Genomic DNA, 55,470 nt, shown 5'->3' with positions numbered 1-55,470 from the left:
CGGGCGGAGCGCGTGGACCAGGAGGGCGTGCCGGCGAGCAGCATCGAGGCGGTCAGGCGGTCGGGGCTGCTCGGGGTGAGCGCGCCGGTGGCCTACGGCGGGTCGGCCGCGCCCGCCGCGGTGGTCCGCGAGACCGCCGAGATCCTGGCCGGGGCGTGCTGCTCGACCTGGTTCGTGCAGACCCAGCACCACACTCCGGTGCTGACCCTGGCGAAGGGTGAACCCGCGGCGCGGGAACGGTTGTTGGGCCCGCTGGCGGGTGGGGAGCTGTTGTCCGGGGTCGCGTACGCGCAACTGCGGGCCTACCCGCGGATCCCCGTCCGGGTCACCCGTGAGCGTGGCGGCTGGCGTTTCGACGGAACGGTCCCCTGGTACACGGGCTGGGGACTGAACGACGTGATGCTGCTCGCCGGGGTGACGGACGCGGACGAGGCACTGTTCGCGTTCACCGAGGCGCGCGAACAGCCCGGACTGCGGCCTTCGCCGCCGATGCGGCTGGCGGCGCTCACCGCCTCGCGCACGGTGTCCCTGGAGCTGGACGGGCTGTGGCTCCCGGACGACGCCGTGGCCCTGCGCACGCCGTACGAGACCTGGGCGGTCACCGACCGCCCCAAGAACACCAACGCCTCACCGGCCGTCTTCGGGATCACCGCGTCGGCGCTCGACCTGCTGGACGGCGATCCCGCGGCGAAGGAGACCCGACAGGTGCTGCGCGCCCGCCTCGACGAGGTCCGTCGGCAGGCGTACGAGCTCGCCGACCACCCGGTGCCCACCGAGCGGATCGCGGAGCGGCTGGCGGTCAAGACGCGGGCGTACGACGTCATGCGCGCGGCCACGACCGCGGCGGTCGTGGCCGGTGGCGGGCGCGCGATGGACCTGGGCAGCCCGGCGCAGCGGCTGGCACGCGAGGGGATGTTCCTGCTGGTGCAGGGGCAGACCGCCGAGGTGCGCGCCGCCCACCTCGGTGCGCTCGGCTCGTTCGGTTCATCTGGTTCATCCGGTTCGCTCAGCTCGTGAAGGGCACCTGCGCGGCGGGGGCGGACGTCGGCGCGAACGGGTGCTGCCACAGGCCCTGCGCGGCCAGGCGTGGCAGGACGCCCTCGCCGAACCAGTACGCCTCCTCCAGGTGCGGATAGCCGGAGAGGACGAACTCGTCGATACCGAGGGCGTGGTACTCCTTGATCCGCTCGGCGACCTCGTCGTGGCTGCCGACCAGAGCGGTGCCCGCGCCACCGCGGACGAGGCCGATGCCGGCCCACAGGTTGGGGTGGATCTCCAGGTCCTCGCGGTTGCCGCCGTGGAGGGCGAGCATGCGCCGCTGCCCCTCCGACTCGCTGCGGGCCAGACCCGCCTGGACGGACTTCACGGTGTCCGGGTCGAAGCCGTCCAGGATTTTGTGGGCCTCGGTCCAGGCCTGCTCGGCGGTGTCGCGCGTGATGACGTGCAGCCGGATGCCGAAGCGGACGGTGCGCCCTTCCTTCGCCGCCAGCCCCCGTACCCAGGCGATCTTCTCGGCGACCTGGGCGGGCGGTTCGCCCCAGGTGAGGTAGACGTCGACATGTCGGGCGGCGATCTCGCCGGCGATGGGTGAGGAGCCGCCGAAGTAGACCTCGGGGACCGGGTCGGGGACCCGGGCCAGCCTGGCGTCCTCGACCTGGAGGTGTTCCCCGGAGAGGTCGACGGTCTTGCCCTCCCACAAGCCCCGTACGACCTGCAGGAATTCGCCGGTACGGCGGTAGCGGGAGTCCTTGTCGAGGAAGTCGCCGTAGGCACGCTGTTCGTGGCTCTCGCCGCCCGTGACCACATTGAGGAGCAGCCGGCCGCCGGTCTGCCGCTGGAAGGTGGACGCCATCTGCGCGGCGAGCGTGGGTGAGACGAAGCCGGGCCGGAAGGCGACCAGGAACTTCAGCCGTTCGGTGTGCTGGCTGACCATGGCGGTGGTCAGCCAGGCGTCCTCGCACCAGGCGCCGGTGGGGGTGAGCGCGCCGACGAAGCCCAGCTCCTCGGCGGCGCGGGCGATCTGGCTCAGATAGGCGACCGTCGGCGGCCGGTTCCGGCCGAAGGCCGTGGCGGGGGTGCCGTGACCGCCGCCGACGACATGGCGGCTGTCGCCGTTGGTGGGCAGGAACCAGTGGAAGGTGAGGGACACGGGCACGTTCTCCGATCGTGGGGGGCCGAGGAGCGAGTGGGTTACAGCAGGCCGTGGCGGGGTGGCTTGGTGCCCCCCAGCACGTATCGGCCGATGTGCTGGATCTTCCAGCGGGCCGGGTCGTGCAGGGTGTGGGTGCGGGCGTCGCGCCAATACCGGTGCAGATTGAGCGAGTTGAGGGCGGAACGGGTGCCGGACAGCTCGAAGAGGGCGCCCGCGACCTCCACGGCGGTGGCGGAGGTGTGCACCTTCGCGGCGGCCACCGCGATGGACGCCTCGGCCGCCGAGTCCTCGGTCAGTTCGTCGCGGGCCGCGTCGACCGTGCGGGCCGCGGCACCGAGCAGCGCCTCGGACGCCCGTACCTGGATGGCGAGTTCACCGAACCGCTGGATGAGGAGCGGGTCCTCGGCCGCCGTGTCGAAGCCGCTCTCGAACCAGGGCCGGCTCTTGGTGCGGACGAATTCGGCGGCCTCGGCCAGGGCGCCCGCGGCGATCCCGGCGTCGATGGCGGCGTGCAGCAATTGGGCCACGGCCCCGTGGAGTTGGGGCCCTCGGAAGGTGAGGTGATGGGGGACGACACGGTCGGCGGGCACGTGGACGGCGTCGAGGCGGACGGTGCCGCTGGCCGTCGTACGCTGGCCCATGCCGTCCCAGTCGTCGACGACCGTGACCCCGTCGGCGCCGCGGGGGACGTAGGCGACGTGCAGGTTGTCGTCGCCGGCGCGGGCGAGGACGGGGATCCAGTCGGCGAAGAGCGCGCCGGTGGAGTAGTGCTTGACGCCGGTGAGGACGTACGAGCCGTCAGGCCCGGGGTCCAGGCGGGTACGGATGTCCTGGATGTGCCGGGTGCCCGCCTCCGACTGGGCGTTGCCGAAGCGGCGCCCGGCCAGTACCTCGCCGAAGAAGAACGCCTGCTGCTCCGGGGTGCCCTGGCGGCGCAGCACGTTCACGTACACGAAGTGGTTCTGCGGGATCTGGGCGAGGCTGGCGTCGGCCGAGGCCAGCAGCCGGAACACCTCCGCGAGGGTCTCCTGCCGCACGTCCGCCCCGCCGTGCTCGGCGGGCACGGTGACGGCGAGCAGTCCGGAGGCGGAGAGGCGGTCCAACTCCTCGCGGGGCAGCCGCCGTTCGGAGTCCCGCGCCGAGGCACCGGCGCGGAACTCCTCGGCGAGCGCGGCGGCGACGGCCAGGGCCTCGACGTCGTCGGCGATCACTTTGGCGGACATCGTGTCAGCCCGCCGCGGCCAGCAGGGGCGCGCTGCCGAGGGCCGCCGAGAACTGGTCGACCACCTGCGTGAGGGCTTCGGCCGTGGCCGGGGCGACGGTGATACCGCCGTCCTCGTCCGTGATGATGTCCTTGTCGAGGGTGAACCAACCCTGGACGATGTGCGCGGCACCCATGGAGTTGAGGACCGGGCGCAGGGCGTAGTCGAGGGCGAGGACATGCGCGGTGCTGCCACCGGTGACGAGCGGCAGCACGGTCTTTCCGGTGAGGGCGTACTGCGGGAGCAGGTCGAGCAGGGCCTTGAGGACGCCGGAGTATGCGGCCTTGTAGACGGGGGTGCCGATGACCACGCCGTCTGCGCGGGCGAAGAGTTCGGTCGCCTCGACGATGGCGGGGTGCTTGAAGTCGGCGCCGAGCAGGGCCTCGGCGGGGATCGTACGGACGTCGAGCGGGATCACCTCGTGCCCCTGCGCGGCCAGCCGGGTGTCCAGATGGCGCAGGAGCTTCGCGGTACGGGAGGAGACGGACGGACTGCCGGAGACGGACAGGACGGTGGCCATGGGGTCCTCTTTCGGGAACAAGTGCAGGGGCGGGCGCGGAGTGGGGAACGGGCTCAGACGTGCGCGGGGACGGACGCGGGCTCGGCCCCGGTGTCCGCTCGCGCCTCCAGCTCGCGCACCAGGGGCAGCACCCGGCGGCCGAAGTACTCCACCTCCTCGTGGTAGTGGAGGAAGCCGAGGAGGAAGAGGTCGACGCCGAGCCGCTTGTAGGCGACGATCCGTTCGGCGATCTGCTCAGGGGTGCCGATCAGGCCCGTGCGGAAGCCGTCGTTGTACTGGACGAGGTCCTCGAAGCTGGAGTCCTGCCACATGCCCTTGCCGTCGGCGGTGGACTGTCCGGCCTGCTTCACGGCGGCGCCGAAGCCCTCGACGGCCTCGTGGTCGGCCTGGGCAACGATCTCACGCAGGGTCTCGCGGGCCTCGGCCTCGGTGTCACGGGCGATGAGGAAGCCGTTGAGGCCGAACTTCGGTGCCGTGCGGCCCACTTCGGCGGCGGCCTTCCGGACGTCCGCGATCTGCTCGACCACCCCGTCGAAGTCCTTGCCGTTGGAGAAGTACCAGTCGGAGACCCGGCCCGCCATGGCGCGGGCGGCGGTGGAGTTGCCGCCCTGGAAGATCTCCGGGTGCGGGCGTTCGGGGGTGTTGAGGGGCTTGGGCTTGAGCGAGAAGTCGCGCAACCGGTAGAAGTCCCCGGCGAGTTCGGTGTGGTCCTCGGTCCAGATCTGGCGCAGGGCGCGGATGAACTCCTCGGAGCGGCGATACCGCTCGTCGTGCTCCAGCCAGGGTTCACCGAGGGCGGTGAACTCGCCCTTGAACCAGCCGCTGACGACGTTCACCGCGAAGCGGCCGTTCGACAAGTGGTCGGCGGTGGCGCCGAGTTTGGCGAGGACTCCGGGGTGCCACAGGCCCGGGTGGACGGCGGCGATGACCTTCAGGCGCTGGGTGGCGAGCAGCAGCGCGAGGCTGAAGCTGGTCGACTCGTGCTGGAACTCGGCGCCGTAGCTGGCCATGTAACGGACCTGGCTGAGCGCGTAGTCGAAGCCGTTGTTCTCGGCGAGTACGGCCAGTTCGCGGTTGTAGTCGTAACCCCAGTCGGTGCGCTGCTCGATCTTGCTGGTGACCAGCCCACCACTGACGTTGGGAACCCAGTACGCGAATTTCACGGGATTCACGGGATTCACGGGCGCTGCGGACATGCGGAACTCCTGTTGCGGATTTCGGGTACGCCGAATTCAGGGGGCGCGTTCAGGACGGCGCGCGGGATCGCGGAATTCAGGCGGTGCTGTGGGAACGCCGCACACGGCTGTCCGACGACAGCGGTGGGACCGATGAGGTGCGGCGGATCCGGGGACTCAGGCCGCGGTGCAACAGGAGGCGCTGGAGACGCGCGCGAGGTCGACGTGGCGTCGCCGCGTGAGGTCCAGTCGCATCATCATGCCGTCGATCGTGGCAGCCGGCCGCGAGGGCAGTCAAGGAAAACCCGACCGGTCTCGTATCGCGGACCACCGAATTTCACGAACGTGTGACAGGGAAACCCTTGAACAGGCCGTGAAATGAACCGCATTCTGCTGGCGTGCGGACAGAGCAACTGGAATACATCGCGGCGGTCACCCGGCTCGGCTCGCTGCGCCGGGCAGCCGAGGAACTCCACCTCTCCCAGCCTGCGTTGAGCGAGACCGTGCGGAACCTGGAGCGCGAACTCGGCGTCGATCTGCTGGAGCGCAAGCGGTCCGGCGCGCGGATGAGCGCCGAGGGGCGGGAGCTGCTGCCCCACATCATCAACGTGCTGGACGCGGTGGACCGGTTGCGCGGCGCGGCCGGCGAGCAGCACCGCATCAGCCGGATGGTCCGCGTCGGCACGGTGAACGCGGCGACGGTGCCCCTGCTCATCCCGACGGTCCGGGAATTCCGTGCGGCGCATCCGCTGACGCAGGTGGAGGTGGTCGGCGCCCAGCAGACGGAGATCCACCGGGCCCTGTCGGAGGGCGGCCTCGACCTGGGCCTGGTGAACCATCTCGACGGCGACGACCTGCCCGCCGACTTCGAGACCACCGAACTGCTGCGCGGCCGACCGGTGGTGTGCCTGCGCCCGGACAGTCCGCTCGCCTCACTCGACGCGGTGTCGGCCGCGGACCTGCTGGACGGACGCGAGGCGCTGATCGCCATGCGCTCCGGGTACGTCATGCACCGCTATCTCCACCGGCTCCTGGAGGGCCGCGGCCCGGCCCTCTCGTACACGACCGACGGCGCCGAGATGGGCAAGCTCATGGTCGCCGAGGGGCTGGGCGCGACGGTCCTGCCCGATTTCAGTGTGATCGGGGACCCCCTCGAGCGGTGTGGCGCGATCACCCACCGGCCGCTCACGGACGGCACGACACGGGTCCTTCTGATGCTGCGGCGCCGCCGGGCGGACTCGGTGCCGCGTGCCGCCCACGACCTGCACGAGGCGTTCGTACGCGGGGCGACGGAGCTCGGCGGCCACCTGTCGGATCGGCCCTGACCGGGGTCGTTCAGTCCTCGTCGCCGACCGGCACCACCACGAGGAAGGCGTCCGACTTCAGATCCATCACCACCGTCGCGGGCTGACCCTCGGTGCGGCGCCGGGCCGCGTACTCCTCCGCCGTCCAGGATCCGCGCGGACCTCCCGCGGGAAACCGCTCCAACACCTTCGTGCCCATACCGGCAGACACCTCCAGCCGTGACCTCGGACTCTCGTGTTCTCCCGCCTGCCCGCGATTCACCCGGACATGTCCATAAAGACTCCGCCAGGCGCATCCGACCGCCGTGTTCGCTTGGAAGAGATCAGGGAGGGAACTCGGCAAGGGGGTGGCCCGGCGAACGACGGAGGTACCCATGAGCGACGACGATCCCCGCCCCGCCCCGCGCTGTCTGGTGACCGGCGCCACCGGCTACATCGGCGGCCGGCTGGTCCCCGAGCTGCTGGAGGCGGGGCACCGCGTGCGGTGTCTCGCCCGCTCCCCCGCCAAGCTGCGGGACTACCCGTGGGCGGGCGACGCGGAGGTGGTGCGCGGCGATGTCACGGACGCCGGCTCGGTCGCCGAGGCCCTGCGCGGCATCGACGTCGCGTACTACCTGGTGCACGCCCTGGGCACGGGCCATGACTTCGAGGAGACCGACCGCAAGGCGGCCCGCGTCTTCGGCGAGCAGGCCCGCGCCGCCGGGGTGAGCAGGATCGTCTACCTCGGCGGCCTGACCCCGGCGGGTGTCCCCGAAGAACACCTCTCGCCCCACCTCAGGTCGCGCGCCGAGGTCGGCCGCATCCTGCTGGAGTCGGGCGTGCCGACCACGGTCCTGCGCGCGGCCGTGATCATCGGCTCCGGCTCGGCCTCCTTCGAAATGCTCCGCTACCTCACCGAACGCCTCCCCGTCATGATCACGCCCCGCTGGGTGCGCACGCGGATCCAGCCGATCGGCGTACGGGACGTGCTGCGCACCCTGGTCGGCAGCGCGCGGATGCCCACCGAGGTCAACCGCGCCTTCGACATCGGCGGTCCCGAGATCCTGACCTACCTGGAGATGATGCAGCGGTACGCCGCCGTCGCCGGGCTGCCGCGCAGGCTGATCCTGCCCGTGCCGGTGCTGACCCCCGGGCTCTCCAGCCACTGGGTCGGCCTTGTCACCCCGGTGCCCGCGTCCATCGCGCGCCCGCTCACCGAATCGCTGCGTCACGAGGTCGTCTGCCACGAACACGACATCGTCCGGTACGTCCCCGATCTCCCGGGGCGTCCGTTCGGCTTCGACAAGGCGGTGTCGCTGGCCCTGCAACGGGTGCGGGACGCCCAGGTCACCACCCGGTGGTCGTCGGCCTCCGTGCCCGGCGCGCCCAGTGATCCCCTCCCCACCGACCCCGACTGGGCGGGCGGCAGTCTCTACACCGATCAACGCGAACGGGCCGTGGACGCGCCGCCCGGGGCGCTGTGGCGGGTGATCGAGGGCATCGGCGGTGAGAACGGCTGGTACTCCTTCCCGCCGGCCTGGGCGCTCCGCGGCCGGCTGGACCGGCTGGTGGGCGGTGTCGGCCTGCGGCGCGGACGGCGTGACGCCGCCCGGCTGCGCGTGGGCGACTCGCTCGACTTCTGGCGCGTCGAGGAGATCGAGCCAGGCCGTCTGCTGCGGCTGCGCGCCGAAATGCGGCTGCCGGGCCTCGCCTGGCTGGAGATGTACGCCGAGGCCGGCGCCGAAGGCCGGTCCCGCTACCGGCAACGGGCCCTGTTCCATCCGCACGGTCTGCTGGGACACGCCTACTGGTGGAGCATCTCGCCCTTCCACGCCGTCGTGTTCGGCGGCATGGCCCGCAACATCGCCAAGGCGGCGGCCAAGGCCGACGTACCGGCCGGGGCGCGGCAGCCCGCCGTGCCGTCCCACTCCCACTCCCACTGAGTCCCGCATCCTCCCACTGAGTCCCGCATCCCTCGCCGATACCCGCATCCGCGAGGGACCGCGGGCCCGAAGCAGTCATGTCCGCACTCGTCGCCGCCCTGTCACAGCGCCACGTCCCCTGTCCCGGAGTCACACCATGAACATCTCGGTCGTCCTGTTCACCTCGGACCTGCGTCTGCACGACCATCCGGCGCTGCGCGCGGCGCAGGACGGCTCGGCCGCGCTGGTGCCCCTGTTCGTACGGGACGACGCCATCGCCGAAGCGGGGTTCACGGCGCCCAACCGCATGGCGTTCCTCGCGGACTGTCTGGCGGACCTGGACACCGGACTCCGGGAGCGCGGCGGCCGACTCGTGGTGCGCTCCGGCGATGTCGTCGCGCAGGTGTGCACGGTGGTCGCCGAGGCGGACGCCGACGAGGTGCACATGGCCGCGGGGGTGAGTGCCTACGCCCACCGCCGTGAGCAGCGGCTGCGCACCGCTCTGGAGGGTGAGGGGTGCCGGCTGCACGTCCATGACGCCGTGATCACCGCGCTCGCGCCCGGCGCGGTCACGCCGTCCGGCTCGGACCACTTCGCCGTGTTCACACCGTACTTCCGGCGCTGGTCTCAGGAGCCGCTGCGCAACGCGGTCGCCGCGCCCCGGGCGATCCGGGTGCCGGACGGCGTCGGCTCGGAGGAGATCCCCTCGCGCACGGGCCTGTCCGGGCTGTCGCAGGGGCTGGCGCGGGGCGGCGAGCGGGAGGGCAGGAAGCGGCTCGCGGCCTGGCTGCGGGCGGGGATCGCCTCGTACGAGGACGGCCATGACGACCTGCCGGGCGACGCCACCTCCCGGCTCTCCCCCCATCTGCACTTCGGCACCCTCTCCCCGGTCGAACTCGTGCACCGGGCGCGCGCGGCGGGCGGTCCGGGCGCCGAGGCGTTCGTACGCCAACTGGCCTGGCGGGACTTCCACCACCAGGTGCTCGCCGCCCGGCCGGACGCGGCCGTCGCCGACTACCGCACCAAGCACGACCGTTGGCGCTCGGGGAGGACGGCGCGCGAGGACATCCAGGCGTGGAAGGAAGGCCGTACCGGCTATCCGGTCGTCGACGCGGCGATGCGCCAACTGCGCCACGAGGGCTGGATGCACAACCGGGCACGGCTGCTGGCCGCCAGCTTCCTCACCAAGACGCTGTACGTGGACTGGCGGATCGGGGCCCGGCACTTCCTGGACCTGCTGGTGGACGGCGATGTCGCGAACAACCAGCTCAACTGGCAGTGGATGGCCGGAACGGGCACGGACTCGCGGCCGGGCCGCGTCCTCAATCCGGTGACGCAGGCCAAGCGGCACGACCCGGACGGGGAGTACGTCCGGCGCTGGGTGCCGGAGCTGGCGGGGCTCGCGGGCGGCGCCGCGCACGAACCCTGGAAGCTCCAGGGCCTGGAGCGCGCCGCGTACGACTACCCGGACCCCGTCGTCGAACTCTCCGACGGGCTGGCCCGGTTCAGGGCCGCTCGGGACCGTGGCTGAGTGGCATCACGGCCGATGAGACGATGTCTCAGCGGTTCGCAACTGTGCGGGTGGCGGCACGGATTTTACTTTCCCTAGAGGTTTCTCCGACCCGCGCAGCCGTACAGGTGGGCGTCCGAAACACCCGTACCGGATCCACGCACCGGATCCACCGAGCGGCCCACCGGAGCGTCACACCCCGGGCCGCCGCCCCGCCAGGAGGCCCAATGCGCATTGCACGAACCGCAGGAACCGTCTTCGTGGCAGGCGCATTGGTCATGACCCTCGCCGCGCTCGCGTACCCCAGCATGCTCGGACTGCAGACCACGGCCACCGCCCAGAACCGCATCATCGCCAACCCCCCGACTGGCCCGCTGACCGAGGCTGACCGCGACTTCGTCGTCAAGGTGCGGGCGGCCGGGCTGTGGGAGTACCCCGTGGGGATGCTGGGTCTTCAGAAGGGCACCACCCCCGCGGTCAGGACCGCCGGTGACCACCTGGTCAGGGGCCATGCCGCGCTTGACGAGACCGACCGCAAGGTCGCCGCCGCACTCGGCATCACCATCCCCAACAAGCCGTCTCCTCAGCAGCAGGGCTTCGTGTCGACCCTGAGCGGCGACACCGGCAAGCAGTTCGACACCGACTTCGCCAACATCCTGCGGGTGACCCACGGTTCGATCTTCAACACCGTCGCCAAGATCCGGTCCACCACCGAGAACTCGCTGGTCCGCCAGCTGGCCGACCAGGCCAACGACACCGTGCTGGACCACATCACCGTGATGGAGAAGACCGGACTGGTCAACTTCGATCAGGTGCTGTTCCAGCAGACCACCCCGCCGAAGCTGCCCGCCTCCGATCTCACGCCGCCCGCGCCCGCGCCGGGTGAGCCGACCGCCGTGCTCACCCCGCCCGCCGGCGGCTCCCCCTCGCCCACCGGGACGGTCGGCTGAGCCGTTCCCGGCCCACCGGCGCGCGGGGGATCAGCTCCAGGTGGCCGGGACGGGCGAGTCGTACAGACCCGAGAGGGTCCCAAGGGCGTCCCGAAGCCCGGGCGGACGGAGCATCCCCCGCACCGGGCGGCCCGCCCAGCCCGGCCCCCCGAGCAGCACGGCCGGGTGGCTGCGAGCCCCCTTGACTCCCCACTGGGTGCCCGCGACATGCCGGGCCAAAGGCAGGTCGGCCGTCGAACGCGTCTGGGCCCACAGCAGGACGGCCTTCGGGCCCAGCCGTCGCACGGCGGCGGTCAGCGCCTCCGTGGGGACCGCTGCGCCGAACATCCGGGTGGGCAGGCCGAGTTCGACGAGTCCCGCGTGCAGCGCCTCCAGGGCCAGACTGTGCTGTTCGCCCGGGACGCACGCCAGCACCACCGGCCCCGCAGCGGCAGCCGGGGTTCCCACGGGCCGGACCGGCTCGGTGGCGCGGTGCAGGGCACGTGAGATGTGCCAGGACAGCAGGTGTTCCACCTCCACGTAACGGTCGCCGGAGGACTCCCACTTGCGTCCGACCGCGTGCAGGGTCGGCACCATCACCTCGTCCCAGGCGAGGACCACGCCGTAGCGCGCCACGAGCGAGGCCAGCTGGTCGCCCACGGTCGGCGCGTCGAGGCGGACCGCCGCGCGCGCGAGGCCCCTGCACTCCTGGCGGACGTCACCGAGCGGCAGCGCACCGGCCGCCTGCGAACGGTGCCCACCGGGCTGGTCGCCTCCCCCGGACAGCTCCGAGCCGGGCTGAATCCGCCCGACGCCCTCCTGCGCGGTCCTGGCCGCCTCGGCGGGCGGTACCCCGGCCGAGGTCAGCCGGCACATCTCCTCGAGCATCGCCACGTCCCGCGGCGTCCAGCGGCGGTGCCGCCCGTCGGAGCGGATCGCGGGCCCCACGCCGTACCTCCGGTCCCAGGAACGCAGGGTCGTGGGCGAAACCCCGAGGCGGCGGGCCAGCGACCCCGTCGTGACGCCCGCGTCGACGGGCCGCGCGGCCGCCTCCGGCCGCTGCGCCGGTCGGTTCTCGCCCATGCGGCGACTATACGACGCACAAACGATGCGAGTTGTCCGTCATGTGCCTCGGTTCACACGATGGGGATCACCGGGCGCGTCGCGGGAAGCGCACGGTGACCGGGAGCCCGCCCTGACCGAGGAGCCGTGGCCATGACCGTGGATTCCATCACCGAGCACTGCGTCGACGGGCGGTGGGAGGGGCTCACCGACGCGGACGTGGCCCAGGGCCTCGTGGACGGCGACGAGGAGTGTCTGACGGCCGCCTACCACCGCTGGGGAACGCTGGTGCACACACTGGCCGGACGTTCGCTGGGCGACACCCGGGAGGCCGAGGACGTCACCCAGCAGGTGTTCCTGGCCGCCTGGCAGGGCCGACAGGGTTACCGCCCCGAGCGCGGCGCGTTCGTCGGCTGGCTCGTCGGCATCACCCGCCGCAAGATCGCCGACGCGCTCTCCGCGAGGACCCGCCGTACCGATCTGGTCGCCGCCGCGGGAGCCCTCCTCGGCCCGGTCGACGACACCCACGCCCGCCCGGAGACGGTGCTCGACCGCGTCCTCCTGCGCGGCGAGCTCGCCAGGCTCCCCGCGCCCCAGCGCCGAGTGCTGCACCTCGCGTTCTACGAGGACCTGACCCAGCCCCAGATCGCCCAGCGCACCGGCTGGCCGCTGGGCACCGTCAAGAGCCACGCCCGGCGCGGACTGCACCAGCTGCGCCGCTGTCTGCGCGCGGAGGCCGTCGGCTGAACGCCCGGCGGCGCACGCCACGCCCGCGAAACCGCCCTCGCCATGCCCGCGCCGAAGCCCCCACCGGTGAATTCGCCACCGCGGGCCGATCCGCCGCCCTACCGGCTCCTGATCCCACCCGAACCATTCGTACGTCCTGGAGGACCCCCTGTGAAGGAAGCCGTGGAGATCGCATCGCGCGCAGAGTGCTGCGCGACCGGGCCCAGTCGGAGGAGGTGGCCCAGGAGGTGCTGGTCGAGGTGTGGCGGACCGCTGCCCGGTACCGGCCCGAGAAGGGTTCGGTCATGAACTGGGTGCTCACCCTCACCCACCAGCGGGCCGTGGACCGGGTGCGCTCGGTCGAGGCCTCGGCGGCCCGGGAGCACAAGGCGGCCCTGCTCGACCGGACGCGCGAGTTCGACGAAGCCACCGAGCAAATCGAGGTCCGGCTGGAGCGTCAGCAGGTGCGGCGCTGTCTGCGCACGCTGACGGAGCTCCAGCGCCAGTCGGTGACCCTGGCGTACTACCGCCGTTTGACCTACCGGGAGGTCGCGGAACTGCTGACCCTGCCGCTGTGCAAGGTCAAGACCCGCCTGTGTGACGGTCTCATTCGCCTTCGTGACTGCCTGGGCGTCACCGCACGACCATGGCCGATCTGCACACCCTGACGGGCGCGTACGCCCTGCCCGCCCTCGACGAGGAGGAGCGCGGCAGGTTCGATCGGCACGCCGCGGACTGTGAGTCCTGCCGCCGGGAGGTCCGGGAACTGGCCGCCGCGGCCGCGCGGCTGGGCCTGGCGGCGGCGACCGGGCGCAGCAGGCGCGGGACACGGCGCGGCAGGCCGAGCAGCGAACGGCCGAACTGGCCGCGGTGCCGGCCGCCCCCGACGCGAGGAGCCGCACCGCGACACTGACGGGCGGCGCACGTGGCACCGTGGTCGTCTCCGCGAGCGTTGACGCCCAGGCAGCTCGGAAACGGCACCTTCCCGACGCTGGAGAAGGGCGAGTTGAAGACGGCGGGCTCGGGCGGCACCGAGTACACGTGAACGACTCCGCCAAGGTCGTCTGCGGCAACGTCCCGGCCGCCGACGCGACGGTCTACATCGTCGACACCGTCCTGATGCCGCCCGCGTAGCGCGCCAGTTCCCACGGGTCGTGCGCGCTGAAGACCTCCACCTCGTCACCGTGCAGCCGAACCAGTTCCCGCAGACGGGCGTGGTTGCCGAGGCGCAGCGGCCGGTCCACCTCGGTGAGCTGCTGGAGGACGTCCATGCCGGGGTGTCCCCGGGGGTGGTCGGGGTCGATCTCATGGTGGAAGTAGTACGCGTCCCCGCAGTGCAGCAGCCGGCGGCCGCCGTCGGCGACGGCGATCGCACTGTGGCCGCGGGTGTGGCCGCCGAGCGGGACCAGCAGGATCTCGGCGTCCAGGCCCTCCAGCGGGCGCACGGCGTCGAATCCGAACCACGCCTCGCCGTGCGGCTGCGCGTACGTCACCCAGTGCGGTCGGTGTGCCCACTGGGCGGGGCGGTAGCGGACGCGGTCCTCGGGGTGAGCCCCGGGAGCCGCCATCGCCGCGCGGTGTTCGGACTCGCTCAGATGGACCTTGGCCCACGGGAAGTCGGGCAGTCCCCCGGCATGGTCGAGGTCGAGGTGGCTGAGGACGATGTGCCGGACGTCCTCAGGACGGAAGCCGAGCGCGGTGACCTGGTGCAGTGCTGTCTCCGCGAGGTCGAGGACGGGCTGGGCCCGGCCGAGGAAGTCCGCGCCGAGGCTCTCCTCGGGCCGCGCCACGTCCTGCGTACCGATACCGCTCTCGACGAGGACGAGCCCGTCCCGGTCGGTCTCCACGAGGAGACAGTGGCAGACCGCGGGAAGGCTCCCCTCCTCGGTGTCGATCGTCCGCATGGAACCGCAGTTCAGGTGATGGATCTTCACGGTGACTCCCTTCGGTGGGTCCGTTTCACACGCCCGCTCGCTCACGACTCCGAGTAGATAGCTACCGAACGATCGTCAGCTAATCACGAACGGTCGTTAGGTTAAAGTGGCCGCATGAGCCCCCGCAAGTCCGTTGCCGAAACCGCCGCCACGCGGAGCCGGATCATCGACAGCGCCCTGACACTGGCTTCCACCGAGGGCCTCGAAGGCCTCACGATCGGCCGCCTGGCGACCGATCTGGAGATGAGCAAGGCCGGGGTGATCGGCCACTTCGGCAGCAAGGAAGCGCTCCAACTCGCCGTTGTGGCCGCGGCCGTGGAGATGTTCCGGCTACGCGTGCCGGCCCGGGCCGTCGGCGCCAGACCCGGCACCGAACGGCTGACGCGCGCTTTCGACGAGTGGATCGACTACATGGCCGAGGGCGAGGGACACGGGGGCTGCTTCCTCAGCTCGGTGGCGAGCGAGTTCGACGGCCGGCCCGGTCCGGTCCGCGACGCGGTGCTCGACGCGCTCGCCTCGTGGTCGGCGTATGTCGCGGCGGAGTTGGGCACGGCGGTCGAGGCCCGCGAACTGCCACCGCGCACCGATGTGGGACAGCTCGTCTTCGAGCTCAACGGCGTGGCCCTGGCGGCCAATCAGTCCATCCAGCTCCATCGCGACCCACAGGCACCCACGCGGGCCCGCCGCGCCATCGCCCGCCTCCTCATCGCCCCCTGAGGATGGATCCCGGCCCGCTGGAGAGAAAAGCGACCTCTACACATAAAGAAGAAATAAGAGCACAATGAAAACAAGCGGCGCCAACCGCATACCGCACCAGAAGCGGTCAGGCCTGCACAGAACGAAGGAGACGACTCATGGCCAACGTCTCGCACCCCAGAGGTGACATCACGACCCACCCCGATGCATCCGAAATGCGGGAGCGGTATGACCGCATGCTCGGTGGCCGCGATGTGGCGCTCGTGGACGGACCGGTGTTCCTGCTCGGTCTGTACTGCGCCGCGTCCCCGTGGATACTCCACTACACGACGAGCCAGCCCGCCCTGGCGACACACAACCTCATCATGGGCATCGCCATAGGCCTGCTGGCCCTCGGATTCACCATGGCCCCCGAAAGGATGTACGGCCTGAGCTGGGCCATCTGCGCGATGGGCGCGTGGATGATCATCTCACCATGGGTGGTCGGAACCAGCCCGGACACCGGCGTCGTGATCAACAGCATCATCATCGGCGCGTTGGCCGTGATGCTGGGGGCGCTGTGCGCGCTCGCGACGACGAGGAGCACTCCTCGGGCGTAGGCCCGACGGACACCCTTCGGAGCTGTCCCGACGGACACCCCCCGGGAGCGGCACCGGAGACCCACACCCGGGCCCAGCCCTGCGAGTCGATGCCCGAGCTGGGCCCAGGCCCCACGAAAGGAACGAACAACCCCACAGGCCGGCCCGCCCACGCGGACCGGCCTCCCTCACGCCCGCCCCGCGCACATCCCGATCGAGGCAGTCGCCCGGCCACGGACAGTTGTGCAGGTTATTGCTTGCATGTTGGCAGGCCGAAGAACCGCAGGTCTCTAGATACCCGCGCCGAGCGACCAGCTCGGAGTGCTGCCCGCGAGGCGGCAGGTGAGGAAGTACAGCGGGATCGGCGGCGTGTACGGCGAGTCGCCCTCGGGCCGGTGGATCAGACGGGGGCGAGCGGACCGTGAGCGCAGCAGGGACCGTGTCCAGGACGGGTCGGCCAGCCGCGCGCCCACCGCGTAGCTGGTGGAGGCCGGCCAGGTGACGCCTATGTGGGAGCCGGAGGGGACGATCCACCACCACCGCTCGTCGTCGGCGAAGACACAACCGACGCGGGGTAGACAGTCCATGATCCGCTGTCCGTGTTCCGGGGAGGTGCCCACGGCGTCGTATCCCAGACCGGCGGACAACTCGGCGGGTATCGCCAGTCGTGCCGGGGGCTCGTGCGGCGGCGCGGTGGGGATGTACATGCGCAGGCCGAAGACGGCGGGGTACGGGCGCGGATCGACGGCGTCGGTGTGATCTCGGCCGTCGGGGGCGGGGAGACGGTCTCGGCCGTCGAGGGCGGAAAGGTGGTCGCTCGGGTGACCGGCGGGCTGGTGATCGCGCAGGTCAGGAATGTGCTGTCGTTCCATCAGATAAAGATCCTTCGGCCGAGTGGGGGATGGGCCGGGCCATGGTCACGGTCGCCGGCGAGCCGGTCGACACGGTGTCTCCTCCCTTCGACGGCAGTACGGCCCAGACGATGCGTCCGGAGCCGTCGGCGGTGTCTCTGACGCCCCAGTCGCTGCTCAGGGCGCCGACCAGCAGGAGTCCACGTCCACCCTGGTCGTCGGGCCCCGGCCGGCGCTGGGCCGGAAGACTCCAGCCGCGGTGCTGGTCCTCGACCTCGACATGGAGCCGCTCCTCGGCGATGTGGACTCTGCACACGATCCACTCGCTCGCCGTGTGCGTCAGCGCGTTGGTGACGAGCTCGGAGGTCACCAAAATCGCGTTGTCGCGGGTCTCGGGGTCGATGCCCCACTCGGTGAGCGACTCACGGACGTCTCTTCGGGCCATACCCACCGAGGAGGGCGCCGCGGGCAGGGCGAACGCACCTGTCCGATGGGGATATTCGTCCCCTGGTGGTAGGCCTAAAGGCTGGGGGAGGGAGGGCGGGGTCATCGCCGTTCGCCTTTCGTCTGCCTTCGCACCACAAGCGGTGCCAATGCCATCCCCCGTGGCCCCGCACTGCCGCGAGATGCGCACAACTCACCATGCAAGGCGTCACGTCGCAGCCCCGTCTCCCCCAACTGGGCCGCACAACCACTCCCTTCACCGGGCCAGGGACGATAGGACCACTGTGGCAGCTGCCAACAACACCTCGCAACCGACAAGTTGAAAATTGCAATGTGCCAGGTGCATGCTTCCCCCCGTCGACGGATGATCGTGACAGACTGCGACCTCGAAGCCCGCTGTGAGGGGGTAAGGCGTGTCCACGGAGACCGACTGGGGCGGCGCCCCTTCCGTCCTGCGCATGATTCTCGGCAAGCAGCTGGAGGAGCTGCGCACCCAGGCCGGGCTGACATACGAGCAGGCGGGCGAGGCGATCGGCGTCAGCCACTCCACCATCCGCCGGATGGAGGCCGCCAAGGTGGCCCGGCTCCGGCTCACCGACGCCGAGAAGCTCCTCCAGACGTACGGCGTGACGGACCAGCAGGAGATCGACACCTTCCTGAAGTCGGTCCGCGAGGCCAACAAACGCGGCTGGTGGCACACATACCGTGATGTCCTGCCGGACTGGTTCGCGGCGTATCTGAGCCTGGAGCAGGCGGCCCTCCAGATCCGTGCGTACGAGGCGGAGTTCGTGCACGGGCTGCTGCAGACGGAGGCGTACGCGCGCGCCCTGCTCGGCGCGGGCAATCCGCACGCCTCGGCCGAGGCGACCGAGCGCCGGGTCGCGCTGCGCATGCGCCGTCAGGAGCTGCTGTCCCGGCCCGCTCCGCCGCGCGTCTGGGTGGTGATGGACGAGACCGTGCTGAGGTGGCCGGTCGGCGGACCCGAGGTGATGCGCGCGCAGATCGACCATCTGATCGCGGTCAACGCGCTCCCCCATGTGACCCTGCAGATCATGCCGTTCAGGAACGGCCCGCATCCGGCCATGCGGGCCGGCGCGTTCCATCTCTTCCGGTTCAGGGCACCCGAGTTGCCGGACATCGTCTATCTGAGCGGTCTGGTGGGCGCCGTCTACCTCGACAAGGACGACGACGTCGTGGTGTACCGCGAGGCCCTGGACCGGCTGGGCGCACAGTCGACGCCCGCCAGGAAGACCGAGGAACTTCTCGGTGCGATTCGCAAGGAGCTATGAGTGCACCACCACATACGCAACGGCATGCCGTCCCGGGAACTGGGCACGCAGGGCTGGTCCAAGCCGTGGAGCGACGACGCGGGCGGCGCCTGCGTCGAGGCGAAGAAACTGGGCGACGGGCGGATCGCGCTGCGTCAGTCCACCGATCCCGAAGGGCCCGCCCTGGTTTTCACGCCCCGTGAAATGACGAGCTTTCTTGCGGGCGTCAAGGCGGGGGAGGCCGACTTCCTCCTCTGACAACCTTGTCTGATGCCTATGCCCTGTTCTTTCCCCACGAACGAAGTTCTCTTTCCCCCACGAACACCCAGCTGTGCACCGACGACTTGATGGGAGGGGCGGCGTTGCCCGACAACGGATGGCCTGCCGACCGTATCGACACCGAGAGCGCACACTCCGCGCGCATCTACGACTACATCCTGGGCGGTAAGGACTACTACCCCGCCGACAAGGAGGCGGGCGACGCGATGGCGCGGGAGTGGCCCGCCCTCCCGATCCACATGAAGGCCAACCGCGACTGGATGAACCGCGCGGTGGCCTATCTGGCCAAGGACGCGGGGATACGCCAGTTCCTCGACATCGGCACCGGCATCCCCACCTCCCCCAACCTCCATGAGATCGCCCAGTCGGTGGCCCCCGACTCGCGGGTCGTCTACGTGGACAACGACCCCATCGTCCTCACCCTGTCGCAGGGTTTACTGTCGAGCACCCCCGAGGGCAAGACCGCGTACGTCGAGGCGGACATGCTCGACCCGGCGACGATCCTGGGCGCGGCGGAACTGCGTGACACCCTCGACCTCACCCAGCCGGTCGCCCTCACGGTGATCGCCATCGTCCACTTCGTCCTGGACGAGGACGACGCGGTCGGCATCGTCCGACGCCTCCTGGAGCCCCTTCCCTCGGGCAGCTACCTGGCGATGTCCATCGGCACCGCCGAGTTCGCGCCCGACGAGGTGGCCCGCGTCGCCCGTGAGTACGCGGCCCGCAACATGCCCATGCGGCTTCGCACCCACGCGGAGGCCGAGGAGTTCTTCGAGGGCCTCGAACTCGTCGAGCCCGGCGTCGTCCAGGTCCACAAGTGGCACCCGGACGGCACGGAGACGGGCATCCGCGACGAGGACATCGCGATGTACGGGGTGGTGGCCCGCAAGCCGTAGCCCGTCCGCTCCACACCTCTCGTGCCGCCGGCCCGCCCGAAAGGGGCCCGGCGGCACGAGTGTCCCTACGTCCCCTGATCCGCCGGACAGGCCCTAGGCGTCCGCCGTGGAGTCCAGCAGGGCCGCGCACTCGATCGCGAGGGCGGCCATGCCGTACGTCCGGGCCACGCGCAGCGCCTCCCGCAGCAGACCGGAGGCGTGGGCGGCGGCGCCGGGGCGGCCCGACCTGCGCAGCGCGCGGGCCTGGGCCAGCCGGAGGCGGGCCAGCTGGGGCTGGGAGGAGCGGACCGGTTCGGTCGCGGTGCGGAAGTGGGCGAGGGCGGTGTCCGGCTCTCCGGCGGCCAGGGCCAGCAGTCCGCGGGCCCGGGCGGTCGGCCCGATCAGCACGGTGGGCCAGCCCGCGAGGGCGATCTGCTCGCCGTCGTGGGCGGCGAGCCGCTCACGCAGTACCGGCAGGACCTGGCGCAGCTCGGCCTCGAATCCGCCCCGGGCGTCGAGCGCGGCGCTCACCTCGGCGAGCAGCACCAGCGTGGGCACCGCCCATCCGGACGGCGGGAACCGGCTGAAGTCGTCGGTGTCGTGGGCGAATCCCACGAGCCGGTCCGCCCCTTCGGCGTACTGACCCGTCTCGCACAGCGCGAGCGCGAGCCCGGCCCGCCAGACGGGGAAGTAGCCGTGCCGTTCGACGGTGTCGGCCAGACCGGAGGCGAACAGGTCGGCCATCCGACCCTGTTCGCGCAGCAGCCAGTAGGCCTGGCCGAGGCGGGTCTGGTGCAGGTTGTCGGCGGGGACGGCCAGATCGGCGGGTAATCGCTCGACGAACGTCAGCGCGTCGCCGAAGATCCAGCCCGCGGCCTTGTCGAACCGGCCGTGCCACAGGTCGAGCAGGGCGTCCAGGGTGTGCTGCTGCCAAGTGGTCAGCACACCGCGGGTGTCCGCGGCGTGCTTGCGGTACTGGTTCGCCGTGGCCAGCGCGCTGTACACCTTGCCGGTCCGCAGCTGGTCGAGGGCGACGGCCATGAGCGCCTCGCCGCGGAAGTAGGCCGAGCCGTGCCGGGCCGCGGCGTCCCGCAGGCGTTCGGAGAGCGTCAGGGACTCCGCGGTGGACATGAAGTCGTACAGTCCCCACCGGCATTCGGTGAGCACCTCGCAGACCACCTCGTCGTCCTTGCCGTCCACGGACAGCCTGCGCAGCGTGCTGCGCGCCAGCCGTGCGCCCTGCTCCGGGCCCGCCTGGCCGGCGGCGGTGTCCTGGCTGACCGCCATGGACAGCTTCTTCGCCAGGTGCGCGTTGAGCCTGAGGCGCAGTCCGGCGGCCTCGACGCTCCCGTCGTCGCCCAGCGCGGCCAGGCTCTCCCTGATCAGCTGGAGCAGTTCGTGGTCGACCTGCCCGGGGTCCGACCAGCGGCGGGCCATCCTGATGACGGCCTCCGCCCGGGCCGGGGGATCCCCCTCGGCGCTCGCGTACGCCGCCCGGTAGAGCCGGTCCGCCTCGCGCATGTCCCCGGCGGTGTGGCTGAGGTCGCCGCGCCGCAGCAGCCGGTCGAACTCGTCCCGTTGCCGAGGGGCGGCCGAACCACCCCTGCCCGCACCGGACTTCACCAGTTTGGCCGCCCGCTCCCCCGGGCCCGGGCCGATCGTCTTCGAGATCCGCTCGGTGGACGGATCGGGAACCAGGGCGAGCAGCGCGCCCTTCGCTTCCAGCCGCTCGTCGCACAGCTGCGCAAGCTCGTGCGTGACACGTCGCTGGCCCGTCTCGATCCTGCTCAGAAAGCTGCGGCTGCAGTGCACCTCTTCGGCCAGCTCGCTCAGTGACTTGCCGGCCGCCGTCCGACGTCGGCGCAACTCTGCGCCGAACGCGTTCTCTTCGATCGCCATCCTCCCAACGGCCCGCTCCCCGCCCTGTGTTGCCAGAAAGCGTTGGCAACAGCCGACCGCTCCACGTTGCCGCGGAAACCCACCACTCTGTCTGTGAGCGAGCTTACAGCGAGCAAGGGTGCGAGCACCGGCAGACAGGAGCACTGGTCATGGGATCGGACGAAGCCAAGGTGGTGGCGGCCGTCGACTTCGGCACGCACGGCACCGGCTTCGCCTGGACGGTGCGAACGCCGCTCAACGACGATCCGCTGACCAGGCGGGTGCAGTTCTTCACCCGGTTCCCGGGCCGGCAGCTGGACAGTCCGAAGAACCTCACCGCGATCCTGGTGACGGACGGCGGGGACACGGTCGCCTGGGGCCACGAGGCGCGCGCTCGGTGGGTCGAGGCCCTGACGAAGGGGGAGTCCGAAGGGCTCGGCTACGCCTACGCCTTCAAGACGGCGCTGAAGAGCGGCGGTTCGATGGCGGACCTGCCGATCACGGGCGGCTTCGTCGACCGCACCGACCGCGGTCTGATACGGGAACTGGTCACCGCCTACCTCAAGGAGATCCGCGAACTGGCGACCGCGGAGATCAAGAGGATGACGTACACGGAACGAGAGGTCCGCTGGTGCATCACCGTCCCCGCGATCTGGGACGACGAGGACAAGGCGGTGCTGCGGCGACTGGCCGTGGACGCGGGGTTCCCCGGCGATCCGGAGCGGCTGCTGCTGGCCATCGAGCCGGAGGCGGCGGCCCTGTACTGCCATCTGCGGATGCCCGGCGCCGCCTCGGATCCGCACCGGCGGGCCCGGTTGCCCCTGCACCTCGACGGTTTCCGGTCCGTGGTGGTCGACTGCGGCGGCGGCACGGTCGACATCACGGCGTACGAGTCGCACGGCGACGCCGGACCGTCCATCGCGCTGCGCGAGATCGGCCTCGCCACCGGTGGGTGGCTGGGTTCGGAATACGTCAACCAGGCCTTCCTGGACAAGACGCTCGGCGACCGCTTCGGCCAGGCGGCCTTGAAGCGGATCGAACGGGACCACCCCGGCGAGCTGCTCAAGCTGTCCGGGCAGTGGGAGCGGGCCAAGGCGACGGTAGAGCTGGACCGGGAAGCGGATGCGGTCGCCCATGCGCTGGACCCGGTGCGGATCGAGGTTCCGGTCACCGTGTGGGACCTCCTGGACGAGCCGGTGCGTGCGCGGCTGACACGCGACGCCGCAGGCCTGCCGCGGCAGATCGTGCTGCCTCCCGAGGAGGTGGAGGGGCTGCTCGACGAGAGGGTGGACGGCATCCTGGACAAGGTCGCGGAGCAGCTCGCGACCATCGGCCGGACCAGTGGCGCGGGCGCGGAGCCGGAGACCCTGGTCCTGGTCGGCGGATTCGCCCGCTCCCCGTGGCTGCGCGAGCGGATGCGGGCCCGCTTCGGCGAGCGGCACCGCATCCTCGTCCCGCCGGACCCGGCCCTCGCGGTCCTGGAGGGTGCCGTCCACTTCGCCTACCGGCCGGACGTGTTCGTCTCCCGGCAGGCCAAGTACACCTACGGCTTCGAGACGGCCAAGCCCTTCGAGGAGGGGGTCGACTCCACGATGCGCATGTACCGCGACGACGAGGGCGACCTCCTGTGCATCGGCCGTTTCGGTGTCGCGGTCCGGCGCATGGACAGCGTGCGGGTGAACGACGCCCACCCGTTCCGGATCGTGCCGGTCCGCGAGGACCAGGACGAGCTCGACGTACGCCTGTACCGCTCCGCGAAGGCCGATCCCCGGTACGTCGACGAGGACGGGTGCGAGGAGATCGGCCGGCTGACCGTCGACCTGTCCGGCACCGTCGGCAGACCGCTGCGCGAGCGTCCGATCATGCTGCTGTTCTACTTCGGCGCCGCCGAACTGCGGGTCGAGGTGTTCGACCCCGCCACCGGGGAGACCCGCCAGGTCTCCGTCGACTTCGACCGCGTATAGCCATGGCCTACCGCCCCGAAGGAGGAGACGTGTTGTTCAACCGCGACAAGGGCAAGCGGCCGCAGGAAGTGAGCATCAGGCTGGACGGCTTGGACACCCTGGAGTCGCGGATCCGGAAGCTGGAGGCCGCCGCGGACGACCAGCGGGCCGCGCTGGCCGCGCTCGACCCGCTGGGTGACCGGCTGATCGAGTTGAGGATGCGCCAGGAACGCGCGGAGGAACGGGCCCGGACACTGGAGACGGCCGTCGCGGACACCCGCCGCGTGCTCGACGAGCAGCGCGAGGTACTGGACCTGGTGCGGGTCACCCAGGTGGCGGAACGGGCCGATCTGACCCGTGAGGACTTCCTCGTCCACCATGAACTCGCCCAGCGGCTGCGGGCGTTGTACACCCAGCGGATGCCCGACCTGATCCAGCCGCGGCTGACGGCGGAGCGGCCCCGTGACGTCGTACGGCGCCAGGCTCAGTTGATCAGCCGGCTGTGTGTGGTGCTGTTCGGCCCCGACGAGCAGGGTGGGCTCGGCGAACCCGACCTCGCCGAACTGGCCCGCATCGCCACCGACGCCGGGGTGGTGGGGCTCGACGCGCGCCACCAGCGGCTGTTGGAGCGGGTCGGCACGGAGGCCGCCCATCTGTTCCGGGCCATGACCGTCAGTGGTCATGCCAGCCACTTCGACTTCGCGGTGGAACCCGGCGCCCCGGCGGATCCGGAGGAACACGCCCTGTGGCCCTCGTGCGAGGCCGGGCGACCCGTCGCCTTCGTGGTGTGTCCGGGATACCGGGCGGCGGACCGCCGGCTGCTGGAGACCTTCGTCTACACCGAGGCCGAGGGCTGACTTCGGGGGTTCGGTTCGATGTGCTGTCCGACCCTCGGGTCGGGGTCGGACAGAAGGATTTCGGTCCGGGGCGCGCGGGGGGCGCTCCGGCCCGGAAGGCCACAGGGCCCGCGGGGGGACCGGGTTGGGGGACCCGGGGGAAGGGGAGCGGAGTCGCCGCATCGGCTCCGCTCCCCTTCCGAAGCGCGCGTCCCGGCCGCCGATAATCGCTGGCCGGGAGCGCATCCGGTCGTTCACACTCGCGCGGTGACAAGAACTGTGAGTGCGTGGGTGACCTCGGGTGACGAGTTCCTCGGAAGCGCGGGGCCGTTCGCCGTGGACGTTCCCTGGTGGTCCGAAGTGGGGCCGGTCGTCGGGTGGTTGGAGGGACTGCTCGGGGTGCCCGTGCTGGTACTGCGGCTGCTGGACGTGGAGGGGGGTGCCCGCGGGCGGGACGGCCATGTGACGTACCACGTCGAGGCGTTGGAGCGTCCGGCGAATGGTCTGCTGGACCAACGACCCGTCGAGACAGTGGTGTTGGACGGTGCGGAGGCGCTCAGGTCGCCGTGGGCCCGGGCGGAGGGGCTGCGCGAGCTGCTCGACTGGGCGGCCGGGGAGCTGGCTTCGGCGGGGCGGCCTGTGAGCGGTCCGGTCGTGCAGCGGCGTACCTGGAATCTGTCCGGGCTCTTTCGTCTGCCCACCGCGCGCGGTCCGGTCTGGCTCAAGGCGACACCGCACTTCGCGGCGGACGAGTCCGCCGTCATCGCCGCGTTCGCGGGGGTCGACCCGGGGCTCGTTCCTCCGCTCCTCGGCGTGGGTGAGCGGCGCGTCCTGATGGAGCACATTCCCGGTGAGGACTGCTGGGAGGCCACGCCGGAGACGGTCGGTGCGGCGGTGGAGCGGTTCGTTGCCGCGCAGGCCGCGGTCGCCGCCGGGACTTCGGGCGGGTGCGGCGTGGTGGCGGGGGTACGGGATTGGCGTGCGTCGGTTCTTGAGGTGGCGGTTCGTGATCTGCTCGACGGGCCCCTCGCTGAGGAGTTGACCGAGCCGGAGGTGCGGGGAGCTCGGGAGTTGGCCGGGCGGTGGGAGCTTCTGTCGGAGTGCGGGCTGCCCGACACGCTGGTGCACGGTGACTTCCACCCCGGGAACTGGCGAAGCGACGGTGGGGCGCCCGTCGTGGTGGACTTCGCCGATGCCTATTGGGGCAATCCCGTGCTCGACGGGCTGCGCGTCCAGGGATTCCTTCCCGAGTCGGGCCGTGCGGCGGCCGCCCGGAGCTGGGTGGAGGCCTGGAAATCGCGGGTGCCCGGCAGTGACCCGGCTCGGGCGCTCGATCTCGCCGGGCCACTGGCCCATCTCACGTACGCCGTCCGCTATCAGGAGTTCCTGGACGGCATCGAACCCTCGGAGCGGCCCTACCACCGGGGGGATCCGGCGGACGAGGTCCGGGCGGCGTTGCGTTGCGCGGAAGTCGGGGGGTGACTGGCGCCGACGCGGTCGTGGGTGCGGCAAGTGGGGCCTTCACGTGCCGACGGGCTCCGTGTCCGGGGTCAAAGGGGTCAGGTACTCCTCCTTGATCTCCTTCGGGCCGAAGGGCCACACCTTTTCCAGGTTCGCCCAGACGACGAAGGCGACGCAGCCCAGGGCCACCCAGGCCAGTGACCATTCGATGGGGTGGCGGCCCGGGGAGTTCTTGTCGGCGTAGCCGTAGATCGTGAGCCAGCCGACGAGGGCGAGGAGGCTGGGGATCGGGTAGAGCCACATCTTGTAGGGGCGATGGAGGGTGGGCCGGCGCTTGCGCAGGACGGACAGGGCGACGATCTGGGCCAGGGCCTGGACGATCACCATGACGGTGGTGAGGAGTTGGATCAGGGTGGCCAGGTCGGTGTGGCGGCCGATGAGGAAGCCGATCGCCGTGATGACGCCCATGGTCGCCAGGCCGAGCATCGGGAAGCGGTGCTTGGGGTGCAGCTTGGCGTACGGGCGGAAGAAGACGCGGTCGCGGGCGGCGTCGTAGGGGACGCGCGAGCCGCCGAGGAGTCCGGTGAAGACCGAGGCGAACGCGGTGATGAGGATGAGGACCGTGACCGTGTCGGCGGCTCCCTTGCCCCAGGTCTTTTCGAGGACGGCCGAGGCGACGGAGGTGGAGGCGATGTCCGTCGGATCGGTCATGCGGTTCCAGTCGATGACGCCGAGGGTGCCGATCTGCAGGAGGAGGTAGATCGCCATGATGCCGAGGATGGAGAAGATGATGGAGCGGGGCAGGGTGCGGCCCGGATCCTTGATCTCGGCGCCCATGTACGCGGTGGTGTTGTAGCCCAGGTAGTCGTAGATGCCGATGGTCAGGCCCGCGGCGAAGCCGATCCAGAAGTGGCTGCTGGTCAGTTCGAAGGCGTGCGCCGGATAGGTGAAGGCCAGGTGGGCACTGAAGTCGGTGGCCGCGGCGATGATCACCAGGAGGACCGAGGTGATCATGACCGCCCACATGACCGCCGTGATGCGGGCGATGTGTTCGATTCCGCGCCACAGGAGCAGCACCACGAGGGCGACGACGGCCAGGCCGATGAGGTCGCCCGTCGTCTTGCCCATGTCGGGGGCCAGGTAGCCGAGGTACTGGACGAAGCCGACCACGCCGGTGGACATGATCAGGGGGATGAAGAGCATGGCCGTCCAGACGAACAGGAACGGCATGAGGCGTCCGGTGCGGTACTGGAAGGCCTGGCGGAGATACACGTAACTGCCGCCGGAGCCGGGCATGGACGCGCCCAGCTCGGCCCAGATCAGGCCGTCCGCGAGGGCCAGGATCGCGCCCGCGACGAAGCCGATGATCGCCTGCGGGCCGCCGAACGCGGCGACCATCAGCGGGATCGTCACGAACGGGCCGATGCCGCACATCTGGCTCATGTTGATGGCGGTGGCCTGGAACAGGCCGACGCGGCGGACGAAACCGCCGGTGGGTGGCGGGCTACCGGACATGGGGTCTCCTGATATCGGGACGCGGGGAGGTGGGCTCCCCTTTGGCTCGCCCGGCGAGGCTGACTGGGCGATAAAGTTAAGGAGACTTACTAGATGCGTCAAGAGGGTGTCAGGCATGCGTGAGAATGGAGCGATGCCCGCCAGCGACGCCATAGCGCAGCCCGAACAGCCCTGGAACCGGCAGCGGCTGCGCAGCACCAATGAGCGGCTGCTGCTCGACCGGCTGCGCACGGGCGGTGCCGCCTCGCGGGCTCAGCTCGCGCGGGAGACGGGGCTGTCGAAGCCGACGGTCTCCAGCGCGCTCGCGGCGCTGGAGGAGGCGGGGCTGGTGCGTGAGGCGGGCACGCACGCACCCGAGCGCGGCCGGGTGGCGGTGCTCTACGCGCCGGATCCCGCGGCCGGGTACGCGCTCGGCATCGACATCGGGCGCAGCTGGCTGCGGGTGGCGGTCGCCGATCTGGACGGCGGTGTGGTCGCCCGCGCCGATGTGCGCAATCGGGCGCGCAGTTCGGGCGCCATGGCCGACCTCGTCGTTTCCACCGCCCGCCAGGTCGTCGCCAACTCCGGCGTGGGAGCGCACGAGGTGGCGCACGCGGTGGTGGGCACGCCGGGCGTGTACGACGAGGAACGGCGCCGGGTGCGGTACGCGATGCATCTGCCCGGGTGGGGCCGCGCGGGCCTGTTCGACCGGATGCGCGAGGAGTTGGGCATCCCGCTGGAGGTGCACAACGACGCGAACCTCGCGGCGCTCGGCGAGTACACGTACGGCGTCGCCGCGGGCAGCCGGCTGTTCACGTACATCCTGATCGGCACCGGTCTCGGCATGGGCGTGGTGAGCGAGGGGCGGCTGTTCACGGGGGCGCGCGGCGGGGCCGGGGAGATCGGGTTCCTGCCGTGGCCGGGGCGGCAGAAGCCGGAGACGCTGGAGGACGCGGTGTCGGGGGAGGCCGTCGTCGAGGCCGCGCGGCAGTTCGGTATGACCGGCCAGCTCACGGCCAAGGCCGTGTTCGACGCGGCGCGCGAAGGAGACCCGGCCGCGGTGCGGGCGGTACGGCTGGAGGGTGAGCGGATCGCCTATACGGTGGCCGCGGCCGCCGCGGTGCTCGATCCCGATCTGGTGGTGCTCGGCGGCGGCGTGGGCCACAGCATCGACCTGCTGCTGCGGCCCGTGCGCGAGACCCTGCGTACGCTCACGCCCCTGCGTCCGAAGATCGTGCCGAGTCGGCTGGGCGAGGACGCGGTTCTGCTGGGCGCGGTGGCGACGGCCCTCGGGACCGCGAGGGACGTGGTGTTCGAGCGACGCTCGGCGTCCTGAGCGGGGCACTCGCCTTGGGTGATTGACACCGATTGCTCGGCCGCCTAGCTTGTGCGCCAGTTAGTAAAGTTTCCTAACTTGCGGGCCTGGCTCGCGCCTTCCTGCCCCTGCCTCGCCCATGTCTCGCAGTGCCGACATGCAGTCTCGTAGCGCGGATGCTCCCCACCCCCAAGGAGACCACCGTGTTCCATCGCCCTGCCCCAAGACGGCGTTCCGCCACGGCCGCCGTCGCCCTGGGCCTCCTGTGCACCCTCTCGACCAGCGCGTGGGGCGAGCCCCGGAGCGCCGGGCCCGACACGGCGGCACGCTCGCTCGCCACCCCGGTGCCCGCCACCGCGGGCAGCACCACCGCGCTGTCCGGGTACGCGATCCAGTCGACGGCCAAGGTCACGGACGCGGCGTCCGACGTCTCGAGCCCGGGCTATCCGACGAGCGGCTGGTACCCCGCGGGTTCCCGCTCCACCGTCCTCGCGGCGCTGCTCGCGGACGGGAAGTACGCCGACCCGTTCTACTCGACCAACCAGCGGAAGATCCCGAAGGCCGACTTCCAGGTCCCCTGGTGGTACCGCTCGGACTTCACGGTCACCGACACCACCGAGCGCAGCTACCTGGACTTCAGCGGGGTGATCTCGGCGGCGGACGTCTACGTCAACGGCGAGCAGGTCGCCACCGCCGCCGATGTCGCGGGCGCCTACACGCGGCACGAAATCGACATCACCTCGCTGGTGCGATCGGGCACGAACACGGTCGCCTTCCGCATCCGGCCCAACGAGCCCACCAAGAACCTGACCATGGGCTGGTTGGACTGGCTCCAGCCTCCGCCCGACCAGAACATGGGCATCGTGCGTGACGTTCTCGTCCGCCGGGGCGGTCCGGTCGCACTGCGCGACGCGCACGTCGTCACCGAGCTCGCCGTCCCCTCGCTCGCCTCCGCGGACCTGACGGTCAAGGCACAGGCCCGCAACGAGACGAGCGCTGCCGTCACAGCGACGGTGTCCGGCAGTATCGGCTCGGACGCCTCCTTCAGCAAAACCGTTTCCCTCGCCGCACACGAGACGAAGACCGTCACCTTCTCCCCCACCGACACCCCCGGCCTGCATCTGAGCGCGCCGAAGGTGTGGTGGCCCGCGGGCATGGGCGGACAGCCGCTGTACGGCCTCGACCTGACGGCCTCCGTCGGCGGCACGGCCTCGGACACCGCGCACGAGAACTTCGGCATCCGCGAGGTGAAGGCGCCCCTCAACTCCGACGGCGCCCGGCAGTACAGCGTCAACGGCCGCAGGCTGCTCATCAAGGGCGGCGGCTGGTCCCCGGACGAGTTCCTGCGCTGGGACCGGACGTATGCCGAGGACCGGCTGAAGTACGCGCTCGACCTCGGCCTCAACGCCATCCGCCTCGAAGGCCACATCGAGCCGGACGAGTTCTTCGACCTCGCCGACCGGTACGGCATCCTCACGCTGCCCGGCTGGGAGTGCTGCGACAAGTGGGAGGGGAACGTCAACGGCAGCGAGGCCGGCGAGAAGTGGACCGCGGCCGACTATCCCGTCGCCAAGGCGTCGATGGCCGCCGAGGCCGCCCGGCTGCGCGACCACCCGAGCGTCATCTCCTTCCTCATCGGCAGCGACTTCGCGCCGGACGCGACGATCGAGAAGAACTACCTCGACGCGCTGGACGCCGCCGACTGGCCGAACCCCGTGGTCGCCGCCGCTTCCGACAAGTCATCGCCGATCAGCGGCAGTTCGGGCATGAAGATGACCGGGCCCTACGACTGGATCCCGCCGAACTACTGGTACGCCAAGCGCGAGGGCGGCGCCACCGGCTTCAACTCCGAGACCAGCGCGGGCCCCGACATCCCCACCCTCGACACCCTGCGCCGCATGATGTCCCCCGCCGAGCTGGACACCCTGTGGAAGAGCCCGGCCACCAAGCAGTACCACCGCTCACCGTCGTCGACCTTCGGCACGCTCAAGCTGTACGACGACGCGCTCGCGGGACGGTACGGAGCGCCGAGCGGCCTGACCGACTACGTACGCAAGGCACAGCTCGCCCAGTACGAGAACGTACGCGCGCAGTACGAGGCGTACGGGCGCAACGCCACCGACTCCGCCAAGCCCGCGACCGGGGTCGTCTACTGGATGTTCAACAGCGGATGGACCTCGCTGCACTGGCAGTTGATGGACCGTTATCTCGACCAGGGCGGTGCCTACTTCGGGGCCAGGAAGGCGAACGAGCCGCTGCACATCCAGTACTCCTACGACACCCGTTCGATCGTCGTCGTGAACAACCGGCACGCCTCCGCGTCGGGCCTCACGGCCCGGGTCACGCTCTTCAACACAGACGGCACGCAGAAGTACGACAGGACGGCGACCGGGGTGGACGTGGACGGGGACGGCGCCCACAGCACTCCCCTCACCGTGCCGTCCTCCGTGAGCGGCCTGTCGACGACCTACCTGGCACGCCTCGTCCTCACCGACGCCGAGGGCAAGGAGGTCAGCCGCAACGTCTACTGGCTGTCCACCAGGTCCGACACCCTCGACTGGGCCAAGACCGACTGGTACTACACGCCGACGACGAGCTACGCGGACCTCAAGGGGCTCAGCTCCATGGCACAGGTGCCGGTTTCGGCGACGGCTTCGACCTCGGCCGGCGCGGACGGCGCCTCCAGGACGACGGTCACGCTGCGGAACACCGGGACGGGGCGGACGCCGTCGCTGCTGACCGACGTGCACCTCGTGGACTCGGCCGGGAAGCCCGTCCTGCCCGTTCAGTGGTCCGACAACCAGGTCAGCCTGTGGCCCGGCGAGTCGGCGACGCTCACCGCCACCTACCGGACGGCCGATCTGCACGGTTCGGCGCCCCGAGTACGGGTCTCGGGATGGAACACGCCGGAGACGACCGTCCCGGCGGTCGGCATCGAATCCAAGTGACAGGGAGAGTGACGGCGACACACACTTTCTTGTTGAGTGAGGCCCTCAGCGCCGCGAAGGTGCACGGGGTGGCCTGGTTGCAGGCGGTCTCGCCGCCCGTGAGGTACCAGGTGCCGGTCGTGGTGGCATAGGTGTAGCCGCTCCAGCGTTCATCACCGGGGCCGCGTCCGGTAGCCACACCAGCATGGAGTAGGTGTCGCCCGGGTGCGCGCTCACGTTCGGATTGATCTCGAACCGGAACACACGTCTTCCAGACCGGCGAGAACATCGACGACGGCGGCACGAGGAACACGGCGGCGCGGTGCCGACCATCCACTCCGCCGCCGTGGGCAAGGGCCGCGACCACCTGTGGACCGGCGCCGTCGACGGACTGCGGATCAATAAGTACGTCTACGACTTCGAGGCCGACGGCGTCAAGGCGCGTCGCGTCGGCTGACTCGGCGGGCGCCCCGAACTCTGGTGCGCGACGGGCGGGCCCGTTCCCGGACCCGCCCTCTCGCTCGTTCGCGCTCAACTCACGTTGAGCGCCGTGTCGTCGAGGACGAACGACGTCTGCAGGGTGGAGCCCTCGGTGCCGGTGAACTTGACGGTGACCGTCTGCCCGGCGTAGCCGGACAGGTCGAAACTGCGCAGCGTGTAGCCCGACGCGGCGTTCAGGTTCGAGTACGTGGCGAGCGTCGACAGGACCGTGCCGCTGCTGTTCAGCACTTGGGCCTTGAGGGTGTCGTACGCCGTGCTGGTGGTCGTCTCGGCCGTGTCCACGTGGAGATAGAAGTTCAGGGTGGCCGCGCAGCCGGACGGGATGGTGACCGGCTGGGAGAGCGTGTCCGTGTTGGCCGAACCGTAGCCGTTCAGCCAGGCCTTGTAGGAACCCGTACGGGCCGCCTCGCCGGAGCTGTTGGTGATGACACCGCTGGTCGCCGTCCAGGACGTGTTGCCGGACTCGAAGCCGGGGTTGGCGAGCAGCTGGGCGGCCGTGCAGGTGCCGCCGCCCCCTCCACCGCCTCCGCCGCCGCTGCTGCTGCCGCCCGCGAGCCACTCGGTGGCGTTCAGGGCGAGGGCGGCGTTGGTGGCGCCGGTGTCGTTCCAGCCGTCGTACAGGGTGTTGCCGGACTGGCCGGTGCCGTCGTCGATCGGGGAGCTGTCGCCCCAGAACGCCACACGGCCGCTGCCGAAGGTGCTGGTGGCGAAGAAGGCGCCGGTGTTGCCCGAGTATCCGCTGCGGTAGACCAGGCCCTTGACTGCGGAGTTGTCGGCCGGCTTGAGGGTGGCCGTGGTGCCGTCGGCGATCAGGCTCTTGGTGACGGTGCCGAACGAGCCGTGCAGGACCGCGTTGGTGCTGTCGCTGATGGCCGCCGGGTAGCCGGAGCTGATGTCGAGGGTGTCGATGGAGAAGCCGAACGGGTCGGTGGAGTCGACGCTGTTGTTGGTCATCAGGTCGTTGAGGATCTCGACCGCGTCCTCACCGTCGCTGTTGCGGTCGGCGCCGGTGTGGTCGGAGATCATGAACAGACCGCCGCCGTTCTTCACGAACGTCATGATCGCGGTCTTCTCCGCGGTCGTGAAGAGCGTGTTGGGCTCGGGCAGCACCAGCGTGTCGAAGTTCGAGAGGTCGGTGGCCGTCGAGCCGCCGTAGGCCAGGCTGGAGCCCGAAGGCAGCGTCTTCAGGCTGTAGTCGCCGGTCTTCTGCAGGGCCACACCCCAGGAGGAGAGGGCTCCGGTCCAGTCGGTCTCCGAGGACGGCGAGGAGTCCTGGCCGAGCGGGTCGGGCTGGCTGGTGGAGATGATCCAGTCGGCGTTGCCCGCGGTCTCGGCGTGGGCGTTGTCGAACAGGATGCGGTGCGGGGTCGCGGCGGCGGCCGGAGCGGCCGCGGACGCCTGGACGGCCGCACCCGCGACGAGCAGTCCGAACACGGCCGTGGCCGTGGTGAGTCTGTGGCGGGATTTTCTGAATCCGAGCATCCGGCGAACCTCCATGAGGGGTGGGGAGAGGCGGTGCGGGCGCCAAGTCTGCGCGCGTAGAACGGTGGTTGGCCGTCTACCGCACGACAGATTCTTGAACGGTACATGGCAGGAACGCGACTGAACAGGAGCCTCCCGGACCGGACACGGGACGGCCGGAGAGCGGAACGGACTGTCTTCGCCCGCAGGGGGAACACACCTAACAGCGGGGGTCCTGACAAAAAGGGGCGGAGATGGAGATCTCAGGCATCATCAGTGCCATTCTCATCGGCATCATCATCGGCGTACTGGGCCGGCTCGTGGTCCCGGGACGCCAGCGCATCGGCATCCTGTGGACGATCCTCGTCGGTATCGTGGCCGCGTTCATCGGCTCGGGGATCGCCGCCGCGTTCGGAGTGGCGAACACGAAGGGCATCGACTGGATCGAGTGGATCATTCAGATCGGACTCGCGGCGGTGGGCGTGGCGGCTCTCGACCGGGTGAAGGTGCGCCGCTGACGGGGCCGTCCATCAGGCCGAGCGGCGCCGGGCGGAGGGCGGCCGCCTCCTGGACGCGGCCGTCTCGGCGGTGCGGGAGGAGGGGCGGCGGTCGCTCGCCGATGTCGATCTGGCAGATCGATGGGCTCGCCGAACGGCGACATGCCGGCCACGAGTTGAAGTGCCGGATGCCGGCCACGAGTTGAAGCGCCGGCCCGGCCTACAGCCGCCTCGGCCGACCGGCGGTCAGTGACACCATCTCCGCCCGGATGGCGTCCGGTGTCACCCGTATACGTACGGCGTTGTGGTGGTCAGGGGTTCGAAGCCCAGGCGGGCGAGGACCGGGCGGCTCTGGCTGGTGGCGTCGACCTGGACGTAGCGGTAGCCGCGCTCGGCGGCGACGCGGGCGCGGTGGGCGACGAGCGCGCGGTAGATGCCGCGGCGGCGCCAGGAGTCGATGGTGCCGCCGCCCCAGAGGCCGGCGAAGCGGGTGCCGGGGACCATCTCCATGCGGGCGGCGCTGACCGGGACGTCACCGGCGAGGGCCACCACCGCGACGACGTTGTCCTCGTCGCCGGTGAGTTGGGCGAGGAGTTGGTGGCGCATCCGGGTGCTGTCCGTGCCGAAGGCCTGTTCGTGGACGTCCGCGACGAGGTCGACGCCCGCACGGTCGGTGACGGGCAGCAGCCGTACACCCTCGGGCGGCTGGGCGTCGAGCGCGAGGTCGCCCAGCTCGGCGATCATCAGGGTCTCCTCGGGCTGGGCGACGAACCCGGCGGCGCGCAGCCGCTTCCCCAGGTCCTCGGGCTTGTCGTGCCCGTACAGCTTCCACTCGAACTCGCGGCCGAGTTCGCCGAAGTAGCGCATCTGCTCGGCGATCGCGGCGTCGGCGCTCGATTCGTCCAGGTCCGACCAGATCACCCCGTTCCAGCCCTGCTCGGTGCCGACCTGGCGCACCACCTTGTCGACGCGCTCGACCCGGGCTCCTGGGCTGTCGGGCCGCGCATCCTCCCGCATGTCCCGGTCGAACAGAGCCAGTACCGCAACGTGATCCATGGGGTCACTCCAGCACCCCGACGCGCATAGGGCAACGGCCTTGCACCGGGGCGGAGGCGATCAGGCCACCCCGCCCCGGTGTTTCGTCCCTGGTCAGACGCGGTTCAGTTGCGGGTCCACTGCTGGTTGGATCCGCCGTTGCACGACCAGAGGTCGATCAGGGTTCCGTTGGCCGTCGCGGCGCCCACCGCGTCCAGGCACAGACCCGAGACGTTGTTGGTGACGGTTCCGTTGGAGTTGAAGGTCCACTTCTGGTTGGTGCCGCCGTTGCAGTCCCACAGGACGACCTTGGTGCCGTTGGCGGTACCGCTGTTGTAGGCGTCGAGGCACTTGTTGCCGTAGACCACCAGTTCACTGCGCGAGGTGTGGCTGAACGTCTGGTTCTGGCCACCGCCGCAGTCCCACAGTTCGGCCTGGCTGTTGTTGGTGATCGTGTTCTTGAAGAAGTCCAGGCACCGTCCGGCCCCGGTACCGACGACCGCCGTCCCGTTGGTGCCCGGGACGGCGCGCACGGCCACGGCGTCGATGTCGGGCGCGGTGCCCGAGGCCCCGAAGGTCAGCGTGTTGGAGCCCTTCGCCAGGGACGCGAGGACGGAGACGGTCCGGTAGGTGGTCGCCGAGCCGGTGGGCGGGAAGGCCAGCGTCTGCGCGTACTGGCCACCCACCTGAAGCGTCGCCTTGCGGTCGGCGGTGCCGCCGTTGGCGTAGGTGATGTCGATCAGCTTGGTCCCCGCGGCCGACGCCGTGACTCCGGTGAAGGCCGGGGTCGTCGCGGAGGTGGTGTCCTCGTACGTCGTCCCGGACGCCTCGGTGCCGGAGACGGTGAGCAGCACACCCTCGCCCGCGGGGACGCTGGTCGTGTAACTCGTCGCGTACGAACCGGCGTTGGACGCCGACCAGACGTTGCGTACGGCGGCGGAGGCGGTGGTCAGACCCATGTCCTGCCAGCGGGCGGTGATGTTCGCCGCGGCGGACGTACGGTTCAGCAGCAGGACCGCGCGCTTTCCGGTCCCGGAGAGGATCTTGCTGTAGACCTGCAGGCCGGTGCCGTCCTCGGCGACCTTGACGCCCTGGAGGCCGCGCGGGTCCTGGTCGATCGCGATGACCTCGGAGTTGGTGAGGATCGAGGCGGTCGTCGAACTCATGGTGGCCAGGTTGTTGCCCGCGAGCAGGGGGGCGCCGGAGATCGCCCACAGGCCCATGTGGGTGCGGTTCTGGGCGGCGCTCAGGCCGTTCATGCCGACCGTCATCATGTCCGGGTCGTTGTAGTAGCCGGTGTGCTGGGCGGCGGGGTGCAGCGACTTGTCGAAGTTGGCCAGGATGTTGGTCATCGTCGGGTTGTCGGGGTAGTAGACGATGTCGGTGCTGGTGCGCCACATCGCACCCGTGCCGGCGGCCCAGTTCCAGGGGTTGCCCGTGCCCCACTCGCACAGTGACAGCACGAGTGAGCGGCCGGTGACGGCGGTCGCGGCGGTGTTGGCGTCGCGGATCGCCTTGTACGTCGTCTCCTGGTCGAGTCCCTCTGCGTCACCGCCGCACCAGTCGATCTTCAGGAAGTCGAAGCCCCAGTTCTGGAAGGTCTCCAGGTCCTGCTGGTTGTGCCCTTCCATGCCGGTGTTGGGGGCGGCGGGCGTGCCCGAGGGGGTCGGGTAGTAATAGCCGCAGCCGTTCTTGCCCGCGTCGGTGTAGACACCGGCCTTGAGGCCCTTGCGGTGGATGTAGTCGACGATGGCCTTCATCCCGCCGGGCCACTTGGCGGTGTCGACGGTGATGTTGCCGCTGCTGTCGCGGGTGCCCAGCCACCAGCCCTCGTCGATGTTGACGTATTTGTAGCCCGCGGCGGCCATGCCCGACGACACGAGGGCGTCGGCCTGGGCCTTGATGGTGTTGTAGTCGATGACGCTGGCGAAGGTGTTCCAGGACGCCCAGCCCATCGGGGCCGGGGCGACGCCGATCTGGTTGGTGCTGACGGCGGTCGGCTCGGCGGTGAGCGGAGTGGCGGAGCGTCCGACTCCGGCCAATCCGGCGACGGCCAGGCCCAGGACGGCGCCATGAACGGCTGCGCGCTTCAGGAGGCCCCTGAGGCGCGTTGTGTGCGAATGGGGGGACATGCGGCTCTCCCTTGAGCGGTTTGTTCGCAGACTCGAACAAAAGTCAACGAGACTCGCCATATGGGAGCCGCCATTCCGCGGGCGCGTCAAGTCCCTTGCCGACAGGGCCCGTTCACGTTCGGCCACGCCGTCGGTGAACACGTCCGTGCCCCAGTGGCCGCCCGTCACGTTGCCGCCCGCACGCGATACCTTCGGTTCGACCCGGCCCGACCCGGCCGGGAAAGATCTCAAGCATCGGGATGGTCATGCGCGAGGACGCGATCGTCGAGGTAGCGGCCGGAATCCATCTGGTTCACGGCAGCAACACCAACTGGGTGATCCTGACCGAGGGGGACGCCGTCACCCTGATCGACACCGGATATCCGGGCGACCGCCCGGACGTCCTCGCCTCTCTCGACGCGCTAGGCCACTCCCCCGAGGCCATCAGCGCCGTACTCATCACCCACGCGCACAACGACCATGTCGGGTCGGCCGAGTACCTGAGCAGCGCCTACGGCGTCCCGGTCCATCTGCACGAGGAGGAGGTGGCGCACGCGCGCCGCGATTTCCTCCAGCAGGTGAGCGTGGGTGAGGTGATGCGCCAGGCCTGGCGCCCCGGCGTGCTGCCCTGGGCGGTGCACGCGCTCCGGTCCGGCGGCAAGGCGGACGTCCGGATGACCCGGCCCGAGCCGTTCCCCGGCGAGGGGGCGCTCGATCTTCCCGGCGGTCCGGTGCCGGTGCACACCCCCGGGCACACCGCCGGACACTGCGTCTACCACCTGCCGGACGCCGGCATCGTGATCTCCGGCGACGCCCTGGTCAGCGGTCACCCCACCTCGCGGATACGGGGACCGCAACTGCTGCCCGACATGTTCCACGCCGAGCGTGCGAACGCCCTCGCGTCGCTGAAGCTCATCGAGACACTCGCGGCGGACGTCCTCCTGCCCGGGCACGGCCCGGTGCACCACGGATCCGTGAGCGAGGCGGCCCAGCGCGCCCGGGCACTCGCCAACTGACGGCTGCCGTGAGCCGGCCTCACGGCCGCAGTACCCCCGGCTGAACCGCGTCGAGATAGGCCCGCAGCGCGTCCCGGTTGCGGGCCAGGCAGTCGATGCGGCTCTGGATGCGGTCGATCTCGCCCCGCAGGAGTGCGGCGGTCTCCTGGGTCAGGCACTCGGGATGGAGATGGATCTCGCCGGGGTCGGACAGGAACGGCAGGATGACACGGATGATCTCGGTGGTGAGCCCGGAGTCGAGCAGCCCGCGGATCTGCCGTACGCACGGGACGGCTCCCTCGCCGTACGAGCGATAGCCGTTGGCGGCCCGCTCGGGTCGCAGCAGGCCCTGTTCCTCGTAGTAGCGCAGCATCCGGGTGGGGACGCCGGTGCGGCGCGACAGCTCACCGATCCTCATGTCTCCGCTCTCCGGGGCAGGCGCGTCCCCGAGGCAGGCACGCTTGCCTTCACACTGATGTGAAGGTTTCAGCATGGTCGCATGTCGCTCGCACCGCCCGCCAAGGGCATCGCCCTGCCCGTCTCCGGGCCGCCGCTCCCGGGGCTGCTCGCCCTGTCCACGGTCGCCTTCACCGCCGTACTGACCGAACTGCTGCCCGCCGGTCTGCTGCCGCGGATGGCTCCGGCCCTGGGGGTGTCCGAGGGGCGGGTCGGTTTCCTGGTGACCGGTTACGCGCTCGCGTCCTTCCTCGCCGCGGTGCCCCTCACGACAGCGCTGCGCGGACTGCCGCGCCGCCGGGTACTGACCGGCACCCTCCTGGGTTTCGCCTTCTGCAACGCCGTCACCGCGGTGTCGTCCTGGTACGCGCTCACCTTCGCGGCCCGGCTCGGGGCCGGGGTCATGGGTGGCACGCTGTGGGCGATGCTCGTCGGGTATGCGGCCCGGATGGTGCCCGCCGAGCGGCGCGGCCGTGCCATCGCGATCGTCCTCGGGGGCATCACCCTCGCCCTGTCGCTGGGCGTGCCCGCGGGCACCGCGCTGGCGGACGCCGTCGGCTGGCGCGCGGCCTTCGGCGTGCTGTCCGTACTCGCCGCGCTGCTCGTGTTCTGGGTGCGGTGGCGGGTGCCGGGCCTGCCCGGCGAGCCGGCGGGCGCGCGGGTGCCCCTGCGCCGGGTCGCCGCGCTGCCCGGCATCGTGACCGTCCTTTCCGTGACCCTGCTCCTGCTGCTGGGGCACCAGGTGATGTACACGTACGTCGCCCCCTTCGCCGAGCACGCCGGTTTCGGCCACACCGGTCTCGTCCTGCTGGTGTTCGGGGTGGCCACGGTGGTGGGGATCTGGATCGTCGGGGCCCTGGTGGACGCGCACCTGCGCCGTACGCTGCTGACGGCCCTGGCCCTGATCGCCTGCGCGATGGCGGCGCTGGCCTTGTCCGCGGGGGACCCCCTCGTGCTCCTCGTCTCGGTCGCCCTGTGGGGCGCCGCGTTCGGCGGAGCGCCGGCGCTGATCCAGACCGCGCTGGTCGACGCCTCCGGCCCCACCCACGCCGACGTGGCCACCTCCCTGCAGACCACCGTCTACAACGCCGGCATCGCGGCCGGTTCCCTCACCGGAGGACTCGTCCTGGAGAGCGCGGGAGCCACGGCTCTTCCCTGGACGTCACTCCCGCTGATCGCCGCCGCGGTCGGTGTGGTGGCGGTGGGGCGGCGGCGGGCGTTCCCCGCGCGGCGCCCCGTCTGACACCCCGCCCGCAGGGCCCCGGACCTGACCGGACACCTGACCTTCAGCGGGATTCCCGGGTGGGGGCGCCGTAGCGGAGTCCGTCGACGAGCAGGGCGATCATGCGTGGGGTGTGGCCGTTGTCGTCTTCCTGGGCGGGCAGGGTCAGATTGCGTGTGGCTACGAGGAGGTCTTCGGGGTCGACGTCGGAGCGGATCTCGCCGGCCTTCGCCGCGGTGTCGAGGAGCGCGCCGAGGACGGGCATGAAGCGCTGCTGAAAGTAGGAGGGCAGGGTGTCGTAGGCCGGGTCCCCCGAGTGCAGGGCCGCACTGAGTCCGCGTTTCGTGGCGATGAAGCCCGCGAAGCGCTGGAGCCACTTGGCGAGCGCTTCGGCCGGTTCGTATCGCGCCGCCAGGGAGGGCGCGGCGTCGGCGCAGGCGTCGACTTCGTGGCGGAAGACCGCGGCGATGAGGTCCGCGCGTTGCGGGAAGTGGCGGTAGAGGGTGCCGGCCCCCACGCCCGCCTTGGCGGTGATCTCACGCACGGGTGCGTCGACTCCCGAGGTGGCGAAGACTTCCGCGGCCGCCGTGAGCAGGGCGTCGGTGCTGCGTTGCGCGTCGGCACGCAGCCGCTTACGGGGCTGCCCTTCCGCCGCGGCGGCGCCGGCTTCCCGAGCCGTTTCCTCGCTCACGATGCTTCTCCTTGCTAACCGGAACGCTGTTCCGTATCGTCTAGGTTGAACGCTGTTCCGTTTCCGCCAGCCTAACGCGCCACGGCGAGCACCGGCCGACGCACAAGGAGACTCATGAAGTACCGCACACTGGGCCGAACCGGCATCAAGGTCAGTCCGTACTGTCTGGGCGCGATGATGTTCGGCGCCATCGGCAACCCCGACCACGACGACTCCGTCCGGATCATCCACAAGGCGCTGGACGCGGGCATCAACTTCGTCGACACCGCGGACGCCTACTCACGCGGCGAGTCCGAGGAAATCGTCGGCAAGGCCCTCAAGGGCCGCCGGGACGACGTCGTGCTCGCCACCAAGGCCCACCTCCCCATGGGGGACGACCCCAACCAGCAGGGCAACTCGCGGCGCTGGCTGGTCCGCGCGCTGGAGGACTCCCTGCGCCGGCTCGGAACCGACCACGTGGACCTGTTCCAGATCCACCGGCCCGCCCCGGACACCGACGTGGAAGAGACCCTCTCGGCCCTCACCGACCTGGTGCGCGCGGGCAAGGTCCGGGCCGTCGGCACCTCCTCCTTCCCCGCCTCGGACGTCATCGAGGCACAGTGGGTCGCCGAGCGGCGCGGCCTGGTGCGGTTCCGCAGCGAGCAGCCGACGTACTCGATCCTCAACCGCGGCATCGAGCGCGAGGTGCTGCCCGTCTGCGAGCGCTACGGCATGGGCACCCTGGTCTACAGCCCGCTCGCGGGCGGCCTGCTGACCGGCCGCTACCGCAAGGGCCGGCAGGCCGACAGCCACCGTGCCGCCTTCGGCTTCAAGCACCTCAGCGACGAGCGCCGGCTCGACGCCGTCGAACAGCTCATCCCCCTGGCCGAGAAGGCGGGGATGCCGCTGACGCACCTGGCCATGGCGTTCGCGATCGCCCACCCCGGCGTCACCTCCGCGATCATCGGACCGCGCACGATGGCCCACTTGGACGACCTCCTCGCGGGCGCGCAGACCACTCTGACCGACGAGATCCTCGACCAGATCGACGCGATCGTGCCGCCCGGCACCGACATCGGGACGCTCGACATGGCCTACAACCCACCCGCCATCCAGCAGACCGCCCTGCGCCGCCGCCAGCCCGACGAACGCTCCGCCGCCTGACCGATGGCCTGTCCGCCGGACAGGCTCTAGCCGAGCTCCAGCGTGGTGACCCCGTAGACGCGGCCGCCGCTGAACGGCCTGACCGGGCCGGTGTACATCCGGGCCGTTTCGAAGGAGGGGGTGAGACCGAACTCCTCGGCGAGGGCGACGCCCGGCGCGTTCGACTCGGGGATGTCGATGGCGACCTCGCCGCCGGGAGCGTCGGCGGCCAGCGTCAGCAGGAGGGCGCGGGCGTCCTCGGCGGTGTCGGCGAACAGCGGGCCGACGCGCGGGCGGTCGAGGGCGGGTCGGATCACCGCGTAGCCGGTGAGGTGGCCGTCGTCGACGCGGACGAAGGTGCGGTGGCCGGGACCGGTGAGCCACCGCTCCAGGAAGCGGGGGCGGTCGGCCGGGCAGCAGGCACTGTCGTACGCCGCGATGGACGCGAAGTCGGCCGCTTCCGCGGGCCGCACCCCCGGTGACGTCTGCCCCGCCGGCACGGTTCCGGTGAACCGGACGGTGCGGTGGGCGAGTTCGAAGCCGGACTTGCGGTAGTTGTCCTGCTGCGCCACCACACCGTCCAGACCGACGGTCCGGCCGCCGGCGTGGGCGAGGGCCGTCTTCCAGGTGGTGAGGCCGTGGCCGCGGCCGCGCAGATCCGGTCGTACGAGATAGAAGCCCAGGAAGGCGTAGTCGGCGTCGTACGTCACGACCGAGACGGCCGAGACCGGCTGCCCGTCGATCCTGCCGATGAAGAAACCCTCGGGATCCTGGGCGAAGAAGCTCGGTGCGTCGGACAGCCCCGGATTCCATCCCTCGTCCCCCGCCCACCCGCTGATCACCGACCAGTCGTCGAGCGAGGCCCGGGCGACGACGAGATCCGCGGGACCCGGAGAAGTCATGTGTGCGCTCCATTCGCTTACGGCCGGGGTGCGCGGCGATCGCCCGCGCCCGCAGCATCTTTCCCGATCTCCATGGGGATTTCATCGTCCGTCGCTCATAGGCTTGTCGTCCATGAGTGACGATGACGTGACCCTGCGCCCGGTGGCCGAGTACGACCTGCCCGTCATGGAGCGGTTCCTGACGGAACCCGAGACCGCCGCACCCTTCCAGTGGTTCGGCTGGCGTGACCCGGACCACTGGAGGCGCAAGTGGGACGAGAACCGCATGCTCGGCGACGACGCGGGCCATCTGATGGTCGTGCGCGGCGAGGAGCGGCTGGGCTTCGTCGGGTGGCGGAAGATCCGGCCCACCCCGAGCACGTACTACTGGAACATGGGCATCGGCCTGCTGCCGGAGGCGCGCGGCAAGGGCTGGGGCACGCAGGCCCAGCGCCAGCTGGTCGGGTACCTGTTCGCGCACACGACCGTGGTGCGGATCGAGGCGGACACCGAGGCGGAGAACATCGCCGAGCAACGCGCCCTGGAGAAGGTCGGGTTCACCCGCGAGGGCGTGCTGCGCAGTCTGTCGTTCCGGGACGGCCGGTGGCGCGACGGCGTGCGCTACAGCATCCTGCGCGACGACCTCCCCGACATGCGCTGACCCCCGCCCGGGGACCGCGCGGAGAAACCACCCGAACGGGCCCCACCGGTCGTGAGCACGGTGGGGCCTTCCGCGTCAGCGGACCGCCGTGGGCCGGTAACGCCGGTACAGCACGGCGCCCCCGAGGAGCAGGGCGGCGCTCGCGGCGATCGCCGGCATCGTCTGGTCGGCGCCCGTGTGGGCGAGGGAGGCCATGGGCCGCGGCGGGGCGTGGTACGGCGTCCCCTGCGGCACGTACGCCCTGGGCGGCGTGTGCGGCTTCGGAGCGGGCTTCACCGGCTGGGGGTGGTCGCCGGAGGTGTTCGTGGACGTGTTCCCCACGGACGCGTCGCCGAGGCCGACCACGTTCACGGTGTTGCCGCTGACGTTCACCGGGAGGTGTACCGGGAGCTGGAGGCCGTTGCCCGAGAGCACGCCCGGAGAATCCTTTCCGCTCTCGACCGCGACAGCACCGCCGCGCGTGACGGTACCCCCACGGGCCACGCCACCAGCGCTTTCGCCACCCCTGCCGTGGCCCCTCCCGCCGACGCCGGGGCCCCGGCCCTCGCTCACGTTCGCGCAGCCGTTGCCCGCGGCGGGGTTCAGGAGCCCGGCCACGTTCACGGTGTTCCCGCACACGTTCACGGGGACGTGCACCGGGAGCTGGAGGGTGTTGCCGGAGATCAGCCCGGGCGAAGCGGCCGTGCCACCGTCCGCCGTGGCGTCGGCGTGGGCCGGCATCGCCACTGCCAGCGCTCCCGAAGCGGCGGCCGCGGCGATCAAACCATTTCGGGTAACCCGTTTCATAGGTTCCCTGCCTTCCAGACATGGATGCGGGCACTCGCCCGCACCGCGTAAAACGCGGGAGAACCATCCGACGTTATGGCTGATCGTGTTTTCACTCCATCGAGGGTCACGCTTATCGAACGCCCGCCCAGAGGCGCGCTCACGGACACCCGCTTATCGTGATCGAGGAGCTATCCCCTGGCGCCCGGTACGACGCCGGGCGTCCCTGGAGGCATCCATGCTGTCCGCGCACCAACGCTGGGCGTACGCCGGAGCCGGCGTCGTGACACTGGCCATGCTGGCGGCGGGTCTGCCCTCGGCGGTGGCGACGGCCGCCGAGGGCCCCGACCTGTCCCGCTTCTACCACCAGCAGATCAAGTGGGGCGCCTGCAAGGGCGACGCAATGCCCGCGGATCTGCGGTGCGGGCAGGTGACCGTCCCGCTGGACTACGCGCACCCGGAGGCCGGGACGCTCGACCTCGCGCTGGCCCGCTATCGCGCCACAGGCCCGTCGAGGGGATCCGTACTGCTGAACTTCGGCGGCCCCGGCGTCCCGGGCATCCCGCAGCTCGCCACCGGCGGCAAGGACTTCATGCCGCTCACCAACGGCTACGACGTGGTGACCTTCGACCCCCGCGGTGTCGGCCAGTCCTCTCCCGTCAGCTGCGGCGGCGGTGCCGCCCAGACTTCCGACACGGCGGGCTCCGCCACCCACGACAGCAGCCCGGAGGCACTCCTCAAGCAGGTACGGAAGGACGCCGACGAGTGCGCCAAGCACTCCACCCCCGTACTGGCTCACATCGGCACGGTCAACGCCTCCCGGGACCTGGACGTGATGCGCCAGGCCCTCGGCGACAAGAAGCTCAACTACCTGGGATTCTCGTACGGAACGCGCCTGGGCGCGGTGTACGCGAGCCAGTTCCCCGACAAGACGGGCCGCATGGTGCTCGACGGCGTGGACACGCTCACCGAGCCGCTGTCCGAGTCGGGCCTGGTGAGCGCCGAGGGGCAGCAGACCGCCCTGGAGGACTTCCTCACCTGGTGCTCCCAGGACACGTCGTGCCCGTTCGGGCAGGATCCGCGCGATGCCCGTCAGCGGGTCGCCCGGCTCGTCGACTCGCTGGACAAGAATCCGGTGCCGACGAGCTTCGGGCAGCAGTTCTCCGGCCAGGACCTGGTGGCGACCATGGGTCTTGAACTCTTCGACCGCAAGGGGTGGCCGCAGCTCGAACGGTCCCTCGCCTCACTCGTCCAGGACGGCGACCCGAGCGGACTGTTGCAGGCGGCCGGGGGCGTCGCACTGCCCCACGCCACGTACAGCGGGCTGGTCGACCCCGCGAAGGTGCCCCCGGACAACCTCGAGACCGCGCTGCTGGCGATCAACTGCGCGGACGACCCCGATCGGCCCAGCGCCGCGCAGCTCACCAAGGAGATCGACGAACTGAGGGCCGACTACCTGGAGGCGTCGCCGATCTTCGGCCCTCTCCGTCTCAACGAGCTGCTGATGTGCTACGGCCGCCCCAAGGGCAGCGACTACATCCGCGAGAAGGTGCGTGATGTCCAGACGCCGAAGATGCTCCTCGTCGGCACCCGCGGGGACCCGGCGACCCCGTACCGCTGGACCGAGGAGACCGCCGCACGGCTAGGCTCCTCGGCCGTCGTGCTCGACAACAAGGGCGAGGGCCACACCGGGTACGCGTCTTCCAAGTGCGTGCGCCAGAAGGTCACCGACTTCCTGCTGTACAGCTCACTGCCGGACAACGGCAGCTCCTGCGGCCCGGAGGATGCGACGGCCCCTTGAGCGGACCCCGCGACGGCGTGTCACAGATCGGACGCGGACGGGTTGCACCGACAAGTCGGATACAACCCGAAGCGCACCTGGGCCGTCACACTGAGCAGCCGTCGCTCACCGTTCATGACGCTGTTCGTGACCGAAACAGGGGGAACCCACCGATGCGCATCCGACCCGTTCTCGCCCTCCCGGCCGTCGCCGCGGCGCTGCTCCTGGCCGTGCCTCAGAGCGGCTCGGCCGCCGCGCGGCCCGCCAAGTGCGCCGAGAAGGCCGTCACCGTCCACGCCCACCGCTCCGCCGACCCCACCCTGCTGCACCTCGGCGTCACCAACCGCTCCACCCAGGCGTGCACCGTCGATCGCATCCCGACCGTCGTCTTCGGTGACCTCGACGGCGCCGCCCTGCCGGTTCCCGCCGGGCAGAACGGGCCCTACCTGCTCGAGGCGGGCCGGACGGCGTACGCGGCCCTGCGGACCATCGCCGACCCTGCGGATCCGGAGGCCCGCCGGGCGGACTCGATCGGCGTCTCGGCGGACCCCTCGCGCTTCGGCCGTACGTTCACCGCGCGTGAGCTGGGCGTCGGCCGCGTCGTCCTGGTGTGGGAGCCGGTGACCTCGTGGTGGAAGTCCTCGCAGGCGGCCGCCGACCGGGCGCTCAGGTAAGGAGCACGTCCGGGGCGTACAGGTCCAGCCACAGCGCCAGGTCCAGGGTGCGTTCCAGGCCTCGCCGCGACGCCTGCGTGATCTGCGGGCTGTCGCGGTGGGCGGCCCGGTGGACCCGCTCCCGGTCGACGAGGTCGAAGACCGGGTGCGCGGGCCGGGCCAGGAGGTCCTTGGCGTGTTCCTGGAGCGCGATCGCGTACTTGGGGTCCTGGGTGGACGGATAGGGGCTCTTGACCCTGTCGTACACGGACTTGGGGATCAGGTCGGCGGTCGCCTCCCGCAGCAGGCTCTTCTCCCGGCCGTCGAAGGACTTCAGGGACCAGGGCGTGTTGTAGACGTACTCGACGAGCCGGTGGTCGCAGAACGGCACCCGCACCTCCAGGCCGACGGCCATGCTCGCGCGGTCCTTGCGGTCGAGCAGGACGCGGACGAAGCGGGTCAGGTGGAGGTGGCAGATCCGCCGCATCCGGTACTCGAAGTCGCTCTCGCCGTCGAGCCGCCGGATGCCCGCGACGGCCGTACGGTAGCCGTCGGCGACGTACGACTCCAGGTCCAGCGCCTTGGTGAGGTCCGGGCGCAGTACGTCGGCGTCGTCGCCGAAGTCCCGGCTGAACCGGACGAGCCAGGGGAAGGTCTCGGCGCTGCGGGCCTCCTCGTCGAAGAACTGCAGGTAGCCGCCGAAGACCTCGTCCGCCGACTCCCCGGAGAGCGCGACCGTGGAGTGCTCACGGATGGCCTGGAAGAGCAGGTACAGGGAGGTGTCCATGTCGCCGAAGCCCATGGGGAGGTCGCGGGCCCTGATCACCTTCGCGCGGACGTCGAGGTCGGCCAGGGCGTGCGCGTCGAGGACGATGTCCTGGTGGTCGGTGGCCGAGGCGCGGGCCACGTCGTGCACGAAGGGGGTGTCGGGGGTGCCCCGCAGCTCGTCGGCGACGAAGTGGTCGGCCTGGCCGACGAAGTCGACGGCGAAGCTGCGGACCTTCTCGCCGTGCTCGCCGAGCTGCCGGGCGGCCAGCGCGGTCATGGCGGAGGAGTCGAGGCCGCCGGAGAGCAGGGTGCAGCGCGGCACGTCGGCGACGAGCTGGCGGCGCACGATGTCCTCGAGGAGCGAGCGGACGGTGGCGATGGAGGTGTCACGGTCGTCGGTGTGCGGCCGGGTCTCCAGCTGCCAGTAGACGCGGCGGCGCAGCCCGGCGCGCTCGACGGTGACGACGGTGCCGGGCTCCACCTCGCGCATGCCGTCCCAGATCGCGTGTCCGGGCGTCTTGACGAAGGTGAACAGCTCGCGCAGTCCGTCTAGGCGGACCCGGGCCGGGGCCAGCGGGTTGGCGAGGATCGCCTTGGGTTCGGAACCGAAGAGGACGCCGTCGGGGGTCGGGTAGTAGTAGAAGGGCTTGATGCCCATGCGGTCGCGGATCATCACGAGCTTGTCGTGGCGGCCGTCCCAGACCGCGAAGGCGTACATCCCGTTGAGCCGCTCGGCGAGCGACTCGCCCCATTCGAGGTAGCCGCGCAGGACCACCTCGGTGTCGGAGTCGGTCGAGAAACGGTGCCCGCGGTCGGTCAGCTCGCGGCGCAGCTCGGTGAAGTTGTAGGTCTCCCCCGAATAGACGAGCGCGACCGTGCCGTCCGGGGTCTCGGCGGTCATGGGCTGGCGCCCGCCGGGCAGGTCGATGATCGCGAGCCGGCGGTGCCCGAGGGCCGCGGGCCCCTCGGTCCAGGTGCCGCGGTCGTCGGGGCCCCGGCAGGACATCGTCTCCGTCATTGCATCCAATGTCTCCGCCTCGGCGCGCAGGTCGCGGTCGAAGGAGACCCAGCCGGTGATGCCGCACATGCGATACCTCCCGCGTCCGGTTTCACCGGGAACACCGCGCCTGCCTGCGGTTTCATGGGCGGGCGAGCACTTCCGCAAAACCAGTTGTATTGAGCAGCTATATGACGAGGTTGTGTCACGTGCGCGAGTGCCGTCAACACGTACGTAACCTGACCGGCCCAGTCACCCCGACGGTTTCGGCCACGCTCTGCACCCCGCGGACGGGCAGATGGGCCCGCTGCCGGGCGTCTGCGAACGGGAATCGGCCACGGGCAAAGTCTTCCTCAACATTCACCGGAGCGCCCGGGGGGCACCCTCGGGGGACCCGAGCGGCATGCCCCCTTTCGCCCCTTTCCGTCCCATGGGTTTGACTCGTGGTGTGCGCCGGATGCTCTTGCCGCTGTTCGTCGCCCTGGGTGCGGCCGGGGCACTGGTCCTGGCATGGGCCGTCTCGCCCTGGTGGTGGTGGGCGGCCGCCGCACTGCTCGCCCTGACCGCGATCGCCGTCCGGGACCTGACCCAGCGCCGCCACGCGGTCCTGCGGAACTACCCCCTGCTCGGTCACCTCCGCCGCCTTCCGCGGCCCGACGACCGTGACGTGCGCGGCATCGTGTACGAGCGCGCCAGGGGCGTCGAGGCCGAGGAGCCCTTCGGCACCGGGCTGGACCTGTACGGGGACGGGTACGAGTACCTGGAACCGTCGATGCGCCCGGTCGAGGTGCCGGACGAGCCGCCCGTGGTGCGCGTCGGCGGCCCGGACTGCACCCAGCCGTACGACATGGCCCTGCTGAACGTCTCCGCGATGAGCTTCGGGTCGCTGTCCTCGCACGCGATCCTGGCACTCAGCAGGGGCGCGGCGCTCGGCGGTTTCGCGCACGACACCGGCGAGGGCGGTCTTTCGGACCACCACCTGCGGGGCGGCGGCGACCTGATCTGGGAGATCGGCAGCGGGTACTTCGGCTGCCGCACCCCGGAAGGGGGCTTCGAGGCACGGGAGTTCGCGGACAAGGCCGCGCTGCCGGAGGTCAAGTGCGTGTCGCTGAAGCTCTCCCAGGGGGCGCAGCCGGGCATCGGCGGGGTGCTGCCCGGCGCCAAGGTGAGCGCCGAGATCGCCCGGGCCCGCGGCGTCCCGGAGGGCGAGGCGGTGGTCTCACCGCCGTACCACCGGGTGTTCTCGACCCCGCGCGAGCTGGTGTGCTTCCTCGCCCGGATGCGGGAGCTGGCGGGCGGCAAGCCGACCGGCTTCAAGCTCTGCGTCGGCTCGCGCCGCCAGTTCCTCGCCGTCTGCAAGGCGATGCTCGCCGAGGGGGTCTCGCCCGACTTCATCGTGGTCGACGGCGCCGAGGGCGGTACGGGGGCCGCGCCGCCGGAGTTCGCCGCCTGCCTCGGTACGCCCCTGACCGAAGGGCTGATCACGGTGCACAACGCGCTGGTCGGCACCGGGCTGCGCGATCGGGTGCGGATCGGCGCGAGCGGCAAGGTCGCCACCGGCTCGGACATCGTCAAACGGCTGGCGCAGGGCGCCGACTACACGAACGCGGCCCGCGCGATGATGTTCGCGCTCGGCTGCCTCCAGACCCGGCGCTGCCACACCAACACCTGCCCGGTCGGGGTCGCGACCCAGGACCCGCGCCGGGTACGCGCCCTGGACGTGGCCGACAGGTCGGCGCGCGTGCACCACTACCAGCGGGCCACGGTCCGCAGCGCCAGCCGGATCATGGCCGCCATGGGGGTACGCGATCCGGCCGAGCTCGGACCGCATCAGCTGCTCCGACGTACGGACCCGGCCACCGTACGGTCGTACGCAGAGCTCTACGAGTGGTTGGAGCCCGGGGTGTTGCTCGCGGAGCCGCCCGCGTCCTGGGAGGCCGACTGGAAGGCGGCGGATCCGGACGCGTTCTGAACGGCCGGACCTCCACCGGGCCGCTGGCTCAGAATTCCACCGGGTCCCTGATGATGGGGCAGGTCATGCAGTGGCCGCCGCCCCGTCCACGCCCGAGCTCGGCGCCGACGATGGTGATGACCTCGATCCCGGCCTTGCGCAGCAGGGTGTTGGTCTGGGTGTTGCGGTCGTAGGTGACCACCACGCCCGGTTCCAGCGCGACCGCGTTGTTGCCGCTGTCCCACTGCTGCCGCTCGGAGGCGTACACGTCCCCGCCCGTCTCCACGATCCGCAGTTCGGACAGCCCGAGGGCCTTGGCTACGACCTCGGTGAAGGATCGTGCGCCCTCGTCGGTGAGTTGGATGCCGGGGGCCTTGTCGCTCGGGCGCAGGGAGAAGGTGCGGACGGCGTCCATGATGGTCGGGTAGAGAGTGACCAGGTCGCGGTCGGCGAAGGTGAAGACCGTGTCGAGGTGCATCGCGGAGCGCAGCTTCGGCAGTCCCGCGACGATCACGTGCTCGGCGGCGCCGTTCTCGAACAGGGCCGCCGCGACCTGGGTGATGGCCTGGCGTGAGGTGCGCTCGCTCATGCCCATGAGCACGACGCCGTTGCCGACCGGCATGATGTCCCCGCCCTCGAACGTGGCCTCCCGCCAGTCCCGTTCGGGGTCGCCCCACCACACGGTCGAGCCCGCGAAGTCGGGGTGGAAGGTGTAGATCGCCTTCATCAGGAGCGTCTCGTCGTGCCGGGCCGGCCAGTACAGCGGGTTGAGCGTCATGCCCTCGTACAGCCAGCAGGTCGTGTCGCGGGTGTAGAGGGTGTTGGGCAGCGGTGGCATCAGGTACTCGCGTACGCCCGTGGACTCGCGGGCCAGTGCGAGGTAGCCGGAGCGGTGGTCCTCGGGCAGGTCGGCGGTGGCGAGACCGCCGATCAGGAACGTGGCGAGCCGGGCCGGTTCCAGCGTCTCCAGGAAGGCGCGGGTGTCGTCGACGAGCCCGATACCGACCTCGTTCGGGGTGATCTTCCGGTCCAGGAGCCAGTCTCTTGCGACGGGGAGCGCCATGGTCCGTGCGAGCAGATCGTGCAGTTCGACGACGTCGACGCCGCGTTCGCGCAGCTTGTTGACGAAGTCGGCGTGGTCGCGCTGGGCGTTCTCGACCCACATGACGTCGTCGAAGAGCAGGTCGTCGGAGTTGGTGGGGGTGAGCCGGCGGTGCGCGAGACCGGGTGCGCAGACGAGTACCTTGCGCAGTCTGCCGACCTCGGAGTGGACGCCGTACGCCGGGCGGCCGGTGGTGTCTTGACTGGTCACGGTGTGCCTTTCTCCGGGGCGGGGACGGGCGGGTCAGAGACTGATCCAGCCCAGCGCCAGGGCGACGATCCCCAGGACCGCGCCGGCGATCGAGACGAGAAGGATGACGAGTTCCCGGGGTGAGAAGAGCCGTCTGCCCTGCTCGCGCCGGGCCATCACGAACAGCGCCGTGGCGGGCGCGTAGACGATGAAGGAGACGAGAAGGTACTTCGGCCCGGCCGCGTAGAGCAGGAACGCGGTGTAGAGGGTGGCGAGCGCGGGGACGACCAGGTCACCGCCGGGTCTTCCTCGTGCGGTCTTCAGGGCGAAGGCCGCCGCCAGCAGGAACGGGATCAGGGTCAGCGCGCTGGTCAGGTCGAGCGCGAAGCTGAACGCGTCGTCCGAGAACAGCGTGACGACCAGCACGACCTGGGTGAGCAGTGTCGTCATCAGCAGCGCGGGCACGGGCACGTCGGCGGCGGTGGAGCGGCCGAGGAAGCGGGGCATGTCCTCGTCCTCGGCCGCGACGAAGAGCACCTCGGCCGCCATCAACGTCCAGGCGAGATAGGCGCCGAGCACCGAGACGATCAGGCCGACGCTCACGAAGACCTTGCCCCAGGTGCCGACCGCGCTCTCCAGGACCCCGGCCATGGAGGGCTGTCGCAGCTCGGCGATCTGGCTCATCGGCAGCAGTCCGTACGACACGATGGTGACGGAGGCGAAGATGGCGAAGACGCTCAGGAAGCCGAGGACGGTCGCCCGGCCGACGTCCTCGCGGCGCCGGGCGTGCCGTGAGTACACACTCGCGCCCTCCACACCGAGGAACACGAAGACGGTGGCCAGCATGGTGCCCTTGACCTGGTTGAACAGCGAACCGGCATAGTCGGCGCCGGCGAAGTTCTCTGCGAAGACATGGGGTTTGAGGTAGAAGAGCGCCAGGACGACGAAGACGAGGATCGGCACGACCTTGGCGACGGTGACGATCCGGTTGATGGCCGCGGCCTCCTTCACCCCTCTGCGGATGAGGAGGAAGAAGCACCACAGGCCCACCGAGGACAGGGCGACGGCGAGCACGGTGTCACCGTCGCCGAGCGCCGGGGCGATCGCCCCGATCGTCGACATGATGAGCACCCAGTACGTCACGTTGCCGACGCAGGCGCTGGCCCAGTAGCCGAACGCCGAGAAGAAGCCCAGGTACTCGCCGAAACCGGCCTTGGCGTACGCGTACACGCCCGCGTCGAGGTCGGGCCTGCGGACCGCGAGCCGCTGGAAGACGAAGGCGAGCATCAGCATTCCGGTGCCCGCGACGGCCCAGGCGATCAGGGCGCCCGCCACGCCCGTCTCCTGGGCGAAGAGGCGGGGCAGGGAGAAGACGCCGGCACCGACCATGGAGCCGACGACCATCGTGGTGAGGGTCGGCAGCGTCAGTTTGGCGGCCGGGGGCGCATGGGTTTCGGTGTCGGCCTGCGTCATGGGCGTCCTGCGAAGGCGGGCATCGTCGTGCGACGACGACGCGGGGGAACGTCATCTGGCGACCCGAGCGACACTAACAATCAATTGCCCCAAATGCCCGATAACTGAATCGGCTCTATCGTGCTGTTATGGAGCACGCACTCAGCCCAGCGACCCTCACCAAGCTGCGCAGGCCGCGGCCCTATCCCGCGGTGTCGGTACTGACGCCCACGCACCGCCGCGAACCCGACAGCGCCCAGGATCCGGTCCGGCTGCGCAATGTCGTGGCCGAGGCCAAGAAACAGATCGAGTCCGATCCGGCGGTCACCCGCGAACGGCGCACCGACCTCGTCCAGCAGCTCGACCAGGCACTCGCTGAGGTCGACCTGGCGCACGCCGAGGAGGGTCTCGCGATCTTCGCGGCGCCCGGCGAGCACCAGGTGTGGTCGCTGGCCCGCACGGTGCCCGAGCGCGTGGTGCTCTCGGACACCTTCCTGACCCGCAACCTCGTCGCGGCGCAGGTGTCGGAGCGGCCGTTCTGGGTGCTCGCTGTGTCTGCCGACCGGGTGACGCTGTGGAACGGCGGCGCCGACCGGGTCACCGAGGAGCGCATCGGCGGTTTCCCGCGGACCCGCAGCCTCGAGGACCCGAACGCCGAGCGCAAGGAGCGCATCGGAGACCTGCCCAGCACCTTCCGCGACGAGCGGACCAAGCACTTCGTGCGGGACGCCGACACCGCGATGAGCGCCGTACTGCACGAGGATCCGCGTCCGCTGTACGTCACCGGCGAGACAGCCGCGCTCTCCCTCCTCGACGAGGTCGGCACGGTCACCAAGGAGGCCACGCACATCCCGCACGGCGGACTCGCGCACGGGACCCCCGAAGCCGTGTGGCAGGCGGTCCGTCCGCTGATCAGCGCCGAGGAGCGCAGGGACACCGACGCGGTGGCCCGGGAGCTCGAGTCGGCCCGTGGCCGCAAGGAGTTCGCGGCCGGAGTCGACGAGGTCTGGCAGAACGCCTCCCAGGCCCGGATCCGGCTGCTGGCCGTCGAGGAGAACTACCGCGTGACGGTACGCGACGACGGCGGCGACCATCTGGTCCCTGCCGAGAGCGGTGATATGGACGCCCGCGAGGACATCGTCGACGAGATCGTCGAACAGTGTCTCGATACCGGAGCGGAGGTCCGTTTCGTCCCCGACGGCAGTCTCGGCGACGCGAAAGGCATCGCCGGGGTGCTGCGCTACTGATCATTCCGGCAGACAATCGCCTCCAGAACTGTCTGCCGGAGAGGTGAGCGCGTGAGTGAGCTGTTGGGTGTCGCGGTCCTGGGTGCGGGCCACATGGGGGCCGACCATGTACGACGGATCGATCGGGTGGTGAACGGCGCCCGGGTCGCGGCGGTGGCCGATCCCGACACCGGGCGCGCCAAGGACGCCGTCGCCGGCATCGACGGTGTCTCGGTGCACACCGAGGTGGCCTCGGCCCTCGACGCGCCCGGCGTACAGGCGGTGTTGATCGCCTCCCCCGGGCCCGCGCACGAGGAGGCGCTGCTCGCGGCCTTCGAGCGCGGTCTGCCGGTGCTGTGCGAGAAGCCGATGGTGCCGGAGTCGGCCGGGGCGCTGCGGGTGGTGGAGGCGGAGGCGCGGCTCGGCCGGAGACTGGTGCAGGTCGGGTTCATGCGCCGGTACGACGCCGAGTACCAGCGACTGAAGTCCCTGCTGGACAGTCGGCGGCTCGGCCGTCCGCTGATGCTGCACTGCACGCACCGCAATGTGTCCTCCCCGCCCGGCTTCACCTCGGCGATGCTGGTCAACAGCTCCGTCTCGCACGAGATCGACGCGGCGCGCTGGCTGCTCGAGCAGGAGCTCACCGCCGTGACCGTGCTGCGCCCTCGGCCGTCCGCGGGTGCCCCCGAGGGCCTTCTCGACCCCCAGTTCGTGGTGTTCGAGACGGCCGACGGCGCTCTCGTCGACGTCGAGGTCTTCGTCAACTCCGGCTTCGGCTACCAGGTGCGCTGCGAGGCGGTCTGCGAGTCCGGGAGCGCGCGGATCGGGGACGAGCACACCATGGTGGTGACGACGGCGGGCGGTGCCCACGAGGAGGTGGCGCAGGACTACCTCGTACGGTTCGCCGACGCCTACGACCGCGAGGTGCAGGCCTGGGTGGACGCCACCCGGGAGGGGAAAGTGACCGGGCCGGGTGCCTGGGACGGGTACGCGGCTTCGGCCGTCGCCGAGGCCGGGGTCCGGGCGCTGGAGAGCGGCGGCCGAGTGACCGTCGAACTCGCCCCGCGCCCGGACCTCTACGCGTGATCAGCCGCTGACGCTCGCCGTGCCCGTCTCGATGTGCCCGGTGAACCGGCGCGACCAACTCGCGTCGGAGTCGACGGTGATCGTGAAGTCGTACCAGCCGTTCTGGTACGCGACGGCGTTGAAGTAGTCCTCGGCCGAACCGCCCGCGGCGACGGTGTACGTCCACGGCCCGTCGTCGCGGTACTGGTTCGCGGTGATCGTGAACTTCACCGCGGCGGCCGAGGAGTTGGTCATCTTGAAGTAGAGGGCGGTCTTGCCGGTGCCGGGTTCGATGGCGTAACGGGTGCTCACCTCGGCCGACTTGCCCGCCTGTGTCGCATCGCCCTTGAAGCGGCGCAGGAAGCGGTTGGGGCCGGCCATGGTGAGGTCGTACTTGCCGTTGCCGTACCCCGAGCCGATGCTGAAGGAGTCGGAGGCGGTGGCGCCGGCGTCGACGGTGTACTGCCAGGGCGTCGTGTCGCGGTAGGCGTTCGGGTGGATCGAGAAGTGCGCGGCGCGGCTCGCCGGGGTGCCCTGGTTGGCCATGGTGAACCAGGCGAGGATCGTGC

At 70.8% G+C, this 55,470-nt stretch carries 52 protein-coding genes and 1 pseudogene (2 of these 53 only partly in view); 30 read left to right on the top strand and 23 right to left on the bottom strand.

Annotated features, from left to right (window positions below; genetic code table 11):
• On the top strand, positions 1-1,017 hold the 3' portion of the coding sequence (locus SMIR_RS38070) for an acyl-CoA dehydrogenase family protein (protein ID WP_212728057.1). It extends 66 nt beyond the left edge of the window; only the last 1,017 of its 1,083 coding nucleotides appear in the window; the start codon falls outside the window, past its left edge; it ends in the stop codon at positions 1,015-1,017.
• Here SMIR_RS38070 and SMIR_RS38065 read toward each other — a convergent pair.
• From SMIR_RS38065 to SMIR_RS45065, 5 genes are all read right to left on the bottom strand, one after another.
• Positions 1,007-2,149, bottom strand: a complete 1,143-nt coding sequence (locus SMIR_RS38065) for an LLM class flavin-dependent oxidoreductase (protein WP_168500821.1) — start codon at positions 2,147-2,149, stop codon at positions 1,007-1,009. The genes SMIR_RS38070 and SMIR_RS38065 overlap by 11 nt on opposite strands.
• A 41-nt stretch (positions 2,150-2,190) precedes the next feature.
• Entirely contained in the window at positions 2,191-3,375 is a 1,185-nt protein-coding gene (locus SMIR_RS38060) for an SfnB family sulfur acquisition oxidoreductase (protein WP_212728056.1), read from the bottom strand.
• Between the two features lie 4 nt (positions 3,376-3,379).
• On the bottom strand, positions 3,380-3,934 hold the full coding sequence (gene ssuE / locus SMIR_RS38055; protein WP_168488928.1) for an NADPH-dependent FMN reductase: 555 nt from the start codon (positions 3,932-3,934) through the stop codon (positions 3,380-3,382).
• 53 nt (positions 3,935-3,987) lie between these two features.
• A complete protein-coding gene (gene sfnG / locus SMIR_RS38050; protein ID WP_212728055.1) occupies positions 3,988-5,130 on the bottom strand; it encodes a dimethylsulfone monooxygenase SfnG in 1,143 nt (380 codons plus the stop codon).
• Between the two features lie 156 nt (positions 5,131-5,286).
• The gene (locus tag SMIR_RS45065; RefSeq protein ID WP_351520955.1) at positions 5,287-5,364 is read right to left on the bottom strand and encodes a putative leader peptide; all 78 of its coding nucleotides are present in this window, start codon (positions 5,362-5,364) and stop codon (positions 5,287-5,289) included.
• A gap of 143 nt (positions 5,365-5,507) precedes the next feature.
• Here SMIR_RS45065 and SMIR_RS38045 point away from each other — a divergent pair, with 143 nt between their 5' ends.
• Positions 5,508-6,434, top strand: coding sequence for a LysR family transcriptional regulator (locus SMIR_RS38045; protein WP_212728054.1), 927 nt, complete (start codon positions 5,508-5,510; stop codon positions 6,432-6,434).
• Positions 6,435-6,444: 10 nt separating this feature from the next.
• Here the strand turns inward: SMIR_RS38045 and SMIR_RS38040 are convergent, their stop codons facing one another.
• Positions 6,445-6,612 (bottom strand): DUF8839 family protein, encoded by a 168-nt coding sequence (locus tag SMIR_RS38040; protein ID WP_165854173.1) that lies wholly within the window; start codon positions 6,610-6,612, stop codon positions 6,445-6,447.
• Positions 6,613-6,787: 175 nt separating this feature from the next.
• Between SMIR_RS38040 and SMIR_RS38035 the strand changes: the two genes are divergently transcribed.
• The 3 genes from SMIR_RS38035 to SMIR_RS38025 all read left to right on the top strand — a co-directional run bounded on the left by SMIR_RS38035 (position 6,788) and on the right by SMIR_RS38025 (position 10,774).
• Positions 6,788-8,335, top strand: coding sequence for an SDR family oxidoreductase (locus tag SMIR_RS38035; RefSeq protein WP_212728053.1), 1,548 nt, complete (start codon positions 6,788-6,790; stop codon positions 8,333-8,335).
• A gap of 136 nt (positions 8,336-8,471) precedes the next feature.
• A complete protein-coding gene (locus tag SMIR_RS38030) occupies positions 8,472-9,845 on the top strand; it encodes a cryptochrome/photolyase family protein (RefSeq protein ID WP_168488937.1) in 1,374 nt (457 codons plus the stop codon).
• 206 nt (positions 9,846-10,051) lie between these two features.
• Positions 10,052-10,774, top strand: coding sequence for a DUF4142 domain-containing protein (locus SMIR_RS38025; protein WP_211118591.1), 723 nt, complete (start codon positions 10,052-10,054; stop codon positions 10,772-10,774).
• 30 nt (positions 10,775-10,804) lie between these two features.
• On the opposite strand, the gene SMIR_RS38020 is transcribed toward SMIR_RS38025, so the two are convergent.
• Positions 10,805-11,836, bottom strand: a complete 1,032-nt coding sequence (locus SMIR_RS38020) for a MerR family transcriptional regulator (RefSeq protein ID WP_168488939.1) — start codon at positions 11,834-11,836, stop codon at positions 10,805-10,807.
• Positions 11,837-11,968: 132 nt separating this feature from the next.
• Between SMIR_RS38020 and SMIR_RS38015 the strand changes: the two genes are divergently transcribed.
• The 4 genes and pseudogenes from SMIR_RS38015 to SMIR_RS38000 form a co-directional block, all read left to right on the top strand.
• Positions 11,969-12,562, top strand: a complete 594-nt coding sequence (locus SMIR_RS38015; protein WP_168488941.1) for a sigma-70 family RNA polymerase sigma factor — start codon at positions 11,969-11,971, stop codon at positions 12,560-12,562.
• 125 nt (positions 12,563-12,687) lie between these two features.
• Complete coding sequence (locus SMIR_RS38010) at positions 12,688-13,209, top strand: sigma-70 family RNA polymerase sigma factor (RefSeq protein WP_212728480.1); 522 nt, start codon at positions 12,688-12,690, stop codon at positions 13,207-13,209.
• A complete protein-coding gene (locus tag SMIR_RS38005; RefSeq protein WP_422664489.1) occupies positions 13,188-13,454 on the top strand; it encodes a zf-HC2 domain-containing protein in 267 nt (88 codons plus the stop codon). Before SMIR_RS38010 ends, SMIR_RS38005 begins: the two co-directional genes overlap by 22 nt.
• 39 nt (positions 13,455-13,493) lie before the next feature.
• Positions 13,494-13,675: pseudogene (locus SMIR_RS38000) on the top strand (fasciclin domain-containing protein); the annotation flags it as partial.
• Here the strand turns inward: SMIR_RS38000 and SMIR_RS37995 are convergent.
• Positions 13,639-14,475 (bottom strand): MBL fold metallo-hydrolase, encoded by an 837-nt coding sequence (locus SMIR_RS37995; RefSeq protein WP_168488943.1) that lies wholly within the window; start codon positions 14,473-14,475, stop codon positions 13,639-13,641. The pseudogene SMIR_RS38000 and the gene SMIR_RS37995 overlap by 37 nt on opposite strands.
• A 114-nt stretch (positions 14,476-14,589) precedes the next feature.
• Here SMIR_RS37995 and SMIR_RS37990 point away from each other — a divergent pair, with 114 nt between their 5' ends.
• Both SMIR_RS37990 and SMIR_RS37985 read left to right on the top strand, forming a co-directional pair.
• A complete protein-coding gene (locus tag SMIR_RS37990) occupies positions 14,590-15,192 on the top strand; it encodes a TetR/AcrR family transcriptional regulator (protein ID WP_168488945.1) in 603 nt (200 codons plus the stop codon).
• Positions 15,193-15,329: 137 nt separating this feature from the next.
• A complete protein-coding gene (locus SMIR_RS37985) occupies positions 15,330-15,770 on the top strand; it encodes an SPW repeat protein (protein ID WP_168488973.1) in 441 nt (146 codons plus the stop codon).
• A 269-nt stretch (positions 15,771-16,039) separates the two neighbouring features.
• On the opposite strand, the gene SMIR_RS37980 is transcribed toward SMIR_RS37985, so the two are convergent.
• Together SMIR_RS37980 and SMIR_RS37975 are read right to left on the bottom strand one after the other, a co-directional pair.
• Entirely contained in the window at positions 16,040-16,621 is a 582-nt protein-coding gene (locus tag SMIR_RS37980) for a hypothetical protein (RefSeq protein ID WP_248002787.1), read from the bottom strand.
• On the bottom strand, positions 16,599-17,150 hold the full coding sequence (locus tag SMIR_RS37975) for an ATP-binding protein (protein ID WP_168488975.1): 552 nt from the start codon (positions 17,148-17,150) through the stop codon (positions 16,599-16,601). The genes SMIR_RS37980 and SMIR_RS37975 overlap by 23 nt, the downstream gene beginning before the upstream one ends.
• 307 nt (positions 17,151-17,457) lie before the next feature.
• Between SMIR_RS37975 and SMIR_RS37970 the strand changes: the two genes are divergently transcribed.
• The 3 genes from SMIR_RS37970 to SMIR_RS37960 all read left to right on the top strand — a co-directional run bounded on the left by SMIR_RS37970 (position 17,458) and on the right by SMIR_RS37960 (position 19,487).
• A complete protein-coding gene (locus SMIR_RS37970) occupies positions 17,458-18,333 on the top strand; it encodes a Sco1979 family transcriptional regulator (RefSeq protein WP_168488977.1) in 876 nt (291 codons plus the stop codon).
• Positions 18,334-18,357: 24 nt separating this feature from the next.
• Positions 18,358-18,570, top strand: coding sequence for a DUF397 domain-containing protein (locus SMIR_RS37965; RefSeq protein WP_054233852.1), 213 nt, complete (start codon positions 18,358-18,360; stop codon positions 18,568-18,570).
• A 104-nt stretch (positions 18,571-18,674) separates the two neighbouring features.
• Positions 18,675-19,487, top strand: a complete 813-nt coding sequence (locus SMIR_RS37960; protein ID WP_168488984.1) for an SAM-dependent methyltransferase — start codon at positions 18,675-18,677, stop codon at positions 19,485-19,487.
• Positions 19,488-19,580: 93 nt separating this feature from the next.
• Here the strand turns inward: SMIR_RS37960 and SMIR_RS37955 are convergent, their stop codons facing one another.
• A complete protein-coding gene (locus SMIR_RS37955) occupies positions 19,581-21,365 on the bottom strand; it encodes a helix-turn-helix domain-containing protein (RefSeq protein ID WP_212728052.1) in 1,785 nt (594 codons plus the stop codon).
• 149 nt (positions 21,366-21,514) lie between these two features.
• Here SMIR_RS37955 and SMIR_RS37950 point away from each other — a divergent pair, with 149 nt between their 5' ends.
• From SMIR_RS37950 to SMIR_RS37940, 3 genes are all read left to right on the top strand, one after another.
• Positions 21,515-23,308 carry an Hsp70 family protein gene (locus tag SMIR_RS37950; protein WP_168488988.1) on the top strand — a complete coding sequence of 598 codons (1,794 nt, stop codon included), beginning with the start codon at positions 21,515-21,517 and terminating at the stop codon, positions 23,306-23,308.
• 29 nt (positions 23,309-23,337) lie between these two features.
• A complete protein-coding gene (locus SMIR_RS37945; protein ID WP_168488990.1) occupies positions 23,338-24,144 on the top strand; it encodes a hypothetical protein in 807 nt (268 codons plus the stop codon).
• A gap of 246 nt (positions 24,145-24,390) precedes the next feature.
• A complete protein-coding gene (locus SMIR_RS37940) occupies positions 24,391-25,605 on the top strand; it encodes an aminoglycoside phosphotransferase family protein (RefSeq protein WP_248002789.1) in 1,215 nt (404 codons plus the stop codon).
• A gap of 39 nt (positions 25,606-25,644) precedes the next feature.
• On the opposite strand, the gene SMIR_RS37935 is transcribed toward SMIR_RS37940, so the two are convergent.
• Positions 25,645-27,099, bottom strand: coding sequence for an APC family permease (locus SMIR_RS37935; protein WP_168488992.1), 1,455 nt, complete (start codon positions 27,097-27,099; stop codon positions 25,645-25,647).
• Positions 27,100-27,214: 115 nt separating this feature from the next.
• Here SMIR_RS37935 and SMIR_RS37930 point away from each other — a divergent pair, with 115 nt between their 5' ends.
• The 3 genes from SMIR_RS37930 (at position 27,215) to SMIR_RS44430 (ending at position 31,777) form a co-directional block, all read left to right on the top strand.
• On the top strand, positions 27,215-28,414 hold the full coding sequence (locus SMIR_RS37930; protein ID WP_422664488.1) for an ROK family transcriptional regulator: 1,200 nt from the start codon (positions 27,215-27,217) through the stop codon (positions 28,412-28,414).
• A 182-nt stretch (positions 28,415-28,596) separates the two neighbouring features.
• Positions 28,597-31,341, top strand: a complete 2,745-nt coding sequence (locus SMIR_RS37925) for a glycoside hydrolase family 2 protein (protein WP_168488994.1) — start codon at positions 28,597-28,599, stop codon at positions 31,339-31,341.
• 301 nt (positions 31,342-31,642) lie between these two features.
• The gene (locus tag SMIR_RS44430; RefSeq protein WP_282190293.1) at positions 31,643-31,777 is read left to right on the top strand and encodes a hypothetical protein; all 135 of its coding nucleotides are present in this window, start codon (positions 31,643-31,645) and stop codon (positions 31,775-31,777) included.
• A gap of 74 nt (positions 31,778-31,851) precedes the next feature.
• Here SMIR_RS44430 and SMIR_RS37920 read toward each other — a convergent pair whose 3' ends face one another.
• Complete coding sequence (locus SMIR_RS37920; RefSeq protein WP_212728051.1) at positions 31,852-33,303, bottom strand: M6 family metallopeptidase; 1,452 nt, start codon at positions 33,301-33,303, stop codon at positions 31,852-31,854.
• A 233-nt stretch (positions 33,304-33,536) separates the two neighbouring features.
• Here SMIR_RS37920 and SMIR_RS37915 point away from each other — a divergent pair, with 233 nt between their 5' ends.
• Positions 33,537-33,800, top strand: coding sequence for a GlsB/YeaQ/YmgE family stress response membrane protein (locus tag SMIR_RS37915; protein WP_168488999.1), 264 nt, complete (start codon positions 33,537-33,539; stop codon positions 33,798-33,800).
• Between the two features lie 261 nt (positions 33,801-34,061).
• Here SMIR_RS37915 and SMIR_RS37910 read toward each other — a convergent pair whose 3' ends face one another.
• Together SMIR_RS37910 and SMIR_RS37905 are read right to left on the bottom strand one after the other, a co-directional pair.
• Entirely contained in the window at positions 34,062-34,835 is a 774-nt protein-coding gene (locus tag SMIR_RS37910; protein WP_168489001.1) for a GNAT family N-acetyltransferase, read from the bottom strand.
• Positions 34,836-34,939: 104 nt separating this feature from the next.
• Positions 34,940-36,946, bottom strand: a complete 2,007-nt coding sequence (locus SMIR_RS37905; RefSeq protein WP_212728050.1) for a ricin-type beta-trefoil lectin domain protein — start codon at positions 36,944-36,946, stop codon at positions 34,940-34,942.
• 245 nt (positions 36,947-37,191) lie between these two features.
• Here SMIR_RS37905 and SMIR_RS37900 point away from each other — a divergent pair, with 245 nt between their 5' ends.
• Positions 37,192-37,941 (top strand): MBL fold metallo-hydrolase, encoded by a 750-nt coding sequence (locus tag SMIR_RS37900; protein WP_168489005.1) that lies wholly within the window; start codon positions 37,192-37,194, stop codon positions 37,939-37,941.
• Between the two features lie 19 nt (positions 37,942-37,960).
• Here the strand turns inward: SMIR_RS37900 and SMIR_RS37895 are convergent, their stop codons facing one another.
• Positions 37,961-38,338 (bottom strand): MerR family transcriptional regulator, encoded by a 378-nt coding sequence (locus SMIR_RS37895; RefSeq protein ID WP_168489007.1) that lies wholly within the window; start codon positions 38,336-38,338, stop codon positions 37,961-37,963.
• An 81-nt stretch (positions 38,339-38,419) separates the two neighbouring features.
• Between SMIR_RS37895 and SMIR_RS37890 the strand changes: the two genes are divergently transcribed.
• Positions 38,420-39,619 carry an MFS transporter gene (locus tag SMIR_RS37890; RefSeq protein ID WP_168489009.1) on the top strand — a complete coding sequence of 400 codons (1,200 nt, stop codon included), beginning with the start codon at positions 38,420-38,422 and terminating at the stop codon, positions 39,617-39,619.
• Between the two features lie 43 nt (positions 39,620-39,662).
• On the opposite strand, the gene SMIR_RS37885 is transcribed toward SMIR_RS37890, so the two are convergent.
• Positions 39,663-40,289, bottom strand: a complete 627-nt coding sequence (locus SMIR_RS37885; RefSeq protein WP_168489011.1) for a TetR/AcrR family transcriptional regulator — start codon at positions 40,287-40,289, stop codon at positions 39,663-39,665.
• Between the two features lie 114 nt (positions 40,290-40,403).
• On the opposite strand from SMIR_RS37885, the gene SMIR_RS37880 reads away from it, so the two are divergent.
• Positions 40,404-41,432, top strand: coding sequence for an aldo/keto reductase (locus tag SMIR_RS37880; RefSeq protein ID WP_168489013.1), 1,029 nt, complete (start codon positions 40,404-40,406; stop codon positions 41,430-41,432).
• 26 nt (positions 41,433-41,458) lie between these two features.
• Here the strand turns inward: SMIR_RS37880 and SMIR_RS37875 are convergent, their stop codons facing one another.
• Complete coding sequence (locus tag SMIR_RS37875; RefSeq protein ID WP_168489015.1) at positions 41,459-42,313, bottom strand: GNAT family N-acetyltransferase; 855 nt, start codon at positions 42,311-42,313, stop codon at positions 41,459-41,461.
• Between the two features lie 112 nt (positions 42,314-42,425).
• On the opposite strand from SMIR_RS37875, the gene SMIR_RS37870 reads away from it, so the two are divergent.
• Positions 42,426-42,953, top strand: coding sequence for a GNAT family N-acetyltransferase (locus tag SMIR_RS37870; RefSeq protein ID WP_168489017.1), 528 nt, complete (start codon positions 42,426-42,428; stop codon positions 42,951-42,953).
• A gap of 75 nt (positions 42,954-43,028) precedes the next feature.
• Here SMIR_RS37870 and SMIR_RS37865 read toward each other — a convergent pair whose 3' ends face one another.
• Entirely contained in the window at positions 43,029-43,739 is a 711-nt protein-coding gene (locus tag SMIR_RS37865) for a chaplin (protein ID WP_211118595.1), read from the bottom strand.
• Positions 43,740-43,956: 217 nt separating this feature from the next.
• Between SMIR_RS37865 and SMIR_RS37860 the strand changes: the two genes are divergently transcribed.
• Positions 43,957-45,519, top strand: a complete 1,563-nt coding sequence (locus SMIR_RS37860; RefSeq protein WP_212728049.1) for an alpha/beta hydrolase — start codon at positions 43,957-43,959, stop codon at positions 45,517-45,519.
• A 152-nt stretch (positions 45,520-45,671) separates the two neighbouring features.
• On the top strand, positions 45,672-46,172 hold the full coding sequence (locus SMIR_RS37855; protein WP_212728048.1) for a DUF4232 domain-containing protein: 501 nt from the start codon (positions 45,672-45,674) through the stop codon (positions 46,170-46,172).
• On the opposite strand, the gene asnB is transcribed toward SMIR_RS37855, so the two are convergent.
• Complete coding sequence (gene asnB / locus SMIR_RS37850; protein WP_168489025.1) at positions 46,165-48,006, bottom strand: asparagine synthase (glutamine-hydrolyzing); 1,842 nt, start codon at positions 48,004-48,006, stop codon at positions 46,165-46,167. The genes SMIR_RS37855 and asnB overlap by 8 nt on opposite strands.
• Before the next feature lie 367 nt (positions 48,007-48,373).
• On the opposite strand from asnB, the gene SMIR_RS37845 reads away from it, so the two are divergent.
• Positions 48,374-49,888: an FMN-binding glutamate synthase family protein gene (locus tag SMIR_RS37845; RefSeq protein ID WP_211118597.1), complete on the top strand. Its 1,515-nt coding sequence runs from the start codon at positions 48,374-48,376 to the stop codon at positions 49,886-49,888.
• 28 nt (positions 49,889-49,916) lie between these two features.
• Here SMIR_RS37845 and SMIR_RS37840 read toward each other — a convergent pair whose 3' ends face one another.
• Positions 49,917-51,179, bottom strand: a complete 1,263-nt coding sequence (locus tag SMIR_RS37840; protein ID WP_168489030.1) for an arginine deiminase — start codon at positions 51,177-51,179, stop codon at positions 49,917-49,919.
• A 33-nt stretch (positions 51,180-51,212) separates the two neighbouring features.
• Positions 51,213-52,631: a basic amino acid/polyamine antiporter gene (locus tag SMIR_RS37835; RefSeq protein ID WP_212728047.1), complete on the bottom strand. Its 1,419-nt coding sequence runs from the start codon at positions 52,629-52,631 to the stop codon at positions 51,213-51,215.
• 128 nt (positions 52,632-52,759) lie between these two features.
• On the opposite strand from SMIR_RS37835, the gene SMIR_RS37830 reads away from it, so the two are divergent.
• Both SMIR_RS37830 and SMIR_RS37825 read left to right on the top strand, forming a co-directional pair.
• Positions 52,760-53,857 (top strand): baeRF3 domain-containing protein, encoded by a 1,098-nt coding sequence (locus tag SMIR_RS37830; protein ID WP_168489035.1) that lies wholly within the window; start codon positions 52,760-52,762, stop codon positions 53,855-53,857.
• A 51-nt stretch (positions 53,858-53,908) separates the two neighbouring features.
• Positions 53,909-54,922, top strand: coding sequence for a Gfo/Idh/MocA family protein (locus SMIR_RS37825; RefSeq protein ID WP_212728046.1), 1,014 nt, complete (start codon positions 53,909-53,911; stop codon positions 54,920-54,922).
• On the opposite strand, the gene SMIR_RS37820 is transcribed toward SMIR_RS37825, so the two are convergent.
• On the bottom strand, positions 54,923-55,470 hold the final stretch of the coding sequence (locus SMIR_RS37820) for a phosphocholine-specific phospholipase C (protein ID WP_168489039.1). It continues 1,474 nt past the right edge of the window; only the last 548 of its 2,022 coding nucleotides appear in the window; the start codon falls outside the window, past its right edge — the gene reads right to left on this strand; it ends in the stop codon at positions 54,923-54,925.

The organism is Streptomyces mirabilis, assembly GCF_018310535.1.
Lineage (GTDB): Bacteria > Actinomycetota > Actinomycetes > Streptomycetales > Streptomycetaceae > Streptomyces.
Note: the sequence above shows the minus strand (reverse complement) of the source record. Positions and strands in the feature narration are given on the sequence as shown.

What these genes read in the sequence shown, in the direction of transcription:
- SMIR_RS38060 (WP_212728056.1), bottom strand. Translation starts at nt 3,375, where the DNA reads ATGTCCGCCAAAGTGATCGCCGACGACGTCGAGGCCCTGGCCGTCGCC.
- ssuE (WP_168488928.1), bottom strand. Translation starts at nt 3,934, where the DNA reads ATGGCCACCGTCCTGTCCGTCTCCGGCAGTCCGTCCGTCTCCTCCCGT.
- sfnG (WP_212728055.1), bottom strand. Translation starts at nt 5,130, where the DNA reads ATGTCCGCAGCGCCCGTGAATCCCGTGAATCCCGTGAAATTCGCGTAC.
- SMIR_RS45065 (WP_351520955.1), bottom strand. Translation starts at nt 5,364, where the DNA reads ATGCGACTGGACCTCACGCGGCGACGCCACGTCGACCTCGCGCGCGTC.
- SMIR_RS38040 (WP_165854173.1), bottom strand. Translation starts at nt 6,612, where the DNA reads ATGGGCACGAAGGTGTTGGAGCGGTTTCCCGCGGGAGGTCCGCGCGGA.
- SMIR_RS38035 (WP_212728053.1), top strand. Translation starts at nt 6,788, where the DNA reads ATGAGCGACGACGATCCCCGCCCCGCCCCGCGCTGTCTGGTGACCGGC.
- SMIR_RS38030 (WP_168488937.1), top strand. Translation starts at nt 8,472, where the DNA reads ATGAACATCTCGGTCGTCCTGTTCACCTCGGACCTGCGTCTGCACGAC.
- SMIR_RS38025 (WP_211118591.1), top strand. Translation starts at nt 10,052, where the DNA reads ATGCGCATTGCACGAACCGCAGGAACCGTCTTCGTGGCAGGCGCATTG.
- SMIR_RS38020 (WP_168488939.1), bottom strand. Translation starts at nt 11,836, where the DNA reads ATGGGCGAGAACCGACCGGCGCAGCGGCCGGAGGCGGCCGCGCGGCCC.
- SMIR_RS38015 (WP_168488941.1), top strand. Translation starts at nt 11,969, where the DNA reads ATGACCGTGGATTCCATCACCGAGCACTGCGTCGACGGGCGGTGGGAG.
- SMIR_RS38005 (WP_422664489.1), top strand. Translation starts at nt 13,188, where the DNA reads ATGGCCGATCTGCACACCCTGACGGGCGCGTACGCCCTGCCCGCCCTC.
- SMIR_RS37990 (WP_168488945.1), top strand. Translation starts at nt 14,590, where the DNA reads ATGAGCCCCCGCAAGTCCGTTGCCGAAACCGCCGCCACGCGGAGCCGG.
- SMIR_RS37985 (WP_168488973.1), top strand. Translation starts at nt 15,330, where the DNA reads ATGGCCAACGTCTCGCACCCCAGAGGTGACATCACGACCCACCCCGAT.
- SMIR_RS37980 (WP_248002787.1), bottom strand. Translation starts at nt 16,621, where the DNA reads ATGGAACGACAGCACATTCCTGACCTGCGCGATCACCAGCCCGCCGGT.
- SMIR_RS37975 (WP_168488975.1), bottom strand. Translation starts at nt 17,150, where the DNA reads ATGACCCCGCCCTCCCTCCCCCAGCCTTTAGGCCTACCACCAGGGGAC.
- SMIR_RS37965 (WP_054233852.1), top strand. Translation starts at nt 18,358, where the DNA reads ATGCCGTCCCGGGAACTGGGCACGCAGGGCTGGTCCAAGCCGTGGAGC.
- SMIR_RS37955 (WP_212728052.1), bottom strand. Translation starts at nt 21,365, where the DNA reads ATGGCGATCGAAGAGAACGCGTTCGGCGCAGAGTTGCGCCGACGTCGG.
- SMIR_RS37950 (WP_168488988.1), top strand. Translation starts at nt 21,515, where the DNA reads ATGGGATCGGACGAAGCCAAGGTGGTGGCGGCCGTCGACTTCGGCACG.
- SMIR_RS37935 (WP_168488992.1), bottom strand. Translation starts at nt 27,099, where the DNA reads ATGTCCGGTAGCCCGCCACCCACCGGCGGTTTCGTCCGCCGCGTCGGC.
- SMIR_RS37930 (WP_422664488.1), top strand. Translation starts at nt 27,215, where the DNA reads ATGCGTGAGAATGGAGCGATGCCCGCCAGCGACGCCATAGCGCAGCCC.
- SMIR_RS37920 (WP_212728051.1), bottom strand. Translation starts at nt 33,303, where the DNA reads ATGCTCGGATTCAGAAAATCCCGCCACAGACTCACCACGGCCACGGCC.
- SMIR_RS37915 (WP_168488999.1), top strand. Translation starts at nt 33,537, where the DNA reads ATGGAGATCTCAGGCATCATCAGTGCCATTCTCATCGGCATCATCATC.
- SMIR_RS37910 (WP_168489001.1), bottom strand. Translation starts at nt 34,835, where the DNA reads ATGGATCACGTTGCGGTACTGGCTCTGTTCGACCGGGACATGCGGGAG.
- SMIR_RS37905 (WP_212728050.1), bottom strand. Translation starts at nt 36,946, where the DNA reads ATGTCCCCCCATTCGCACACAACGCGCCTCAGGGGCCTCCTGAAGCGC.
- SMIR_RS37900 (WP_168489005.1), top strand. Translation starts at nt 37,192, where the DNA reads ATGCGCGAGGACGCGATCGTCGAGGTAGCGGCCGGAATCCATCTGGTT.
- SMIR_RS37895 (WP_168489007.1), bottom strand. Translation starts at nt 38,338, where the DNA reads ATGAGGATCGGTGAGCTGTCGCGCCGCACCGGCGTCCCCACCCGGATG.
- SMIR_RS37890 (WP_168489009.1), top strand. Translation starts at nt 38,420, where the DNA reads ATGTCGCTCGCACCGCCCGCCAAGGGCATCGCCCTGCCCGTCTCCGGG.
- SMIR_RS37880 (WP_168489013.1), top strand. Translation starts at nt 40,404, where the DNA reads ATGAAGTACCGCACACTGGGCCGAACCGGCATCAAGGTCAGTCCGTAC.
- SMIR_RS37875 (WP_168489015.1), bottom strand. Translation starts at nt 42,313, where the DNA reads ATGACTTCTCCGGGTCCCGCGGATCTCGTCGTCGCCCGGGCCTCGCTC.
- SMIR_RS37870 (WP_168489017.1), top strand. Translation starts at nt 42,426, where the DNA reads ATGAGTGACGATGACGTGACCCTGCGCCCGGTGGCCGAGTACGACCTG.
- SMIR_RS37865 (WP_211118595.1), bottom strand. Translation starts at nt 43,739, where the DNA reads ATGAAACGGGTTACCCGAAATGGTTTGATCGCCGCGGCCGCCGCTTCG.
- SMIR_RS37860 (WP_212728049.1), top strand. Translation starts at nt 43,957, where the DNA reads ATGCTGTCCGCGCACCAACGCTGGGCGTACGCCGGAGCCGGCGTCGTG.
- SMIR_RS37855 (WP_212728048.1), top strand. Translation starts at nt 45,672, where the DNA reads ATGCGCATCCGACCCGTTCTCGCCCTCCCGGCCGTCGCCGCGGCGCTG.
- asnB (WP_168489025.1), bottom strand. Translation starts at nt 48,006, where the DNA reads ATGTGCGGCATCACCGGCTGGGTCTCCTTCGACCGCGACCTGCGCGCC.
- SMIR_RS37845 (WP_211118597.1), top strand. Translation starts at nt 48,374, where the DNA reads ATGCTCTTGCCGCTGTTCGTCGCCCTGGGTGCGGCCGGGGCACTGGTC.
- SMIR_RS37835 (WP_212728047.1), bottom strand. Translation starts at nt 52,631, where the DNA reads ATGACGCAGGCCGACACCGAAACCCATGCGCCCCCGGCCGCCAAACTG.
- SMIR_RS37830 (WP_168489035.1), top strand. Translation starts at nt 52,760, where the DNA reads ATGGAGCACGCACTCAGCCCAGCGACCCTCACCAAGCTGCGCAGGCCG.